A 57,399-nucleotide genomic window follows, 5' to 3' on the forward strand; every position below is an offset into this window, starting at 1 on the left:
GCAGTCGGCGCTCAACGCGGGCGCGGTCGAGCTGATCGTGGCCACCGTCGACGCCGGCGCGGACGCCGCCTCGGCGCGCAAGTGGTGGCTGGGCGAGCTGGCCCGCAGGGCCAACGAGCAGGGCGTCGACCTCTCCGCGCTGCCCATCGCCCCGGCGCAGGTGGCGCGGGTCACCGCGCTGGTCGCGGAGGGCGCGCTCAACGACAAGCTGGCCAGGGCCACCATCGAAGGGGTGCTGGCCGGCGAGGGCGATCCCGACACCGTGGTCGAACGGCGCGGGCTGCGGATCGTCTCCGACGACGGCGCCCTGGGCAAGGCGGTGGACGAGGCCATCGAGGCCAACGCGCCCATCGCCGACAAGGTCAGGGCCGGCAAGGTCGCGGCGGCCGGCGCGCTGGTCGGCGCCGTGATGAAGGCGACGCGGGGGCAGGCCGACGCGGCCAGGGCCCGCCAGCTGATCCTGGAGCGGCTGGGCGTCGCCGAGTAGGTTCCGACGCGACGCGTCTAAGGACCGCACGGCTCCGGCCTAAGGCCCCCGACACCCGCACGGTGTCGGGGGCCTCGTCGGCTCCCCGTCGACTAAGGACGTTCGGCGCCCCGTTCGCTGACTTCGCCCGATGTGGGCGGGGGGCCTTGGAGCGGATCGTGGATGTCATCGGGTCGAGGGGTTCGCTCCTCGAAGACGACACGATCGCGAGGAGCACCACCATGCTGGAGTACGAACTGCACCGTCAGCGCGCGGCCCAACTGGAGAGCGCCGCACGGGACCACCGCAGGACGCGACAGGTCCGGGAGCTGCTGCGCCGGGCCCGGCAGCAGGCGGGCGGGGCCGTCGCGGGCTGGGTCACCGCGGCGTGACCGCCGTCCGCTTCGCCCCGGGCAGATCCGTTACCCCGTCGTTCTCGTCGCATGTCATCCTCGACCTCGTGGAGACGCGTGGTGTGAGCCCGGTGTTCGTGGGCCGGAAGGCGGAGTCGGCGGTTCTGGTCGAGGCGTTGCGCCGGGCCGAGGAGGGCACTCCGCAGGCGGTGGTCGTGGGCGGCGAGGCCGGCATCGGCAAGACCCGGCTGCTGGAGGAGTTCCTTTCCGTGGCGGGCGACGCCGGCGCCACCACGGCGGTCGGCGCCAGCGTCGAACTGGGCGCGGACGGGCTGCCGTTCGCGCCGCTGGTCGGCCTGCTGCGGTCGCTGCACCGCCAGTTGGGCCCCGAGCTGGTGGAGGCCGTCAGCGAGCCGACCGGCGAGCTGGCCCGGCTGCTGCCCGAGCTGGGCGAGGCCGGCGGCCCGCACCCGGGCGGCGTCGACACGCTGGACCGGGCGCGGTTGTTCGAGCTGACCATCCGGCTCTTCGAGCGTCTTTCCCAGCGCCGCACCCTGGTGCTGGTCCTGGAGGATCTGCACTGGTCGGACCGTTCCACCAGGGAGCTGCTGACCTTCTTCTTCCGCTCGGTGCACCGAGGCGCCCGGGCCATGGTGCTGTGCAGCTACCGCACCGACGACATCCACCGTCGGCATCCGCTGCGCCCCTTCCTCGCCGAACTCGACCGGCTGCGCACCGTCCAGCGGGTCGAGCTGGCCCGGCTCTCGGGCGACGAGGTCGCCGCGCAGATGGCGGGCATCCTGGGTGCCCCGCCCGAGGCGTCGCTGGCCGCCGCCGTCTTCGCCCGCTCCGAGGGCAACCCGTTCTTCGTCGAGGAGCTGACCGTCGACGCCGATCCGGCGTCCGGGCTCACGGAGTCGCTCCGCGATCTGCTGCTGGTCCGGGTGGAGGCGCTGCCCGAGCAGGTGCAGGACGTGCTGCGGGTGGTGGCCGTGGGCGGCTCCTCCGTCGAACACGCGCTGCTGGCCCGGGTCGCCGGGGTGCCGGAGGCCGAGCTGCTGAGCGCGTTGCGCGACGCCGTCGGCGCCCGGCTGCTGGTCGCCACCGACGACGACGGCTACCGCTTCCGGCACGCGCTCACCCGCGAGGCGGTGACGGACGATCTGCTGCCGGGGGAGCGCGCCCGGCTCAACCGCCGCTATGCGACGGCGTTGGAGGCCGACCCGGGGCTGATCGCCGCCGACGAGCTGCCCACCCGGCTGGCCAGCTACTGGGAGTGCGCCGGCGACCGGGCCAAGGCGCTGCCCGCCGTGCTGGCCGCCTCGGTGGCCGCGGGGCGCCGCTTCGCCTACGCCGAACAACTGCGGCTGCTGGAACGGGCGCAGGAGCTGTGGGAGGCGGCGCCGGACGAGGTGCGCGCCACCCTCCGCCCCGCCCAGCCGATGTGGGGCTACCCGGCGGGCGAGGGACCGGACGGCTCCGGCTCGGCGGGCGGACCGGTCGGCTGGGTCGACCTCCAGGCCGAGGCCGTGGTGGCGGCCAGCCTCGCCGGCCAGTACGACCGCGCGAACGCCATCTGCCGGGGCGCGCTGCGCGAGTTGGACGAGGTCAGGCTGCCGCTGCACGCCGCCTGGTTCTGGGTCCAGCGCGCCGGCATGGCCGAGCGGGAGGTGCGCCGCGACGGACTGCAGGAGCTCCACCGCGCCCAGGAGCTGGTGCGCGGCCTGCCGCCGTCCGAGGTGCACGCCCGGGTGCTGGCGCTGGCCGCCGCCTGGCACTCCGTCCAGGGCCCCAGCCCCGAGCAGTTGGAACAGGCCGAGCGCGCGGTCTCGTTGGCCCGGGCGGTCGGCGCGACCAGCACCGAGCTGTACGCGCGCTACACCCTGGCCTCCCTCCAGGCGGACGCCGGGGACAGCGCGGGGGCCGTCGCCGAGATGCGGTCCGTGCTCAGCACGGTGCTCGACCGGGGCGAGGTCAGCCTGCTCGGGCGCTGCCTGGTCAACCTGACCGCGGTCCTGGCCGACTCGGGTGAGCTGCGGGAGAGCCTGATCGCCGTCACCGAGGGCATCGAACTGGCCGACCGCTACGGCCTGGAGGAGACCAAGAGCTGGCTCCAGGCCAACCACGCCTTTGTGCTGACCCTCCAGGGGCGCTGGGACGAGGCGCGGTCGGCGCTCGAACTGGCCCGCCGGCAGGCCCGCAGCCCGTACAGCGCGCATGTCAGCCGGATTCTGACGGGCCAACTGGCCGTGCTGCGCGGCGATATCGACGCCGCGCGGGAGGCGGCCACCACGGTGCGGGCCAAGCTCAGCGCGGACCGGGTGCGCACCTCGCTCGAGATCGAGTTGGCCCGGCTGGAGATCGATGTGGCCCTGCTCTCCGGCGAGCCCCTGCGGGCCAGGGAGATCCTGAGCTCGGCGCGTTCCGCCCTCCAGCTGGGCCTCGTCCAGCTGGTGTGGGGCCTGGTCGGCTCGGCCGCGATGGCCGAGGCGGAGAGCCGAGGGATGCCGGGCGCAGACGAGGGGCGGCCCGAGGCGGTCGCGCGGATCAGGGAGCTGGCGGGCTCGCTGCCGCGCAATCTGCCCATCCGGGAGGCGCTGGGCCTGCTGGTCGACGCGCAGCTGGCGCGGGCGGAGAACCGCGACAGCCCCCGGCACTGGGCGGAGACGGTGGCCGCCGTCGAACCGCATGGCCTGCCCCACCACCTGGCCGAGGCGCGTTACGGCTGGGCCGAGGCGCTGCTCGCCGCCGGTGGCCCCGATGCCCGTGAACTGGCCGCCGAACAGCTGAGGGCGGCCTGGGAGACCACGCGGGAGCTGGGCGCCGCGCCGCTGCGCGAGCGCGTCGAGCGGCTTGCCCAGCGCGCCAGGCTGGACCTCACCGCCAGGCCCGAGGCCAAGGCGGCGCCCGAGCCGGACGACCCCTTCGGGTTGACGCCTCGGGAGCGGGATGTGCTCGGTCTGGTGGCGGCGGGGCGGAGCAATCGGCAGATAGCCGAGGAGTTGTTCATCTCGCCCAAGACGGCGAGTGTCCATGTCTCCAACATCCTGGCCAAGTTGGAGGTCACCAGCCGGGGCGAGGCGGCCGCCGTCGCCCACCGGCTGCGCATGGTGCCGCTCCGACCGGACTGAGCCGGCCCGTGGGTCAGGAGGGCTTCTTCCCCAGCGTGATGCCGAGGTGGACGGCGGAGGCCAGGAAGAAGACGCCGCCGAGGATCGCGTAGCCGCCGACCCCGGCGATGTCGTCGGTGCCCTCGATCCCCTGGGCCAGGAACGCCGAGCCCGCCAGGACCGAGATCCCGCCGCTGAGGATCTGCGGCACCTGGCCACCGGAGCGCCGGTTGCCGAGGGCGGTGACGAGCTGCGGGATCCCGGAGCCGATCGCCCACGCGCCCCAGACGCCGAGAGCGGCGGAGATCGACACCGTCGACGCCACCCCGAGGGCGATGGCGACGGCGACGCTGACCGCCACGTTGACCCACTCCGAGACCTGCGGTTTCCGCGCGTCACCGCGAGCGCGGAGCTGCCAGAGAACGGCGGCGGCGTCGAAGAGCGGGTAGACGATCAGCAGGACGGTCAGGAGGGCCCCGGTCGTGTCCGAGGTGGAGAACAGGAGCATCGCCCAGACGAGGGCGAAGGCGAAGCGGACGAGGTAGAGACGACGAAGCGCCCGACCGAAGGTCGACGGGGAGACGGTCTCCGTGGTGGCCATGATGTCCCTTTCCGGAATATGCGGGATGTGCGGGATCTGCGGGGTGTGAGGGAGCCGCGGGGCGGTCAGGCGGTGCCCGTGGCGCTCGTGCTCGTGCTGAGGGTGACGGGCACGTTGCCCCGGGTGGCGACCGAGTAGGGGCACACCTCGTGGGCCGCCGCGGTGAGGGTTTCGGCGATGTCGGGGGCGACTCCGCCGCCGATACGCACCTTCAGCGCCGCGTGCAACGCCCATCCGCCGGCTTCCGTGGGGAGGAGCGAGATCTCGGCGACCACGGTGGAGTCCACCAGCGTCACCTTCCGCCGCGCGGCGACGAGCTTCAGGGCCGAGTGGAAACACGACGACCATCCGGCGGCGAACAGCTGCTCCGGGTTGGTGGCGCCGCCCGGCCCTCCCAGCGCGGTGGGGACGGCGAGAGTGACGTCGAGCAGGCCGTCGTCGGTGACGGCGCGGCCTCCGGCGCGGCCGTCGCCGGTGGAGGTGGCGATGGCGGTGTAGAGGGGGGTAGGCACGGTGGTTCCTCTCGGCCAGTTAAGTAGGGTTACTAGTTCGTCTACATCCTCGACCATAGACTGTCCGCAGTGCCGGTGCAACCGGACCGACCAGAACCCGGAGCGGAAGATGAACGCCGACGCCGTCGAACCCACGGCACGTACCACCTCAGGGCCGCGCACCCGCGCGCGCATCCTGGCGGCGGCAAAGGAGCTGTTCTACAGCCAGGGCATCCGCGCCACGAGCGCCGATCGCGTCATCGGGCAGGTCGGCGTCACCAAGGTCACCTTCTACCGCCACTTCCGCACCAAGAGCGATCTCGTCGTCGCCTATCTGGAGGAGCAGGCGGCCGCGGAACGCCAGTGGATCGACGGCGTGCGGCGGACGGGCGACCCGGTCGGTTCGCTGCGCGCGCTGGCCGCCGACATCGGCACCGCCAGCTGTAGCCCCGGCTTCCGTGGCTGCGCGTTCATCAACGCCGCGGCCGAGTTCGCCGACCCGGACGACCCGGTCCGGGTCGCCGTCGACACGCACCGCCGATGGATGCTCGGCGAGTTCGCCGACATCGCCACCGAGGCCGGGGTGGACGATGTCGACTCCGTCGCGCGGCAGTTGATGATCCTCAGGGACGGAGCGATGGTGAACGGCTACCTCGGCGACCCGTCGGCCGTCGCCGACGCCCTCGGCGCCGCGTTCACCTCGATCGTCACCGCGCGTCCGGCCTAGGGCGGCGCCGGGTCCCGGAGGCGTCTAAGGCGGGGTGGGCGGGTCGTCTAAGGCGGCCGGCCGGGGGTGGTTTGCGGCGATGACCCGATGTGGTGGGGGCCCCTGGGAGACGACGGTTGAGACATCACCGGGACAGCGGGTTCGCCAGGTTCCGGTGGCACCGACACCGTCAACGGGACTCCGGGAGAGCCACCATGAACGAGCAGTACTCCACGTTCTTCCAGATGTACGCCCACCAGCAGCGCGTGGAGCTGTTGATGCGCGAGGCCGAGCACGAGCGTCTGGTCCGGGAGGCGATCAGGGGGCGGAAGGCGACGCGACGCGTCGCCCGGGGCCCGTCGGCCGCCCCCTCCTCCTCGGGTTCCCGGCGCCGTGCCGGGGATTCGGGATGGCGATCGACCACCGCCGGCCTGGCGCAACGGCTGACCGGCCGTCGGGCCAAGGCGTAGAACGCCCGTGCCATTGTCAGTGCCCTGTGCGATCCTGCGGAGCATGCGCACCAGATCCGTCAGCCCCGTCTTCGTCGGCAGGACCAGCCAGCTCCAGGCCCTGCGAGAGGCCCTGGGCCAGGCGGCCGACGGCGTTCCGCAGGCGGCGTTGGTCGGCGGCGAGGCCGGGATAGGCAAGTCCCGTCTGGTGGAGGAGTTCCTGGCCCTGGCGCAGGCCCAGGGCGCCCTGACCGCCGTGGGCGGCTGCGTCGAGGTGGGCGCGGACGGCCTGCCGTTCGCCCCCGTCGTGGCGGTCCTCCGGGTCCTCCACCGGGAGCTGGGGGACGAGTTGACGGAGGCCGCCGCCGGCTTCCAGGGCGAGCTGTCCCGGCTGCTGCCCGATCTCGGCCCGCCCAACGCGCCCGACCATGTGGCCAGGGACCAGGAGGTGCGCGGCCGGCTCTTCGAGCTGACCGCCCGGCTGTTCGAACGGCTGGCCCAGTCCCGCACGCTGGTCCTGGTCTTCGAGGATCTGCACTGGTCGGACAGGTCCACCAGGGAACTGCTCGGCTATGTCTTCCGGGTGGTGCGCAGCTGCCGGCTCCTGGTGGTCACCACCTACCGCTCCGACGACATCCACCGCCGGCATCCGCTGCGCCCCTTCCTCGCCGAGCTGGACCGGCTGCCCACGGTGCGGCGGATCGAGCTGCCCCGGCTGACCAGGGGCGAGGTCGGCGAGCAGCTGGCCGGCATCCGGGGCGAGGTCCCCGCACCCGAGCTGCTGGACCAGATCTTCCGCAGATCCGACGGAAACGCCTTCTTCGTCGAGGAGTTGGCCAGCATCACGGGCAACGGCCGCGCCGGCACGCTCAGCGATTCGGTCCGGGATCTGCTGCTGCTGCGGGTCGAAGCACTCCCCGAGTCCGTCCAACGGGTGGTGCGGGTCGCCGCCGAGGGCGGCTCACGGGTGGAGTTCGGGCTGCTCAGAGCGGTCGTCGGGGTCACGGACGACGAGCTGATCGAATCGTTGCGCGCGGCCGTCGGCGCCGGCGTGCTGCGGGCCGGGGACGACGACACCTACCGCTTCCGGCACGCGCTCACCCGCGAGGCGGTCGACGACGAGCTGCTGCCGGGTGAGCGCTCCCGGCTGAGCCGGCGCTATGCCGAGGCCGTGGAGGCCGATCCCGAGCTGGTGCCGGCCGACGAGCGGACCCCCCGCCTCGCGAGCTACTGGTACCACGCGCATGTGCCGGCCAAGGCGCTGCCCGTCGTGATCCGGGCGGCGGCCGAGGCCCGCTGCCGCCACGCCTACGCCGAACAACTGCAACTGCTGCACCGCGCCACCGAGCTGTGGGACGACGTCCCCGCCGAGGTGCGCCGCTCGCTGCGGATCGCCTCGGACGTGGAGTCGTATCCGCTCTGTGAGTGTCCGGACGAGAAGCTGGGCTTCCTGGATCTGCTGGCCGAGATGACGCTGGCCGCCCGGTTCGCCGGCGAGCAGGAGCGGGGGCTGTCCGTCGCCAAGCGCGCCCTGCGCCTGCTGGAGGAGATGGGACATCCGCTGCGCGCGGCGTGGTTCTGGACCCAACGCTCCCGGCTGGTGCGGCAGATAGGCCGGGGCGACGGCTGGCAGGAGCTGGCCAGGGCCCAGGAGCTGCTGGACGGCTCCGCCCCCTCCGCGGTGCACGCCCTGGTGCTCACCGAGGCGGCCAGCTGGGGCTCCGTCTTCGACCCGGGGGAGGGCAGCCTGGCCATCGCCGAGCGGGCCGTGGAGCTGGCGCGCGCCATGGGCGAACCGGAGGTGCTGTTGAACGCGCTGCTCAGCAGGGGGCAGCTGCTGATCGACATCGGTCAGGGCGAGCGCGGCGTGGCCGAGCTGCGGGCGGTCGCCGACCGGGTGGTGCCGGAGGAGCGGGTCGGCGTCTTCACCCGCAGCCATGTCAACCTCCAGTCCCAGCTGGAGGGCATGGGCCGCTCGGCGGCCGCGCTGGAGATCGCCGACGAGGCGCTGGAGCTGGCCCACCGCTGGGGGCTGGCCGACACCCGCGCCTGGATCGTGGGCAACCGCACGGACGCGCTCTTCTCGCTGGGCCGCTGGGCGGAGTCGGAGCTGGGCTGCGCCGAGGCGCTCAGCTGGGCGCAGACGCCGGTGAGCCGGGCGCTGGTCGCGCTGCGGCGGGCCAGGCTGGCGATCGCCCGGGGCGATCTGCCGGAGGCCGAGCGGCAGTTGGCCATCCAGTGCGAGCTGCAGGACTACGACGGGGCGGCGGCGCAGAGCGCCCACCCGGTGGCGGAGTACCGCATCGCGGTCGCGGTCTGGCGCGGCCGCCTGCTGGACGCCAGGGAGCAGTTCGTCGAGGTCGTCCGGGTCAACCAGGCGCCCGGTGTCGGCAACTACACCTGGCCGATGGTGTACACCATGGCCAGGGCCGAGTCCGAGGCGGTGGGGGTGCCCGTCGCCGAGCCGGGGCGGTGCGCGGCGATCGAGCGGATCAGGGCCTATGCGCGTTCGCTGCCCAGGCACTATCCGGTCTGGGCCGGATACGCCCTGCTGGTGGAGGCCGAGCTGCGCCGCGCCGAGGGCCGCGCCGGCGCGGCGGACTGGGCCGGCGCGGCGGCCGCCTTCGACGAGGCGACCCGGCCCTTCGAACGGGGCAGGGCGCTCGCCAGATGGGCGGAGGCGCTGCTGGCGGAGGGCCAACGGGAGGCGGCGGCCGAGGCGTTGACCACGGCGCACCGCATCGCGCGGGAGCTGGGTGCCGCTCCGCTGGTGGAGGAGACACAGCGGCTGGCCCTCAGGGGGCGGCTGACCCTCGGCGGCTCGGGCACGGCCTGCTCGACACCGGAGGGCGGGGCCGCCGTCGGGTTGACGCCCCGGGAGCGGGATGTGCTGGGTCTGGTGGCGGCGGGGCGGAGCAATCGGCAGATAGCCGAGGAGCTGTTCATCTCGCCCAAGACGGCGAGTGTCCATGTCTCCAACATCCTGGCCAAGTTGGAGGTCGCCAACCGGGGCGAGGCCGCCGCGCTGGCCCACCGACTCGGCCTGCTGAACGAGGAACGACGCCCCGTCGGCTGAGGCCCAGGGGCCGGCCGCCCCCAGGCCACGCCCCGGCGGCCCGGGCGCCGCTTGTGGTGCTCGCGGTAGCGGGCGGCCCGCCCGTTCCGGGGCACCGCGGCGGATCGGTCGTCAGTGCCAGGAATCCCGGGCCGCAGGCAGGGCGGCTATCTCCGCCAGATCCCGTTCGGTGAGCGTCAGTTCGGCCGCCGCCGCGTTCTCCCGGACACAGGACGCGCGCTTGGTGCCGGGCAGCGGGATCACCTGGCGGCCCTGGGCCAGCAGCCAGGCGAGCGCCACCTGCGCCGGCGTCGCCCCCTCGTGTCGGGCCCCGACCCGGCGCAACCCGGCCACCACCGGCTGGTTGGCCGCCATCATCTCGGCCGTGAACCTGGGATGCCGGGCCCGGGGATCGTCCGGCTCGAAGCCGCTCCCCGGCACCAGCGTGCCGGTGAGGAAGCCGCTGCCCAGCGGCATCGCCGCCAACAGCCCGATGCCACGGGCCTCGCACCAGGGCAGCAACTCGGCGCGCGCCTCGGCCGACCACACGGAGAACTCCGCCTGCACCGCCGTGACCGGGAAGACCTGCTGCGCCCGGGAGAGCAGCTCAAGGGTGCGCCCGTGCTCCCCACCGGGCCCGCGACCCCGGCGCCGGTCGTGGGGATCCAGCGCGCACCAGCCCAACGCCCGCACCTTCCCCGCGCGGACCAGCTCCGCCATCGCGCCCCACGTCTCCTCCACCGGCACCTCGGGATCGGCGCGATGCAGCTGGTAGAGGTCGATCACATCGGTGCCGAGCCGGCGGAGCGAAGCGTCGCAGGCCCGCCGCACATAGGCCGGGCTGCCGTTGGCCACCAGATGCTGCTCGCCCACCAGCAGCCCGCCCTTGGTGGCCAGGAAGACCTCGTCCCGCCGCTCCTTGAGGAGCCGCGCCAGCAGCCGCTCATTGGTGAACGGGCCGTAGATATCGGCCGTGTCCAGCAGCGAACAGCCCTCGTCCAGCGCGACGTTGAGAGCCCGCAGCGAGGACTCGCCATCGCGCTGGGAGGCCGAGTATCCCCAGCTCATCGGCATGCACCCCAGGCCGACAGCGCCCACCCCGAGCGTGCCGGAGCCCATCGTCCTGTACCGCACCTGGCCGTTCCCTCCCCGGCGTGAGCCGTCGTCACCAACGTATCCCCTCCCACTGACACTGACACCGACACCGACACCGCCAGCGATACCGCCGCCGACACCCGGATCCCCGCCCGGGATGCCCCGGTTAGCCTGGCGCCATGAGTACACCGGAAGTCTGGCTGCCCTATCCCGCCTCCGAACTGGCGCCCCTGCCCGACACCCTGCGCTACCGCTTCTGGAACGGCGACGGGGACTTCCCCGCCGACCCCGCGGACTGCGTCTTCTACACCGTGCCGTATCTCAAGGGCCCACGGATCGCGGTGCGTCCGCTGCCCGCGATGACGGGCGTGCGGGTGGTGCAGACGTTGACGGCCGGCGTGGAGCACATGCTGCCCGAGGTGCCGAAGCTGCCGGCCGGCGCCGTGCTCTGCAACGCCGGCGAACTGCACAACACCAGCACCGCCGAGCTGGCGCTCGCCCTGGCGCTCTCCGCGCTGCGCGGCGTGGACCAGGCGGCGCGCGCCCAGTTGGACGGGCGTTGGGAGACGGCCATGCACACCTCGCTGGCCGACCGGCGGGTGCTGATCGTCGGCTACGGCGGCATCGGCGCGGCCATCGAGGAACGGCTGCTGCCCTTCGAGGTCGCCGATGTCGTCCGGGTCGCCGGCCGGGCGAGGACCGCCCCGCGCGGCCCGGTGCACGCCGCGTCGAAGCTGCCCGAACTGCTTCCCGACGCCGAGGTGGTGATGGTCGCCACCCCGTTGACCGACGCCACCCGTGGCCTGTTGGGTGCCCGCGAGTTGGCGCTGCTGCCGGACGGTGCCCTGCTGGTCAACGTCTCGCGGGGCCCGGTGGTGGACACCGGGGCGCTGCTCGCCGAGGTGGAGCGGGGGCGGCTGCGCGCCGCCCTGGATGTCACCGATCCGGAGCCGCTGCCGGCCGACCACCCGCTGTGGCGCGCCCCCGGGGTGCTGATCACGCCGCATGTGGGCGGCCCTTCGACCGCCTTCGAGCCGCGCGCCAAGCGGCTGTTGCGGGCCCAGCTCGCCCGGTTCGCCGCCGGCGAGCAGCCGGGGCATGTGGTCGCGACCAGCGGCTCGGAGCGTTAGCCTCGCCCCAAACCATCACTATGGGTGATGTATCTATGTCGCTCCGTGACTGTTCTGGTGTATCGTCCGTTTCGGGGTGAGCCCGGAACGAGAGGGGGGCGATGGCGATGCACCACTCATGGGCGCGATCGCGCGCGTGTGAAGTGCCGGCGGGGCCGCCGCTGGGCGGCCCGCTCCCACAGCTCGCACTCGCCGCGGTCTGCGCCTGCTACGCGGCCGGCGCCCTGGCGGGCTGGGGATCCCCCCAGTTCGCCAGGGTGATGGGGGACTTCGGTCTGAGCGCCGCCGCGTTCGCCGCCGCCGTCTCCTGTCTGTGGTACGCCAGGCGCCAGGCCCAGGAGTTCCGCGGCGCCTGGACGATGTTCGGCCTCTCCTCGGTCATGATCGGCCTCGGCAACGCCACCTGGGGCTGGTACGAGGTGGTGCTCCGGGAGCCGGTGCCCAGCCTCTCGCTGGCCGACGTCTGCTTCCTGCTGTTCGCGCCGCTGGCCATCGTCGGGCTCTTAATGCTCGCCAAACGCCCCCGCACCAGGGCCGGTTGGGTCTGCCTCGGGCTCGACGTCTGGCTGATCGGCGGCTCCCTGATGACGCTCTCCTGGAGCGTGGCGCTGGCCCACACCGCCGAGCTGAGCGACGAGTCGGCCGGCCAGGTCGCCCTCGCCCTGGCCTATCCGCTGCTGGACATCGTGCTGGTCAGCATGGTCGCCGTCCTGCACTTCCGGCGCAGCGCCCGCCACCGCCCGGCGATCAACGCGGCGATCGGCGCCCTCGCGCTCACCGTCCTCTGCGACGCCCTGTTCACCAGCCCGCCGCTGCGCGAGCAGTACAGCTCGGGGCAGTTGCTCGACGCGGGCTGGTTCGCCGGCTCGCTGCTGCTGGCCTGCGCCCCCTGGACGACCAGCCGGGGCCCCGTCCCGGTGGAGGCCCAGGGGCCCAGGGACGGCCGGGGCGCGCCGGGGCATCCGCTGGCCGGTTCGCTGGGCGCGCTGGCGCCCTATCTGGCCGCCGCCGTCTGTGTGTTGAGCATCCTCGGCACCATCGTCGCCGGGCGCCGGGTCGACGCCACGGTGGTCTATCTGGCCTGCGCGGTGGTGCTCGCGCTGCTGGTGCGGCAGGGCATCACCCTGCTGGAGAACATCTCCCTGACGAGGGAGCTGACCCAGAAGGAGAACTACTTCAGATCGCTGGTCCAGGGATCGAGCGATGTGATCATGATCGCCGCCCCCGACGGCAAGCTCCGCTATGTCAGCCCGGCCGCCACCGGCGTCTACGGGCAGGATCCCAGCCGGCTGATCGGCAGCGAGCTGTCCACCCTGATCCACCCGGAGGATCTCGGCCGCGTCCTGCACGAGCTGCGTCGCTTCCTGGCCGTGCCGCCCAGCCGGGAGCCGGCCACCCGGGTCGAGTGCCGGGTGCGGCACGGCGCCGGCCACTGGCTCAATGTCGAGTCCAGCGTCAACCGGCACGAGGGCGGCCTGATCTTCAACAGCCGGGACGTCACCGAACGCGTCCGCCTCCAGGCCCAGTTGCAGCACAGCGCCTCCCATGACGCGCTCACCGACCTGCCCAACCGCGCCCTGTTCACGGAGCGGGTCCGGCTGGCCCTCAGCGGCGGCCGCGCCGCCCAGGAGCGGGTGGCGGTGTTCTTCATCGATCTCGACGGCTTCAAGGCGGTCAACGACTCCGCCGGCCACCAGGCGGGCGACGAGCTGCTGGTCCAGGCCGCCCGGCGGCTCCGCGACTCGGTCCGCGCGGACGACACCACGGCCCGCCTCGGCGGCGACGAGTTCGCCGCGCTGATCCTCGGCGACGGCGGTGTCGAGGAGGAGCCCCGGGAGTACCGCATCCTGGAGATCGCCGAGCGGGTCCGTACCGCGCTCTCCCGCCCCTATCTGGTGGACGGGCAGCGGCTCGGCGTCGCGGCCAGCATCGGCGTCGCCTTCGCCGAGCCGGGCGCCACCCCGGCCGCCCTGATGCGCAACGCCGACCTCGCGATGTACCGCGCCAAACAGGCCGGCAAGGCCCGCGTCGAGCTGTACGCCCCCCAGCTCCAGTCCGAGGCGGTGCGCCGCACGGAGCTGGCCGACCGGCTGCGCCGCGCCCTGCAGGACGGCGAGTTCGCCCTGCTCCACCAGCCCATCGTTCAGCTGACGGACGGCCGGGTCGCCGCCCTCTGCGCGCAGGCCCGCTGGCGCTCCGCGCACGGTCTGCTGACCACCCCGCTCGAATTCCTGCACGGCGGCCGGTGGGATCCGCCCCGGGCGGCCGGCGGCGGCCCGGACGCCACGCTCGATGTCACGGCCTGGCTGGTGACGCAGGCCATCGCCGCGGCCGGCCGCCGCCACCGGGCGGGCCACACCCCGCCGGTCAGCGTCCGGGTGCCGGGCAGCCGGCTCGCCGACCGCGCGCTCTCCGCCCGCACCCTCGAAGCCCTCCTCGGCGAGCACCACCTCCCGCCCAGCGCACTGCTGTTGGAGCTGCCCGAGGCCGATCCGGTGCTCGCCTCGACGGAGCTCCGGCATCGGCTGACGGATCTCAGCCGCCTCGGGGTCGGCATCGCCCTCGGCGGGTTCGGCGGCGCCGGCACGGCCGCGGCGGCCCTGCACCGCCTGCCCGTCGATCTGGTCCGGCTCGACGCGGAGCTGGTCGAGGGCGTGCTGGATTCCCCGACGCTCGGCAAGATCGTCGCGGGGCTGCTGCGGATGGCGGACGATCTCGGGATCGACTCCCTCGCCGACGGGGTCGACCGGCCCGAGCAGGCCGCCGCGCTCCGGGCGCTCGGCTGCCGCAGGGCCCAGGGCCTGGCCTTCAGCGAGCCGCTGGACGCCGCCCGTCTCGGCCGGTTGCTCGAAGAGGGCTGGCTCCCGTTGCCCAGCCCTTCCCTGCCGCTGGCGCCGGTGCTGCCACGCGGCCGGACGTCGTCGCCGGAGCAGGCCGGCGGGCAGCTGCCCCCGCCGGATGCCGTCCCTCGCCCACATAGTGAGACTTCCATCCCTCGCGCTTGACAGCCGACGGCGGGGGGGAGCAATGTCTGTGCCATGCACACCGGAATTCTCGTACTTTCGTGGCGCGTCGGCTGATCCCAGGAGCATCCTGCGGACTCCAGCGACGCGCTTCCCCTCGTCTGCCTCTTCGGCACGGGGGGTTTTTTGTTGCACCGACACCCCCAGCAGCTCCCCAGCAGCCCTCACCAGCCCCCCAGCAGACGTAACTCCCGCGTTCCACGCGGCGCCACCACCCGTATCCTCCGAGAAGAGATCGCGATGACCGAGCAGGCCACCGGGGCACCCAAGCCGCAGCCCCGGGCCCCCCGAGGCGGAGCACCCCAGCCAACCCCAGCTGTCGCGCATGTCACCGGCGCCCAGTCGCTCATCCGCTCCCTCGAAGCGGTCGGCGCCGACACCGTGTTCGGCATTCCCGGCGGTGCGATCCTCCCCGCCTACGACCCGCTGATGGACTCCACCAGCGTCCGGCACATCCTGGTGCGGCACGAGCAGGGCGCCGGCCACGCCGCCACGGGGTACGCGCAGGCCACGGGCAAGGTCGGCGTCTGCATGGCCACCTCGGGCCCCGGCGCCACCAACCTGGTCACCCCCATCGCCGACGCCCATATGGACTCCGTGCCGCTGGTCGCCATCACCGGTCAGGTCGCGGCCCCGACCATCGGCACCGACGCCTTCCAGGAAGCCGACATCTGCGGCATCACGCTGCCGATCACCAAGCACAACTTCCTGGTCACCGACCCGGCCGACATCCCGCGCACCATCGCCGAGGCGTTCCACATCGCGGCCACCGGACGTCCGGGCCCCGTCCTGGTGGACATCGCCAAGGACGCCCTGCAGCGGCAGACCACCTTCAGCTGGCCGCCCACCCCCGAACTGCCCGGCTACCGCCCGGTGAGCCGCCCGCACGCCAAGCAGATCCGCGAGGCCGCCCGGCTGATCACCGAGGCCAGGCGGCCCGTGCTCTATGTCGGCGGCGGCGTGATCAAGTCCGGGGCCGCCGCCGAGCTGCGGGCCCTCGCCGAGCGCACCGGTGTCCCCGTCACCACCACCCTGATGGCGCTGGGCGCCTTCCCCGACAGCCATCCGCAGCATCTGGGCATGCCCGGGATGCACGGCTCCGTCGCCGCCGTCACCGCCCTGCAGAAGTCCGATCTGATCGTCGCCCTCGGCGCCCGGTTCGACGACCGGGTCACCGGTCGGATCGACTCCTTCGCGCCGCACGCCAAGATCGTGCACGCCGATATCGACCCGGCCGAGATCGGCAAGAACCGGCTGGCCGACGTGCCCATCGTGGGCGACGTCAAGGAAGTGATGACGGACCTCACCGCCGCCCTGGCGGAGGGCGGCGCGCCCGACGGCTCCGACGCCAGGGAGCGCTACGCGGCCTGGTGGCGACAGCTGGACAGCTGGCGCGAGACCTACCCGCTCGGCTTCGACCAGCCGTCGGACGGCACGCTCTCCCCGCAGCATGTGATCCAGCGGATCGGCCAACTGGCCCCGGACGGCACGATCTTCACCGCCGGCGTCGGCCAGCACCAGATGTGGGCCGCGCACTACCTCTCCTTCGAGAACCCCGGCACCTGGCTGAACTCCGGCGGCCTGGGCACCATGGGCTACGCCGTGCCCGCCGCGCTGGGCGCCAAGGCCGGCCGCCCCGAGGCCCCGGTCTGGGCGATCGACGGCGACGGCTGCTTCCAGATGACCAACCAGGAGCTGGTCACCGCCGCGCTCAACCACATCCCCATCAAGGTCGCCATCATCAACAACGGCGCCCTGGGCATGGTCCGCCAGTGGCAGACCCTCTTCTACAACCAGCGCTACTCCAACACCGTGCTGCGCGACGACAGCACCGGCTCCTACAGCGGCTCGGCGGCCGGCAGCGACACCGCCACCAACACGGGCACCCGGGTCCCCGACTTCGTCAAGCTGTCGGAGGCGATGGGCTGCGTGGGGCTGCGCTGCGAGCGCGCCGACCAGCTGGACGCCGTGCTGGAGAAGGCCAACGCCATCAACGACCGTCCGGTGGTGGTCGACTTCATCGTGCACGAGGACGCCATGGTCTGGCCGATGGTCGCCGCCGGCACCTCCAACGACGAGGTGATGGCCGCGCGCGGAGTGCGTCCCGACTTCGGCGACGCCACCGACTGACGCCGCCGACCGAAGCCATCCCGCCGCCCGCCGACCGCCGCAGCCAACGCCGCCATCGACAAGGTTGAACCGCCATGTCCAAGCACACGCTCTCCGTTCTGGTGGAGAACAAGCCCGGGGTGCTCTCCCGGATCACCTCGCTGTTCTCCCGCCGGAACTTCAACATCGACTCCCTCGCCGTCGGCACCACCGAACACCCCGAGGTGTCGCGGATCACCATCGTGGTCAGCGTCGAGGACCTTCCTCTGGAGCAGGTGACAAAGCAGCTCAACAAGCTGGTCAACGTGCTCAAGATCGTGGAGTTGGAGCCGTCCGCCGCCGTGCACCGCGAACTGGTGCTGGTGAAGGTGCGCGCCGACAACGACACGCGAAGCCAGATCGTGGAGATCGTCCGCCTCTTCCGCGCCAAGACCGTGGATGTGGCGCCCGAGGCCATCACCATCGAGGCCACCGGCAGCAGCGACAAACTGGACGCGATGCTGCGCATGCTGGAGCCGTTCGGCATCAAGGAACTGGTGCAGTCCGGCGCCATCGCCATCGGCCGTGGCTCCCGGTCCATCACGGACCGTTCGCTGCGCGCTCTGGAGCGCTCCGCCTGACCCCCCGGCGGACGCGTTCCCCGCCGTCCACGCCCTTCCGCCCGCAGCCGGTCGGAAGCGGCCCATGTCATACGGTGGTGGTCCCCCGTGGTGGCGGACCACCAGCAACAACAAGGAGAAAACCGAAGTGGCCGAGCTGTTCTACGACGACGACGCCGACCTGTCCATCATCCAGGGCCGTAAGGTCGCGGTTCTCGGTTACGGCAGTCAGGGCCACGCGCACGCGCTGTCCCTGCGGGACTCGGGCGTCGACGTCCGCGTCGGCCTGCACGAGGGCTCCGCCTCCCGCGCCAAGGCCGAGGAGCAGGGCCTGCGGGTGACCACCCCCGCCGAGGCGGCGGCCGAGGCCGACGTGGTGATGATCCTGGTGCCGGACCCGATCCAGGGCAAGGTCTACGAGGAGTCCGTGCGCGCCAACCTCAAGGACGGCGACGCGCTCTTCTTCGGCCATGGCTTCAACATCCGGTTCGGCTTCATCAAGCCGCCGGCCGGCGTCGACGTCTGCATGGTCGCCCCCAAGGGCCCGGGCCACCTGGTCCGTCGCCAGTACGAGGAGGGGCGCGGCGTGCCCTGTATCGCCGCCGTCGACCAGGACGCGTCGGGGCAGGCGTTCGCCCTGGCCCTCTCCTACGCCAAGGCCATCGGCGGCACCCGCGCCGGTGTGATCAAGACCACCTTCACCGAGGAGACCGAGACCGACCTCTTCGGCGAGCAGGCCGTGCTCTGCGGCGGCACCTCGGCGCTGGTCAAGGCCGGCTTCGAGACCCTGGTCGAGGCCGGCTACCAGCCGGAGATCGCGTACTTCGAGTGCCTGCACGAGCTGAAGCTCATCGTGGACCTCATGTACGAGGGCGGCCTGGAGAAGATGCGCTGGTCCATCTCCGAGACCGCCGAATGGGGCGACTACGTCTCCGGCCCGAGGCTCATCAACGCCGACACCAAGGCCGAGATGAAGCGGATCCTCGGCGAGATCCAGGACGGCAGCTTCGCCAGGAACTGGATGGCCGAGTACAACGCCGGCCTGCCGCGTTACAACGAGTACAAGAAGGCCGACGGCGACCACCTGCTGGAGACCACGGGCAAGGAGCTGCGCAAGCTCATGAGCTGGGTGGACGAGGAAGCCTGAGCCCGGGCGGAAATCCGTCCGCACCGCGGGAGTTCGCTCGAACGAGCGGTGGGCCCGACGGACTGCCGTCGGGCCCACGGCGCGCCGATACACTGCCACCACAAGCGCGTACAAAGGCTCACAGCGTCGTGCGTCTCCACGCGGCTGCCTACCTCTCCACCCCCGTCGTCGGCCGTCGGGACGCGGCCTTCCGCAAAGGACCAGTGAGACCAAGTGAGCAAGCCCGTCGTACTCATCGCCGAAGAGCTTTCCCCCGCCACGGTTGACGCGCTGGGGCCGGACTTCGAGATCCGGCACTGCGACGGCGCCGACCGCGCCGCCCTGTTGAGCGCCATCGCCGAGGTGGACGCCATCCTGATCCGCAGCGCCACCAAGGTGGACGCCGAGGCGATCGCCGCGGCCCGCAGGCTGCGGGTCGTCGCCCGGGCCGGGGTCGGCCTGGACAACGTCGACGTCGCCGCCGCCACCAAGGCGGGCGTGATGGTGGTCAACGCCCCCACCTCCAATATCGTCACCGCCGCCGAGCTGGCCTGCGGTCTGCTGATCGCCACCGCGCGGAACATCCCGCAGGCCAACGCCGCGCTCAAGAACGGCGAGTGGAAGCGCAGCAAGTACACCGGCGTCGAGCTGTCCGAGAAGACCCTGGGCGTGGTGGGCCTCGGCCGGATCGGCCTGCTGGTGGCCCAGCGGATGGCCGCCTTCGGCATGAAGATCGTCGCCTACGACCCCTATGTGCAGGCCGCCCGCGCCGCCCAGCTCGGCGTCAGGCTGCTGAGCCTCGACGAGCTGCTGGCCACCGCCGACTTCATCACCGTCCATCTGCCCAAGACCCCGGAGACCCTGGGGCTGATCGGCGACGAGGCGCTGCACAAGGTCAAGCCCTCGGTGCGGATCGTCAACGCGGCCAGGGGCGGCATCGTGGACGAGGCCGCGCTGCACAGCGCCCTCAAGGAGGGCCGGGTCGCCGGCGCCGGCCTCGACGTCTACGCGAGCGAGCCCTGTACGGACTCCCCGCTCTTCGAGTTCGACCAGGTCGTCGGCACCCCCCACCTGGGCGCCTCGACGGGGGAGGCCCAGGAGAAGGCCGGCATCTCCGTCGCCAGGTCGGTGCGGCTGGCCCTCGCCGGCGAGCTGGTCCCGGACGCGGTCAACGTCCAGGGCGGCGTCATCGCCGAGGACGTGCGCCCCGGGCTGCCGCTCGCCGAGAAGCTGGGCCGGATCTTCACCGCGCTCGCCGGCGAGGTCGCCCAGCGGCTGGACGTGGAGGTCTGCGGCGAGATCACCCAGCACGACGTCAAGGTGCTGGAGCTCTCCGCGCTCAAGGGCGTCTTCGAGGATGTCGTCGCCGAGACGGTGTCCTATGTCAACGCCCCGCTCTTCGCCCAGGAACGCGGTGTCGAGGTGCGCCTCACCACCAGCTCCGAGTCCCCCGACCACCGCAACCTGATCACCGTGCGCGGCACGCTGACCAACGGTGACGTGATCTCGGTCGCCGGCACCCTGGCCGGGCCCAAGCACCAGCAGAAGATCGTCGGCATCGGCGGGCACACCGTCGACCTGGCGGTCGCCGACCATATGGCGTTCCTGCGCTACACCGACCGCCCGGGCGTCGTCGGCGCGCTGGGCCGGGTGCTGGGCGAGGCGCAGATCAACATCGCGGGGATGCAGGTGGCCCGCGCCGAGGAGGGCGGCGACGCGCTGATCGTGCTCACCGTCGACGGCACCATCCCGTCGCAGGTGCTCAACGAGGTCGCCGAGGAGATCGGCGCCACCTCGGCCCGTGGCGTCGATCTGATGCCCTGACGCCCTGATGTCCTGACGCCGACCGTCCCGCGAACGGGCCCCGCCGTATCCCCACGGCGGGGCCCGTTCGGGTTCCTGCCGAGGTCACGCGGCCGTCGTGGGTCAGCCGTTCGGCAGGATCACGGCGCGGCCGTTGACCTTGCCGGCGTGCAGCCGCTCGTAGGCCACCGGCGCCTCGTCGATGCCGTAGGTCTCCACCCGCACCTCGACCTCCCCCGCGCCGGCCAGGTCGAACACCTCGGCCAGCTCGCTTCTGCTGCCCCAGTAGGGCGCCGCGACGGACACGTCGAACGCCGTGGTGTTGAAACCGACGGGCAGCGCGCCGCCGCCGAGGCCCACGATCGCGATATCCGCCTCCACGGCCGCCACCGCGCCGGCGAGCGTCACCGTGGGCTGGACGCCGGCGAAGTCGAAGACACCCTCGGCGCCGAGACCGCCGGTCAGCTTCCGCACCCGGTCGGCCGCGCCCTCGTCGGAGAGCACCGTCTCATGGGCGCCCACCGAACGGGCCAGCGTCAGCTTCTCCTCCGAGACGTCCACCGCCACCACCCGGGCCGGCGTCAGCGCCCGCAGCAGCTGGATCGCCACATGGCCGAGCCCGCCGGCGCCGATCACCACCGCCGTCGACCCCGGCACCAGCTTGGGCAGCGAACGCTTGATCGCGTGGTACGGGGTGAGCCCGGCGTCAGTGAGCGGAACGGTGGCGACCGGGTCGAGACCGTTCAACGGCACCAGGAACCTGGCGTCGTTCACCAGCAGAAACTCCGCCATCGCGCCCGGCGCGCCCAACCCCGGTGGCAGGATGCCGAGTTCGGCGGCCCGCAGACAGTAGTTCTCCTTGCCCTGGGCGCATTTGACGCAGCGGCCGCAGCCCTGTGGGCCGTAGACCGCCACCACATCGCCCTCCTCCACGCCGGTGACGCCGTCGCCCAGCGCCACCACCGTTCCGGCGCCCTCATGACCGAGGGTGAGCGGGAGCTGGTAGGGGAAGCTCTCGGCGGACCAGCTCATCAGGGCGATATCGGAGTGACAGACCCCGGCCGCCGCCACCCTGAGCAGCACCTGCCCGGGGCCCGGCGTGGGCTCCGGAACGGTGACCACCTCGGGTGCGGCGCCGATCTCCCGATACTGAACGGCCTTCATGAGGAGCCTCCTCGCTGGGACGGGTCTTCCCGGGACGCGGGTCAGCGGGCCGAGTAGGCGCCGTCGACCAGGTGGTAGCTGCCGTGCACGAAGGAGGCGCGGTCGGAGAGCAGGAAGGTGGTCAGCTCGGCCACCTCGTCGGCGGTGCCCAGACGGCCCGCCGGATGGAGCGAGACCAGCTTCTCGAAGTCAACGGACTCCGACTGGCGCAGCAGCGGCGTATCGATGAACCCGGGCCCCACCGCGTTGATCCGCACCCCGCGTTCCGCGTATTCGAGGGAGGCGGTCTTGGTCAGCCCCACCACCCCGTGCTTGGCCGCCACATAGGCGGCGGACCCGGGGAACCCGTTGGTGCCCAGGATCGAGGCCATGTTCACCACGGCGCCGCCGCCGGCGGCCAGCAGCGCGGGCAACTCGGCGCGCAGACAGAGGAAGACGCCGGTGAGATTGGTGTCCAGCACCCGCTGCCACTCCTGGAGCGGATAGTCGCCGACGGGCGCGCCGGCCCCGCCGATGCCGGCGTTGTTGACGGCCAGATGCAGTGCCCCGTAGGTGCTGGTCGCGAAGGCGACCGCCGCCTCGGCCGACGCCGGATCGGTCACGTCGAGACGCACCGCGGACGCCTTGCCGCCGCCGGCCACCACCTCCTCGGCCGCCCCCTGCGCGCCGTCCTCGTTGAAGTCGGCGATGACCACCCGCGCCCCGCCGGCCGCGAGCCGCCCGGCGACGGCCCGGCCGATCCCGGAGGCGCCACCGGTCACCAGGGCGGTCTTGTCGGCGAATTCCGTGCGGTAGTCCGTGATGCTCATGGCGGGGATTCCTCCGGCGCAAAGCTGGGCGGCCAGGGCGGATGACGCTCCTCCACGTTAGGGCTTATCTGTCGGTATGACAGAAGAAGCCTCATGCCATACCATCCGCCGCTTTCCATATCGCCGTCCCCGGGGAACGCGAAGACCGGTGTCGCCCCCGAGGACGGGGCGACACCGGTCGGTTCGCGTGGCGTGGAGCCGTGGCCCCGGGGTCAGTTGCCCCCGGCCAGCTCGTACGCCATATCGGGTGAGAACGAGCCGGCGGGACCGGCGCAGCCGTCCAGTTCACCCGGCAGCTTGATCCACAGATAGGCGTCGATCCGCTCGTTGCCGGTGTTGGCCGTCGGGCTCTCGCCGACCAGCCGGCCGGGCGGGTCGCACCATTCGGAGCCGTCCGGGCCGTTGCCGTTGCGGCTGGTGTCGATCACCGCGGTCAGGCTCGGGTCGCCCAGCTCGTTGAGCACCGCCTCGACAAAGGCGTTCTCCTCGCCGGTCACCCGGTAGTTGGAGACATTGCTGTAGATGCCGTCGCCGCTCTCCAGGATGCCGGCCTCGCGCAGGGTGTTCGCGATGGTGGCCGGCGCGTGCCAGGCCGAGTGGCCGGCGTCGAAGTAGACCTTGGCCTCCGGGTTGGCCGCGTGGATGAGATCGGCCGCGGCGGCGAGCGAGGAGAACCGCTCGGCCCGCTCCGCGCCGTCCAGGCAGGTGGTCAGGGCGAGCGAGTCCGGCTCCAGGACGACCAGCACGGGATCGTCGCCGAGGCCGGCGGCGAAGTCCTCGGTCCAGTCCAGATAGGCGGGGAAGGTGGGGGCCCCGCCGGCCGAGGCGCCGCCGCAGTCCCGGTTCGGGATCATGTAGGAGACGATCACCGGCACCTCGCCGGCCGCCGAGGCGGCCGAGGTCACGGCGGCGGCGTCCTCGGTCACGGTGCTGGGCTGGTAGTTGGAGAACCACACGGCCTGCGGCTGGCTCGCTATCCGCTCGGCGATCAGCGGCTGCCTGGGGTCGTTCGGGTTCGCCTCGACCCAGGCGTGCACATTGGCCGGATAGTTGTGGAACACGGTGTCGTCGGGGAGTGCGGCGGCGTCCGCGCCCTGCGCGCCGGATGCGAGGGTGACTCCGGCGAGCAGTCCGCCGACCGTCGCCACGGCGGCCAACAGCAGCGGCGCGCGGCGTCGGCGCCCTCGGGGGTCGGTGGTGGTGGGGGTCCCTGCGTCTCTTGCGGTGCGCACGATGGACCGTTCCTCTCGGGACGATGACGTGGGGGTATGGGAGCGCTCCCATCGGCTGTCGCACGAACATAGCGGGTTCGGCTCGACGAGTAAACCGTTCGCGCAGAACGCCCGGCCGGCGGAGCCGCGAGGCGCGCCGACCACGGTGCGGCTGGGCACCTCGCCGCCGATCCCGCGATCGGCCGCGAGCTGTGGGCCGTCTCCGAGCGCCTGACGGACGTCGGATTCGACCTGCCGACGTCCCGCTGATCCGGGCCCGAGGCCGCCGCCGGCTCAGACGGTGCTGATATCGCCCGGGGCGGGGGCGGCGGTCGCGCGCAGCCAGTCGTCGACGGCGGCGAAGTCCGCGTCCGTGAGCCCGACCCGGGGGTCGACGCGGTGCAGCAGGGCAGGGCCCCGGTGGTGGGCCGACACCCACGCCCGGTCGAGAGCGGTGATCTCGTCGTCGACCCAGACGAACGGGCGGCCGTCCGCCGTCTCGACGAGGGCGCGGGTCTTCCAGTGCAGTCGGTCGGGGACCTCCTCCTCCGGCGCCTCGGGCAGCTCGCACACCGGCAGCCGCGGCAGTCCGAGCAGCGGTGCGATCACCTCGTTGGCGTCCGTCATCCAGGCGGTGGCCCACATCGGGACGCAGGGCAGCGCCAGCAGTCGGGGGCCGTGCGCGGGGTCGAGCTTTGCCAGCTGGGGATTGCCCCGGTGCTGCCAGGCATCCCAGCCTTCGAGGTCCGAGGGGGGCCGCGCTCCGCCGAAGGGGAGAAGTGTTCCGTCGACGTCCAGAAAGAGCAGCGGGTGTCCCGCGTGGCCGGTCATGGGGGCACGCTACCGGCGGGCGGCGGCTGGGTGGAGGGCCGCAGGCGGGCCGTCTTGAGGGCGAGGTGCAGCAGCAGCCGGTCGTCGCCGTTGTTGAGGCTGAGGCCGGTGAGGTGTTCGATGCGGGAGATGCGGTAATAGAGCGTCTGTCGGTGGATGCCCAGGGCTGCGGCGGTGCGGGTGGCCTGTCCGGCGAGGTCGAGGAAGGTCTCGGCGGTATGGGCCAGTTCGCGGTGCTCGGGGCTCAGCAGCGGCGCGACGGCCGGGTCGGGCGGCAGCTGCGGGGGGAGCGCGGTCAGCAGCCGGTAGGGGCCGATCGACGCCCAGTCGGCGAGCGGGCCGAGGCGGTCGTCCGCGCCGGCCGCGCGGACCGAGGCCAGCGCCTCGGGCCAGGCCGCCGCCAGCTCGGCGGCCTCGTGCCTGGCCGCGCTCAGGCCGGCGCGGCGGGCGCTCCCCGCCGGCCGCCCCACCAGCCGCTCGGCCACCGCGCGCGCCGCGCCTGGCCGGACCAGCGCGGCCAACGCCCAGCCGGCGCCGGCGCGTTGCCCCGGCGGCAGGGCGGTCAGGGCGAGCGCGCCCGGCGGCGGCGCCGGCAGGTCGGCCGTGGCGTCCCAGGGCGCCACCGCGATCAGCGCCAACGGGCCCTCGGCCGCCGGGCCGAGCGCGTCGGCCAGTTCGCCGGCCGCGTCGGCCGACTCCTCGCCCGCCGGCGCGGTCAGCAGGGTGCGGAGCAGTTCGCCGGCCCGGGAGCCGGCCCTGGCCTCCTCGGCCAGCAGCGCGCCGGCACGCCCGGCGATCTCCATCGCCTCGGTCAGCCGGGGGTCGTCCAACGGGAACGTGCCGTCGTCGATCAGCCAGACATAGCCGTGGACCACCCCGCCATGGCGCACGGGAAGACAGATGCGCCCGGTGCGCACTCCGGCGGACGGATCGGGCGGGATGCGCACCGGCTCGCGCGCCCTGGTGATGCCGAAGCCCTCGAACCAGGCCCGCACCGCCGCCGTGGAGCGTCGCCGCAGGATGGAACGGGTGCGGACGGGGTCCATCACCCGGTCGTCGTCGCTGTCGTGGGCGCCGAAGGCGATCAGCCCGAAGTCGCGTCCCTCCAGCGTCGCGGGGGCGTTCAGCAGTGCGCAGATCTCGTCGATGAGTTCCTGGTAGGGGGAGCGCATCGCCCGTTCGCCACCTTTCCTCTCGCGCCGGTTCCGGCGGTCCGCGACCATTCTCGTGCAGTCCCATACAGATGTCTGAGTTCGTGCGACCGGCCGCTCGACAGCTGTCGATAGGCGCGGGGACGCGGCGGTCCTACCTTCTGGGTAACGCGTCGCCGCTTCGTTTCGGCGGACCCATCGGGAGGTGCCCGTGCTTGGACCCGTACTGCTGGCGGCGGCCGGCAGCGATCGCATTCGGCGGCTGGTGTCGTCCGCCTCGCTCACCCGTCCGGTGGTGGACCGCTTTATCGCCGGCGACCAGGTCGCCGACGCGCTGGACACCACCCGCACCCTGCTGGACCAGGGGATGACGGTCACCCTCGACCGGCTCGGCGAGTCGGTGACCGACCCGGCCCAGGCGGTGCGCAACCGGGACGGCTATCTGGAGCTGCTGGACGAGCTGACGGGGCACGGTCTCGCCGAGCGCGCCGAGCTGTCGGTGAAGCTCTCGGCCTTCGGCCAGGCGCTCCCCGACGGCCACGACATCGCCCTGGGCCATGTGGAACGGGTGGTCGCGGCGGCCACCGAGGCCGGCACCGCCGTCACTCTGGACATGGAGGACCACCGCACGGTGGACTCCACCCTCGCCATCCACCGGGAGCTGCGTCGTACCCACCCGGAGACGGGCGCGGTGCTCCAGTCCTATCTCTTCCGCAGCGAGAACGACTGCCGCGAGCTGGCCGAGGCCGGCGCCAGGGTGCGGCTGGTCAAGGGCGCCTACCGGGAGCCGGCGTCCGTCGCCCACCAGCGCAAGCCCGAGGTGGACCGGGCCTATGTGCGGTGTCTGCGGCTGCTGATGGCGGGGGGCGGCTATCCGATGGTCGCCACCCATGACCCCCGGCTGGTGGCGGTGGCCGAGGAGATCGCCAAGCGCGAGGGGCGGGCCTTCGACGCCTACGAGTACCAGATGCTCTTCGGCATCCGCGACGCCGAGCAGCGCCGGCTGGCCGCGCTGGGCCACCGGGTGCGGGTCTATGTGCCCTACGGCGACGACTGGTACGGCTACTTCATGCGCCGGCTGGCCGAGCGGCCCGCCAACCTCGCCTTCTTCGCCCGCTCCCTGGCGACCCGCGGCTGACTCCCGTGAGACCCCACCGCACCCCCGAACAGACCCCGCTGACCGAAGGAGACGAACCGCCATGGACGCTGTGACCCAGGTCCCGGTCCCGGTGAACGAGCCGGTGCTCGGCTACGCGCCCGGCTCCCCCGAGCGCGCCCGACTGGAACGCAAGCTCAAGGAACTCGGCGAGAACCCGATCGAGTTGCCGATGACCATCGGCGGCCGGCGCCGGCTCGGCGGGGGCGAACGCTTCGACGTGGTGCAGCCGCACCGGCACGCGGCCAGGATCGGCACCTATGGCAACGCCACCGAGCAGGACGCCAGGGACGCCATCGACGCGGCGCTCGCCGCGGCCCCCGCCTGGCGGGCGCTGTCCTTCGACGACCGGGCGGCCGTCTTTCTGAAGGCCGCCGAACTGCTCTCCGGGCCCTGGCGGGAGACCATCGCCGCCTCGACCATGCTCGGGCAGTCCAAGACGGTCCAGCAGGCGGAGATCGACGCGCCCTGCGAGCTGATCGACTTCTGGCGGTTCAACGTGCACTTCGCCAGGGAGATCCTGGCCGAGCAGCCGCCGGTGCAGCCCAAGGGCGTCTGGAACCGGACGGACCACCGGCCGCTGGAGGGTTTTGTCTACGCGATCACCCCGTTCAACTTCACGGCGATCGCCGGCAACCTGCCGACCGCGCCCGCGCTGATGGGCAATGTGGTGGTGTGGAAGCCGTCGCCCACCCAGACCCATGCCGCGGTGCTGCTGATGCGGCTGCTGGAGGAGGCCGGGCTGCCGGACGGGGTGATCAACCTGGTCACCGGTGACGGTCGGGCGGTCTCCGAGGTGGCGCTGCCGCACCCGCGGCTGGCCGGCATCCACTTCACCGGGTCGACGCCGACCTTCCGGGCGCTGTGGCGCGGGGTCGCCGACCATCTGGAGAACTACCGCAACTACCCCAGGATCGTGGGGGAGACCGGTGGCAAGGACTTCATCGTCGCCCACCCGAGCGCCGATCCGGCCGTGCTGCGCACCGCGATCGTCCGGGGCGCCTTCGAGTACCAGGGGCAGAAGTGTTCCGCCGCGTCCCGCGCCTATGTGCCGAGGTCGCTGTGGGAGGGCGGCCTGCGGGACGAGCTGGCGGCCGAGACCGACGGGCTGACCATGGGCGATCCGACGGATCTGGGCAACTTCATGGCGGCCGTCATCGACGAGCGGGCGTTCGCCAAGTGCCGGGCCGCCATCGACCGGGCCGCGGCCGACCCCAGCTGCGAGATCATCGCCGGCGGCTCCTACGACGACAGCGTCGGCTGGTTCGTCCGGCCCACGGTGCTGACCTGTTCGGACCCCGACAACGAGGTGTTCACCGACGAGTACTTCGGACCGATCATCGCCGTCCACGTCTATGAGGACGACAACTTCGACGCGATGCTCGACCAGATGGAGTCGGTCGCCGACTACGCGCTGACCGGCGCGTTTCTGGCCAGGGATCGCGCGGTGCTGGCGGAGGCGAGCGAGCGGCTGCGGTTCGCCGCCGGGAACTTCTACCTCAACGACAGGCCCACCGGGTCCGTCGTCGGCCAGCAGCCGTTCGGCGGCGCGCGCGCCTCCGGCACCAACGACAAGGCGGGCTCGAAGCTCAACCTGCTGCGCTGGGTCTCCCCCCGGGTGATCAAGGAGACCCAGGTGGCAGCCACCGACTACCGCTATCCGCACATGGGCTGACCGTCTCCTGACCGAGGCGGCACGTCCCTCGGCCCCCACCCGCCCCCAAGGCCCCTTCCGCCTCGGGGAGAGCGGGGTGGGGGCCGTCCGCGTCTCAGATAGTAGGACGGTCGACTATTTGGGCAGACAGCACGGCATCGGGGGGCTACTTTTGTGGAGGTCATACGCCGGGTCACCGTCGCCCCGGCAGTCTGTCACCCCCACCTGGAGCTGACCGCCATGGACGCCACCGCAGTCACTACTGCCCCAGCCGTCGCCGTCGTTCCCGTCCATACCGCGCGTGCGGTCCAGGAGGCGGCCGCCGGTCCCAGTGCGCGGAGCCGCGCCAGGGCCGATGCCCGCGCCGCTGCCATCGCCAGCCGCCGACAGGCCGCCCTCGCGCTCCAGGAGGCCGTGGACCGCAGGGACAACGGCGGGGCCGTCGCCCTCTGACCAGCCCCTCGTCCGTATGGTGGACGTCCGCCCTCGAAGGGTGGGACGGGGCGTAGGGTCCCACCCATGGCTCGCAGTATCGATCTCGCGGTGATCCCTGGTGACGGCATCGGCCCTGAGGTGGTCGCGGAGGGGCTCAAGGTCCTGACCGCGGTGTTGCCCTCGGACGTCAAGTGCGAGACCACCGCCTACGATCTCGGCGCCCGCCGCTGGCACGCCTCGGGGGAGACCCTGCCCGACGCGGAGTTGGAGCGGCTGCGCGGCCATGACGCGATCCTGCTCGGCGCGATCGGCGACCCCTCCGTTCCGTCCGGGGTGCTGGAACGCGGTCTGCTGCTGAAGCTGCGGTTCGCCTTCGACCACTACGTCAACCTGCGCCCCAGCCGCCTCTTCCCCAACACCCCGAGCCCGCTGGCCGGCCGCCCCGAGATCGACTTCGTGGTGGTCCGCGAGGGCACCGAGGGCCCGTATGTGGGCAACGGCGGCTCGATGCGCACCGGCACGCCCGCCGAGGTGGCCACCGAGGTCAGCCTCAACACGGCCTTCGGCGTGGAGCGAGTGGTGCGGGACGCCTTCGAGCGGGCCGCCGCCCGGCCGGCGAAGAAGCTCACCCTGGTGCACAAGAACAACGTGCTGGTGCACGCCGGCCATCTGTGGAAGAACACGGTGGACCGCGTCGCCCAGGAGTACCCGGGCATCGACGTCGACTACCTGCATGTGGACGCCGCCACCATCTTCTTCGTCACCCAGCCGCAGCGGTTCGACGTCATCGTCACCGACAACCTCTTCGGCGACATCCTCACCGACCTGGCCGCCGCCATCACCGGCGGCATCGGCCTCGCCGCCTCGGGCAACATCAACCCCGAGGGCACCTTCCCGTCCATGTTCGAGCCGGTCCACGGCTCCGCCCCGGACATCGCCGCCACCGGCAAGGCCGACCCGACCGCCACCGTGCTGTCGGTCGCGCTGCTGCTCCGCCACCTCGGCTACCAGGCCGAGGCCACCCGGATCGAGGACGCCGTCACAGCGGACCTCGCCGAGCGTGACGCGGCGTCGCCCCGCTCCACCGAGCACATCGGCGACGCGCTGGCGGCACGAGTATCCGGCTAGCCTGTCGGCCGTAGGCCGCCGGGCTTGGCTGCCCGGTGGCTGGTGCGACGCCGCCGCTGGGTGCCACCATCGTTCTCAGGACCGCGACCGGGTGACGGGTGCGGACGTCCTTTCGGCAGGCTCACCGAATCCGCCGTTCCACGCGGGTTCGGGAAGATTCCGGGTAGGCGTTCGTTCCCCTGTCATCGCCCCGGTCTCCGCCCCGATGCTCGGACTTCCTAATACCCACGGGCCCCGGGGCGCGGTCCGCTTCGACACTCAGTGAAGGACGCGCTCACCATGACAACCTCCTCCTTGCCCTTCGACCGCAAGCTCGCGGCGCAGCCGCGGTCCGCCGCGGACCGCGAGGCGGCGCTGGCCAACCCCGGGTTCGGTAACTACTTCACCGACCACATGGTCACCATCAGGTGGACCGAGGGCCAGGGCTGGCACGATGCGCGACTTCAGCCCTACGCTCCCCTCCCGATGGACCCGGCCACCATGGTCTTCCACTACTCGCAGGAGATCTTCGAGGGGCTGAAGGCCTACCGCCAGGCCGACGGCTCCGTCGCCGTCTTCCGCCCCGAGGCCAACGCCGAACGCTTCCAGCGCTCCGCCCGGCGGATGGCCATGCCCGAGCTGCCGATCGAGCTGTTCGTCGAGGCCATCGACGTGCTGGTCGCCCAGGACACCGCCTGGGTCCCGGCCAGCGGGGAGCAGTCCCTCTATCTGCGCCCGTTCATGATCGCCTCCGAGGTCGGCCTGGGCATCAACCGCCCGGCCAACGAGTACCTCTTCGTCGTGATCGCGTCCCCGGCCGGCGCCTACTTCCCCAAGGGCATCAAGCCGGTCTCCGTCTGGCTCTCCAAGGAGTACGTGCGCGCGGCCCCCGGTGGCACCGGCGAGGCGAAGACCGGCGGCAACTACGCCGCCGCCTTCCTCGCCCAGGCCGAGGCCACCGAGCAGGGCTGCGACCAGGTGGTCTGGTTGGACGCCGTGGAGCGCCGCTGGGTCGAGGAGATGGGCGGCATGAACCTCTACTTCGTGCGGGGCAGCGGCGCCGACGCCCAGATCGTCACCCCCCAGCTCAGCGGCACCCTGCTGCCCGGCATCACCCGTGACTCGCTGCTGCGCATCGCCAGCGACCTCGGCTACTCCACGGGCGAGGTCAAGATCTCCACCGACGACTGGCACGAGGGCAGCGCCAGCGGCGTCATCACGGAGGTCTTCGCCTGTGGCACGGCGGCCGTGATCACCCCCGTCGGTTCGGTCAAGTCCGCCGCGGCGGCGTGGCTGGTCGGCGACGGCCAGCCGGGCCCGGTCACCCTGCGGCTCCGCGAGGAGCTGCTGGGCATCCAGACCGGTCAGCGCCCCGACCCCTATGGCTGGATGCACGCCATCGCCTGAGGAAAGCGCCTCCGGACCCCGCCCCCACCGGGCGGGGTCCGGATGGTGAGACGGAGAAGCGGCGCGGCGGGCGGTCCGTGCCATACTGCGCACGTGCTCTCGTTCGCCAACATTATTGGTGACTAGCGCGCCGGTCACGCGGTGTCCACCGCCCCGCCCACCAGTAGCGGGAGGGGACACCAAGCCCCCGACCCGCGCGCAGACCTCTCGCACCCGCGAGGGGTTTTTTCGTTTTCCGGCCCACCCCGCCGGAGCGAGGGCGCCAGGGAAGGAGGCAGCGACGCCGCCTTAAGACACGCACACCTCCCCATGAGGAGATCCAGGCCATGACGACGGAAGCCACCCGGCCAGAGGCGCCGACCGACGCCTTCCACGTGTTCGACACCACCCTCAGGGACGGCGCGCAGCGCGAGGGCATCCACCTCAGCGTCGCCGACAAGCTGACCATCGCCCGCCACCTGGACGAGTTCGGCGTGGGCTTCATCGAAGGCGGCTGGCCCGGCGCCAACCCCAGGGACACCGAGTTCTTCCAACGCGCCGCCACCGAGATCGACTTCCGGCACGCCCAGCTGGTGGCCTTCGGCGCCACCCGCAAGGCCGGCTCGGACGTCGCGGCCGACCGTCAGGTCCAGGCGCTGCTCGACTCGGGCGCGCCGGTGGTCACGCTGGTGGCCAAGGCCCACGACCGGCATGTCGAGCTGGCGCTGCGCACCACCCTGGACGAGAACCTCGCCATGGTGGCCGACACCGTGCGCCATCTCCGCGCCCACGGACGACGGGTCTTCGTCGACTGCGAGCACTTCTTCGACGGCTACGCCGACAACCCCGAGTACGCGTTGACCGTGGTCAGGACCGCGGCCGAGGCGGGTGCCGACGTGGTGGTGCTCTGTGACACCAACGGCGGGATGCTGCCCGGCCGGGTGACGTCCGTGGTGCGCACCGTGCTGGCCGAGACCGGCGCGCGCCTCGGCATCCACACCCAGGACGACAGCGGTTGCGCCGTCGCCAACACGCTGGCCGCCGTGGACGGGGGCGCCACCCATGTCCAGGGCACGGCCAACGGCTACGGCGAGCGGGTCGGCAACGCCAACCTCTTCCCGGTGGTCGCCGCACTGGAGCTGAAGTACGACATGCGGGTGCTGCCGCCGGGGGCGCTCACCGAGATGACCCGGATCTCGCACGCCATCGCCGAGGTCGTCAACCTGCCGCCGGCCACCCACCAGCCCTATGTCGGGGTCTCGGCGTTCGCCCACAAGGGCGGGTTGCACGCCTCGGCGATCAAGGTCGATCCCGACCTCTACCAGCACATCGACCCGGAGCTGGTGGGCAACTCGATGCGGATGCTGGTCTCCGACATGGCGGGGCGGGCCTCGGTCGAGCTGAAGGGCCGCGAGCTGGGCTACGACCTGGACGGGGACCGCGAGCTGGTGGGCCGGGTGGTCGCCCGGATCAAGGAGCAGGAGCGCGGCGGCTACACCTACGAGGCGGCCGACGCCTCCTTCGAACTGCTGCTGCGCGACGAGGTGGCCGGCCGCAGGGACCGGTTCTTCGAGCTGGAGTCCTGGCGCACCATCACCGACCACAGGACCGACGGCCAGATGGCCAACGAGGCGACGGTGCGGCTGTGGGTGAAGGGCGAGCGGGTGCTGGCCACCGGCGAGGGCAACGGGCCGGTGCACGCGCTGGACCAGGCGCTGCGACTGGCGCTTGAGCGGACCTTCCCGGAGCTGGCCCGTATCCAGCTGATGGACTACAAGGTCCGTATCCTGGAGGGCAAGTACGGCACCCAGTCCACCACCCGGGTCCTGGTCACCTGCGGCGACGGCGGGGCCGAGTGGTCCACGGTCGGCGTCGCCGACAATGTCATCGCCGCCTCCTGGCAGGCCCTGGACGATGCCTACACCTACGGCCTGCTGCGCGCCGGGCTGCGGCCCGACGCGTGAACCGTATGCTGTGGGGTTCCTCTAATTCGCCTCGGGGCGGTTCTGTGTGGTCCGCCCACCAACCGCCCCGCGCCGGCGCCGGTTCTGTACAGCGTGGCCATGAATTGCCGAAGGAGACTGTGCGGACCCGACGAGAGTGTGGACGGGCAAGGTTTCGTAGGGTCTATACATGACCGATCAGGCCGATACGGCAGCCCCCGAAACCCCAGTCGCCACGGACACCAGGGGCCGGGTGGCGGAGCTGCTGGCGATCCGCGCGCAGATGCTCGCCGGGCCTTCCGAGAAGGCGACTGCGGCCCAGCATGCCAAGGGCAAGCTCACCGCCAGGGAGCGGATCGGTCTGCTGCTCGATCCCGACTCCTTCCACGAGGTGGGCGGACTGCGCCGGCACCGCGCCACGGGCTTCGGCCTGGAGGCCAAGCGCCCCTACACCGACGGCGTGGTCACCGGCTGGGGCACGGTGCACGGCCGCACGGTCTTCGTCTACGCGCATGACTTCCGGATCTTCGGCGGCGCGCTGGGCGAGGCCCATGCCGCCAAGATCCACAAGCTGATGGACATGGCGCTGGCCGCCGGCGCCCCGTTGGTCTCGTTGAACGACGGCGCCGGGGCGCGTATCCAGGAGGGTGTCTCGGCGCTCGCCGGCTATGGCGGCATCTTCCAGCGCAACACCCGGGCCTCCGGGGTGATTCCGCAGATCAGCGTGATGCTCGGCCCCTGCGCCGGCGGCGCCGCCTATTCGCCGGCGCTGACCGACTTCGTCTTCATGGTCCGCGAGACGGCGCAGATGTTCATCACCGGGCCCGACGTGGTGCAGGCGGTCACAGGCGAGGAGGTCACCCAGAACGGTCTGGGCGGCGCCGACGTGCACGCCGAGACGTCGGGCGTGGCGCACTTCGCCTACGACGACGAGGAGACCTGCCTGGAGGAGGTCCGCTTCCTCCTCTCCCTGCTCCCGGCCAACAACCGGGAGAACCCGCCGGCCGCCCCCACCGACGACCCGGTGGAGCGGCGCTCCGAGGCGCTGCTCGATCTGGTGCCGCTGGAGGGCAACCGGCCCTACGACATGCGGGCCGTCATCGAGGAGCTGGTGGACGACGGCGAGTTCCTGGAGGTCCACGAGCGCTGGGCCACCAACGTCATCTGCGCCCTGTCCCGGATGGACGGCCAGGTCGTCGGCATCGTCGCCAACCAACCGCAGGCGCTGGCCGGGGTGTTGGACATCCACGCCTCGGAGAAGGCCGCGCGCTTCGTCCAGATGTGCGACGCCTTCAACATCCCGATCATCACCCTGCTCGACGTGCCGGGCTTCCTGCCGGGCGTGGACCAGGAGCACGGCGGGATCATCAGGCACGGCGCCAAGCTGCTGTACGCGTACTGCAACGCCACGGTGCCCCGGATCTCGCTGGTGCTGCGCAAGGCCTACGGCGGCGCGTACATCGTGATGGACTCCCAGTCCATCGGCGCCGACCTGGCCCTCGCCTGGCCGAGCAACGAGATCGCGGTGATGGGCGCCGACGGCGCCGCCAACGTGATCTTCCGCCGGCAGATCGCGGCCGCCGAGGACCCGGACGCGATGCGGGACCGGATGGTCAAGGAGTACAAGGCCGAGCTGATGCACCCGTACTACGCTGCCGAACGTGGCCTGGTGGACGATGTGATCGACCCGGCGGAGACGCGCCCCGTCCTGATCCACGCGCTGGACATGCTCCGCACCAAGCACGCCGATCTGCCCGCCCGCAAGCACGGCAACCCGCCCCAGTGACCCGGCACCGCGTGCCGAGGGAGGAAGCCACCGATGAGTTCTGAGACGACCGACCCGCGTCTGGTGCGGGTCGAGCGGGGCGCCGCCAGCGCCGAGGAACTGGCCGCCGTGACCGCGCTGCTGATGGCCAGGGCCGCCAGGAGCGGGGCCCCGACGCCGGCCCCCGTCCACCCGAGGACCGCCGGTTGGCGCCGGTTGGAGCGGGTCAGCACCTACCGGGTGCCGCGCAGCTGGCAGAGCTGACGGCCCCTGGACACGCACACGACGAAGCCCCCGGCCGATCGGCCGGGGGCTCTCGTGTGAGGGCTTTCGTGCGGGGTGGTCGCGCCCGGTCAGCGGGCGAGGGCCTCGAAGTAGCCGGCCAGGGACGGCTCCTGGCCCTTCTCCAACACGGTGCGACGAGGGTTGGCCGTGTGCGCCGGCGCCTCGGGGGAGCCGGCCGGGGCCAACTCGGCGGGGGCGAGTGCGCTGGCGTCCACGAGGTGTGCCAGGGTGGTACGCCGTGGATTGGCGATGGAGCGGGTGATCAGCGTGCTCTTCACGGTGTTCAGCCTTGTCATTCCGGGAAGCCTTGTAAAGCCGAGGCTAAGGGCCGGCTACCCGACGAAGGTGGGGTGATAGTCGCCCGTGGGGTGTGAGTTTCCTCACGGGACAAGGGGTGAATCGGGCGGATCGGTCCATTCTTCATCGGTCGTGGTATGCGTTGCGGGCGGAGTATCCTCCGATACTTCGCGGAAGCGTGAACAGGTCCGGGGTCGATGGTGACGGCCCGGTCAAAAGTCCGGTTTCTCCGTGTGATCTGTGCACGCCAGGTGATGTTTCACCTTCACAGCGTCATAGATGTCACAGGAGTATCCCGGGCCCTTGTTGGAGATCGGCCACTGTGCTGGAATTCCACGAACCGACGCGGGTCAGCGGATTTCGTGAGGGCGCACACCGGCGTCACTCACCCGGCTGATCACCGTCACGCGCCGGTTGCCCAAACGACCGTTACGGGGCGACGACTGCCCCCGGCTCGATACCGTTTCGCCGCACCCGCGGGGGAACGCCTGGTCCAGAGGTTGCGACGCTAGTGCAGGGACGTTTCAAGAGGGAAGGCAGTGCCGCGGGGGACGCGGAGCGAAGCGGTGCGGTAGACCGCGGCTCGGCCACCGGCCCCGCTCCGGACGCCGAAAAGGCGCGGCCGACCACGGGCGGCAAGGAGCAGCCTTCCAGGAAGCGAGCGGCCGAGGAGGCCGAGAGCCCCGCCAAGGACGCACCGCCCAGCCGTCCGATCCGCGGCGGCTCGCGCCTCGCCCTGCGCAACTGGCGGATCAGCACGCGCCTGGTCTCCCTGATCGCGCTCCCCGTCGCCGCCGCCACCGTGATGGGCGCGCTGCGTATCGAGACCTCACTGGGCAACGTCGAGCAGCTGGAGGACATGCAGCTGCTCACCGACATCACCCAGCAGGCGACGCTGCTCGCCGCCGCGCTCCAGGAGGAGCGGGACCGCTCGGCCGGTCCGCTGATCAGCGCGGACGACGACACCAGCGAGGACGTCGTCGGCCCCCGGGAGCGCACCGACGAGGCGATGGCCGCCTTCAGTGACGCGCGGCTGCGGATCCGCGGCACCGAGGACTCGATGCGCGGTGTCGAGGCCACCATCTACGACATCGGTCGCCGGCTCAACGAGCTGAGCGCGGTGCGCAACGGTGCCTACAACGACGAGGAGTACACCGCGCAGACGATCACCCAGTACAACGAGGTGATCGAGGCCCTGCTCAGCCTCTCCCAGGACATGGCGCAGGCCACCAACAACAGCGACATGATCCGCAGCACCCGTGCGCTGGCCGCGTTCTCCTCCGCCAAGGAGCACGCCTCCATCCAGCGCGCGGTGATCACCGCCGGCCTGGCCAGGGGCGAACTGCCCGGCCAGCAGGCCGAGCTGTCCGAGGCCGACTGGCGCTTCGGCCGCACCCACCAGCTCAGCGAGACGGTCGCCCTCGACAACTTCACCCAGATCTACGGCGACCCCGAACGGGCCAGGGAGCTGCTGCGCCCGCTGGAGGGCGGCATCGTCAACGTCGCCGCGGCCAACGACTACGCCCAGCGGGTGTTCTCGGCCGAGGAGGGCATCCGCAGCCAGGAGCGCACCTACCGGGACTGGTACGACCAGGACCGCACCAAGATCGACGCGATGGGCACCATCGAGCGCACCCTGCTCTTCGAGATGCAGGACCAGGCCCGCCAGCTGCGGGACGAGGCCCAGCGCGACGCCTTCGTCAACGGCGCGATCGTCCTGCTGGTGCTCGGTATCACGCTGGTCGGCGCCTTTGTGGTGGCCCGCTCCATGGTTCGTTCGCTGCGCCGCCTCCAGGAGACCGCCACCGAGGTGGCCCGCACCCGGCTGCCCGAGGTCGTCCGGCAGATGTCCGACGCCGAGCCCGGCGAGGTGGACACCTCGGTCGAGTCCGTCGGTGTGCACACCAGGGACGAGATCGGCCGGGTGGCCCAGGCGTTCGACGACGTGCACCGGGAGGCCGTCCGACTGGCCGGTGAGCAGGCGCTGCTCCGGGGCAACGTCAACGCGATGTTTACCAACCTCTCCCGCCGCAGCCAGGGCCTGATCCAGCGGCAGCTGTCGCTCATCTCCGAGCTGGAGTCCCGCGAGGCGGACCCCGACCAGCTGTCCTCGCTCTTCAAGCTCGACCACCTCGCCACCCGCATGCGGCGCAACGGTGAGAACCTGCTGGTCCTCGCCGGCGAGGAGCCGGGACGTCGGTGGACCCGCCCGGTGCCGCTGGTGGACGTGCTGCGGGCCGCCGCCTCCGAGGTGGAGCAGTACGAACGCATCGAGCTGAGCGCGGTGCCCAAGACCGATGTCGCCGGCCGGGTGGTCAACGACCTCGTCCACCTGCTCGCCGAGCTGCTGGAGAACGCCACCTCGTTCTCCTCCCCGCAGACCAAGGTCAAGGTCACGGGACACGCGCTGCCGGACGGCCGGGTGCTGGTCGAGATCCACGACACCGGCATCGGCCTCTCGCCCGAGGACCTGGCGCAGATCAACGACCGGCTGGCCAACCCGCCCACGGTGGACGTCTCCGTCTCCCGCCGGATGGGCCTCTTCGTGGTCGGCCGGCTCTCCCTGCGGCACGGCATCCGGATCCAGCTGCGCCCCTCGGACTCCGGCGGCACCACCGCGCTGGTGATGCTGCCGGCCGAGGTCGCCCAGGGCTCGGGGCGGATCCGCCCCGCCGGGCCCACGGAGACCACATCGGCCACGCTGCAGCGCGACACCCCGCCGGTGCGCCGCCCCTCGCTCGGCAAGGGCAGGTCGGACGGCGACGCCGGCCCCGGCCGTGGGCAGCAGGCCCTCGGCGCGCCCGGGCGTCCCGATCGGCCCGCGCTGCCCTCCCGTTCCTCGGCCGAACCCCGGCAGGGCCCCGGAAGTCTGGAGCCGCCGCGCACGCCGGCCGGCGCCGCGCCGGGACGCCCCGAGCCGGCGGCCGCGCCGGGCGGCGGCGCCGGCCGCCCCAGCTGGGCCACCGGAGGGGACGACACCGCCCGAATACCCGCGGTCAACGACGCGTTCGAGCCGTCCAGGGCGGCCGGTTCGCCCGAGTCGACCGGCGAGCACGCCCGGTCCGACTTCTCCGGCGCCCAGCCCGGCCCGCCCCGCCCCGAGCCCCGGCTGCCGCAGGCACCCCGCGCCGACCAGCCGCATCCCGACGCCCGTCAGGCGCCGGAGCGGCCGTGGGCGCCCGAGGCACCCCAGGCGCCGCGCCCCGACGGGCGGCCGGGCGGCCGCTTCGACGAGCCCTCGGTCTTCGGCGCGCCGCCCCCCGCCGCCCGGCCGGCCCCCGGCGGGCCGCAGGACACCGGCGAGTTCCCCAGCGGCCCCTATCCGACGGTCGGGCAGACCGCGGAGCACCCCACCGGTCAGTACCAGGCGCGGCGTCCCGACCAGTCGGCGCCGCCCACCGGGCAGCAGCGGCCCGAGGCCGGTGCCGGCCTCCGGCGCACCTCCTCCTGGCAGCGCCCGCAGGACGAGCTGGACGCGCCGCTGCCGGCGCCCGAACCGCGCCGCTCTCCCGAACGCACGCCCATCTTCGAGGAGATGGAGTCGACCTGGTTCGGCACCCGCCGTGCCGTCCCGCCGCAGCTCGGCGACGACGCCTCGGCACCGACCAGGACGGCCCCGTCCCCGACCGCGCCAACGCCCCCACCGGTGGCGCCAGAGCCGTCTCCGACCGTCGCGCGCCCGGACGACAGTCCGGCGAGTGCGGTGCCCCCCACCCCGGCCCCCACCCCGCAGGGCGGCGGTGCGCCGTGGCGCGCCTCGCCCAACGACGAAAGGTGGCGGCAGGCCGAGCAGTTGCGGCAGCCGAGCGCGGGTGGCGTCACCACGTCGGGGCTGCCCAAGCGGGTCCCCAGGGCCAACCTGGTGGCGGGCGCGGCGCAGCCGGATCAGCAGCAGGCGGCTCCCTCGGGCCCCTCGGTCTCCCGCCGTCCGGACGATGTCCGCGGCCGGTTGACCAATCTCCGCAGGGGCATTCAGCAGGGGCGCCAGGCCGGTTCTTCGGCCGGTCGCACGGACCGGGGCCAAGGCCCCACCTATCAGTAGGAGCGTTAGTGTGAGCCCGATGAGCCAGGCGGCCCAGAACCTCAACTGGTTGATCACCAGTTTTGTGGAGAACACCCCGGGGGTGTCCCACACGGTTGTGGTGTCCGCCGATGGTCTTCTTCTGGCGATGTCCGAGGGATTCCCACGGGATCGCGCCGACCAGTTGGCGGCGGTGGCCTCCGGGCTGACGTCGCTGACGGCCGGCGCCTCGCGGATCTTCGAGGGCGGTGCGGTGAATCAGACCGTGGTGGAAATGGAACGGGGGTTCTTGTTCATCATGTCCATTTCCGACGGTTCCTCGCTGGCGGTGTTGGCACATCCGGAGGCCGATATCGGCCTCGTGGGTTATGAGATGGCGTTGTTGGTGGATCGTGCGGGCACGGTCCTGACCCCCGACTTGCGCGCCGAACTGCAGGGAAGTCTGCTCAACTGAGGTCAAGCTCCCCCCACATGAGCACCATCATCCGCGTCGTCGAACTCATGTAAAGCTCGGAGGAGCCATGAACACCCCGCCGCCCTCGCAGGGCTCGTACGGTGCTTCCCACAACTACGGGTCCTATGACGACGAGGGCGATCAGCCGCTGGTGCGTCCCTATGCCATGACCGGTGGCCGTACCAAACCGCGTTACCAGCTGGCGATCGAGGCGTTGGTGAGCACCACCGCCGATCCCATGCAGATGCAGGGGCTGCTGCCGGAGCACCAGCGCATCTGCCAGCTGTGCCTTGAGGTGAAGTCGGTCGCCGAGGTGTCCGCGTTGGTCGCCATTCCCCTGGGGGTGGCCCGGATTCTGGTGGCGGACCTGGCCGAGGCCGGGCTTGTCGCCATCCATCAGCCGGGCCACGAGGGAGAGCCCGGCGGTCAGCCAGATGTGACGCTGCTGGAAAGGGTGCTCAGTGGACTTCGCAAGCTCTGACGGAACGGGGCGTTCGACGCCCGGGCCCGCTCCCTCGGCCACACCCACCGCCACGACGTCCGCGAAGATCGTGGTCGCCGGCGGGTTCGGTGTGGGCAAGACCACGTTCGTGGGGTCGGTTTCGGAGATCAATCCGCTGCGGACCGAGGCGGTGATGACGTCGGCGTCGGCGGGGATCGACGATCTGACGCACACGGGGAACAAGACCACCACCACCGTGGCGATGGATTTCGGCCGGATCACGCTGGATCAGGATCTGATCCTCTATCTGTTCGGTACGCCGGGTCAGGACCGTTTCTGGTTCATGTGGGACGACCTGGTGCGGGGTGCGATCGGGGCGATCGTGCTGGTGGACACGCGGCGGTTGGCCGACTGTTTCCCCGCCGTGGACTACTTCGAGAACAGCGGTCTGCCGTTTGTGATCGCGCTCAACGGCTTCGACGGCTATCAGCCGTACTCGCCGGAAGAGGTGCGCGAGGCCCTGCAGATCGGCCCGGATGTGCCGATTATCACCACGGACGCTCGCCATCGCGCCGAGGCCAAAAGTGGCCTGATCACCCTGGTCGAGCACGCGTTGCTGGCTCGTCTGCACTGATCGGCGACGTTTGTCGACGGGCTGTGTCCCCGAGCACATCTTCCGCTTCCGCCGTTTTGTAACGATTCGGCCGGTACTTGGCCGGTAGGCCCCCATCCGCATGTCTACGCGCGGCGAGCGGCCCGTTCCGCTCCGCGTGCGACTTCGTGGTCGAATGTCACATCTGGGAGTTGATGCCCCAATTCAGGCGTCTCGTGTTGGTGGAAACCGGACGACCGGGGGGATTGGAATCTCTTCCCCAAGCGTGCTGGAATCCACACGACTCCACAGTCACGTCGGCCGGTCAGCACCGGCTGTCGCTGTCGAGAGGTGAGATAGCCAGTGAGCCGCAGTAGCGCGACTCCCTCGAACCCGGGGGAAGCCGAAGATCCTCGTGCGCCCTCCCAGGTCGAGGGCGGAACGCCCGTGCGGGCGGTGACCGAGCCGGGAACGGGCTCGCGGTTCGCCCCGCGCAACTGGCGGGTCGCCACCAAGCTGTACGCGATCCTGATGATCCCGGTGGTCATCGCGCTGGTCCTGGCCGGACTGCGGGTCAGCGGCGCCCACGACACCTGGCGGGAGGCCCAGGACGCCGAGCGCGTCGCCGAACTCGTCCGCTCCTCCACGGCGTACGCGCACGCGCTGATCGACGAACGCGATGTCACCGCCCGACCGCTGCTGGAGGGCGACCGCGACGCGTCGGCGGTCGGCGAGGCCTACCGGGTCACCAACGCGGCGCGCGAGGAGTTCCACCAGCGCTGGGAGGAGACCCCGCACACCGAGAGCCTGCTGCACCGGATGGAGGGCGTCACCGAGACCGAGCCACAGCTCTCCGCGCTCCGACAGCGCGCCTACACGGACGAACTCCCCGGGGTGCAGACCGAGGAGGGCTATGTCGCCATCCAGCACCCGCTGATGTCCTTCGCCAACGAACTCGGTCTCGGCGCCGACAACCTCACCACCTACGGGCGCACCGTCTACGCCGTCTCCCTGTCCAAGGCCGCCAACTCGCTGCAGCGCTCCATCGGCACCCATCTGCTGGTCGCCCCCGGCCCCGGCGACACGGCGCACCAGCTCCAGCTCACCGCCTTCAGCTCCTACGCCTATCTGGAGGGCATCGCCCAGGCCGAGTACACCTCGGCCGGCACCCCCGAGGACGCCGAGCGGCTGAAGGAACGGCTGGGCGATGCGGCCGGCGCCGCCGCCGTCGAGGCCCCCGACGCCTACAGCCTGCCCGTGATGACCCAGCTGATCGCCTCGGGCGCCGACCCCGGGAGCCTGGCCGAGCAGGGGCTCACCCCGGAGGCCTGGCACGCCGCCTCCACCGCGCAGTTCGACGCCTACCGCTCCATCGAGCAGGACCTGGTGGACGAGGCGGTCGCCGAGGCCAAGGACATCGCGTCCGCCGCGCGCAACGACATGCTGGTCAACTCGGCCGCGGTGCTGGCCTCCCTGCTGCTGGCCTTCGTGGTCGCCGGGTTGATGGCCCGCTCCATGAGCCGCGACATGCGCAAGCTGCGCACCGCCGCCTTCGAGGTGGCGGGACAACGGCTGCCGGCCGTCGTCGACCAGCTCTCCCGGGTCAACCCCGGCCAGGTCGACACCGTCGTCACCCCCATCCCGATCGCCAGCAGGGACGAGATCGGCGAGGTCGCCCGCGCCTTCGACCAGGTGCACCGGGAGGCGGTCCGACTCGCCGCCGAGCAGGCCCTGTTGCGCGGCAACGTCAACGCGATCTTCACCAACCTCTCCAGCCGGAACCAGGGCCTCATCGAGCGCCAGCTCGGGCTGATCAGCGAGTTGGAGTCCCGCGAGGCCGATCCCGAGCAGCTGGAGAACCTCTTCAAGCTGGACCATCTGGCCACCCGCATGCGGCGCAACGGCGAGAACCTGCTGGTCCTCGCCGGCGAGGAGCTGGACCACCGGTGGAACCGCCCGGTGCCGCTGGTGGACGTGCTGCGGGCCGCCGCCTCCGAGGTGGAGGACTACAGCCGCATCGAGACCAGCGGCGTCCCCGACTGCGAGATCCACGGCGACGTGGTCAACGACCTGGTGCATCTGCTGGCCGAGTTGCTGGAGAACGCCACCAGCTTCTCCTCCCCGCAGGCCAGGGTCCATGTCACCGCCACCAGGCTGCCCGACGCCCGCATCATGATCGAGATCCACGACAAGGGTATCGGGCTCAGCCAGGAGGACTTCGCGGAGATCAACCGCAGGCTGGCCGCCCCGCCTGCCGTCGACGCCGCGATCTCCCAGCGCATGGGCCTCTTCGTGGTCGGCCGGCTGGCCGCCCGGCACGGCATCCGGGTCCAACTGCGGCCTTCGGGGGAGCAGACCGGCACCACCTCGCTCGTGATGCTCCCCGAGGGCATCACCCACGGCGGCGGCGGCCAGGCCGCACCCCCCGAGGAACGGTTCACCGTCTCGCGCATCATGGCCGACCCGCGCGGGATCAGCGAGGCCCAGCGCGAGGCCGGCCTGCGCACCGCGGCCGAACTCGGCTTCGACGACTCGCGCTACCCCACGGAGCCGGCGGACCGGCGGACGCCGGACGCCGTGCCGCCGCCCGCGCGCCAGCAGCCGCCGCACCAACCGCTGCCGGAGCCGCGCTATCCGCACCAACCGCAGCCCCAGGTCGGCGAACCCGCCTGGCAGGACCAGCCGACGGCCGGCTCCTGGCAGCAGGATCCGGCCCCCACGCCGGACGGCCGGCCCTGGTCCCACCAGGGCGGGGCGCAGCCCCAGGCCGACCCGTTCGGAACCGGTCAGACCGGGGACGGGACCTGGCGGCCCGCACCGCCGGAAAACCCGCTTCCCACCGGACCGGCGCAGTTCGAGGGCTTCTCACCAGCCGCCGATTCGGGCCAGGGTGGTCCCGGGAATCCCGCGCACCGCGTAGGCTTCCCTGCGTCGGGCCCGGTCGCGGCCGAGCACGGGCCGGCGAACGACCAGGGGCTTCCCCGGCGTACACCACGGAACCAGCAGCGGCCCGAGGAGGATTCGGCACAGCGTGCGGGGCGGGAAACCCCGGCTCAGGAACCGCGATGGGAACGCGGGCCACGCCGTGAGGAGCGCACCGGCGGCACCACACCCGTCGGACTTCCCAAGCGGGTGCCCAAGGCCAATCTGACGGAACACTCCTCCGCCGAGTCCACGCCCGGTGGAGCGCAGATCTCCCGCGACCCGAGGGACGTCCGCGGCCGGCTGAGCAGCCTGCGACGCGGAGTACAGCAAGGGCGCGGCGCCGGCTCGGGCCGCGGCGCGCAGAACGAAGAACGGGGCCAAGGTCCCGGTCACACCTACGAGCAGGAGCGTTAGTGTGAGCCCGATGAGCCAGGCGGCGCAGAACCTCAACTGGTTGATCACCAGTTTCGTGGAGAACACCCCGGGGGTGTCGCACACGGTTGTGGTGTCCGCCGATGGTCTTCTGCTGGCGTTGTCCGAGGGGTTCCCGCGTGACCGCGCCGACCAGTTGGCGGCGGTGGCCTCCGGGCTGACGTCGCTGACGGCCGGCGCCTCGCGGATCTTCGAGGGCGGTGCGGTGAACCAGACGGTGGTCGAGATGGAACGGGGCTTCCTGTTCATCATGTCGATCTCCGACGGTTCCTCGCTGGCGGTGTTGGCGCACCCGGAGGCCGACATCGGTCTGGTGGGTTATGAGATGGCGTTGTTGGTGGATCGTGCCGGTACGGTCCTGACGCCCGATCTGCGTGCGGAACTGCAGGGAAGTCTGCTCAACTAGCGGGCTCCGTGTGCGGATTGGGGCCGCGCACCATAAGGTGCGGGGACGTGGCTTAACGGTGAACGCGGTATCCGTGGACAGCGAAGGCAGTCGGAGGAGGAATTGTGGCAACGCCCTCAGGCGGACCATACGGTGACGAGTACCCAGGGCAGCCGCACGACGGCGGGCGCTCGGGGCGCTTCAACTTCCCCTCCGCGCCCAGCGGCGGACAGCGGGGGGCGGTGCCGGAGCAGCAGGCTCCCAGGCCCGACCGACGTCCGTCCGCGCACCCACAGACGCCGCAGACGCCGCACCACGAGGCGCGTCCCGGCACCCCGTCAGGGACCGCCCATCCGACGGGATCCGGCGCCAGGCGGAGGCCCGAGGCCACGGCCCCGGTCGACGACTGGTCGGCGCCGCAGTCCTCCGGCCGTCGGCGCCCGCAGGACGGCGAGGCACCACAGCCGCTGGTGCGCCCCTACGCGATGACCGGTGGCCGCACCAGGCCGCGTTACCAGTTGGCCATCGAGGCGCTGGTGAGCACCACCGCCGATCCGATGCGGCTGCAAGGGCAGCTGCCCGAGCACCAGCGGATCTGCCAGCTGTGCTACGAGGTGAAGTCGGTGGCCGAGGTCTCCGCCCTGCTCGCCATTCCGCTCGGAGTCGCCCGGATTCTGGTGGCCGACCTGGCCGAGGCCGGGCTTGTCGCCATCCATCAGCCGGGACATGACGGGGAGCCCGGTGGTCAGCCAGATGTGACACTGCTCGAAAGGGTGCTCAGTGGACTTCGCAAGCTCTAACGACGCGGGTCTTTCCGCGCCGTCCCGTTCGACCACGTCCGCGAAGATCGTGATCGCAGGCGGGTTCGGCGTGGGCAAGACCACGTTCGTGGGGTCGGTTTCGGAGATCAATCCGCTGCGGACCGAGGCGGTGATGACGTCGGCGTCGGCGGGGATCGACGATCTGACGCACACGGGGAACAAGACCACGACCACGGTCGCCATGGACTTCGGCCGGATCACGCTGGACCAGGACCTGATCCTGTACCTGTTCGGTACGCCGGGTCAGGACCGTTTCTGGTTCATGTGGGACGACCTGGTGCGGGGTGCGATCGGGGCGATCGTGCTGGTGGACACGCGGCGGTTGGCCGACTGTTTCCCCGCCGTGGACTACTTCGAGAACAGCGGTCTGCCGTTTGTGATCGCGCTCAACGGCTTCGACGGCCACCAGCCGTACTCGCCCGAGGAGGTCCGCGAGGCCCTGCAGATCGGCCCCGACGCCCCGATCATCACCACCGACGCCCGGCACCGCGCCGAGGCGAAGAGCGGCCTGATCACCCTGGTCGAGCACGCGCTGATGGCCCGCCTGCGCTGATCCTCCCGACCGCCTCCCGACCGCCGCCAGGACGCGCGGTTCGGGAGGCAGCGTCCTTCGCCCCTCTCCGGCTGTCCTAGGCTTGGGCCCGCAGTATTCCCAAGCTCAGCCAGGGGCCCGCGGTCCGCCAGCGGGCCAGTGAGGGACGACCCGCCGTGCGCATCGCCAGATTCTCCATCGACGGCACCGTCGGATTCGGTGTGGTGGAGGGGGAGCCAACCGACGAGGGTGGCCTCCAGCTCGACATCATCAAGGGCCACCCGTTCGCCGACTTCGAACGTTCCGGGCACCGCGTGCCGCTGGACAAGGTCAGGCTGCTTCCGCCGGTGCTGCCCAGCAAGGTGGTGGCCATCGGCCGCAACTACGCCGAGCACGCACGGGAGCTGGAGAACGAGGTCCCCGACGTGCCCGTCACCTTCTTCAAGCCGTCCACCTCGGTGATCGGCTCCGGTGACGAGATCGGCTATCCGTCGACCTCCTCGGAGGTGCACCACGAGGCCGAGCTGGCCGTGGTCATCGGGCGGCTGTGCCGCGACGTCCCCAGGGAGCGCGCGCACGAGGTGATCCTCGGCTACACCTGCGCCAACGACCTCACCGCGCGCGATCTGCAACGGCGGGAGGGCCAGTGGGGCAGGGCCAAGGGCTTCGACAACTCCTGCCCGCTCGGCCCCTGGATCGAGACCGAACTCGACCCGAAGGACCTGGCCATCATGTGCACGGTCAACGGTGAACAGCGACAGTTGGGGCGCACCAGCGAGATGGTGCGCTCGGTGGAGGATCTGATTGTGCACATCACGGAGTCGATGACCCTGCTCCCGCAGGACGTCATTCTCACCGGAACCCCGGCCGGTGTCGGCCCGGTGCGGGTGGGCGATACGGTCGCCGTCAGCATCGAGGGCATCGGCACGCTGACCAACAAGGTGGTGCGCCGTGACTGAGGTACGCGTCCGCTTCTGCCCGTCGCCGACCGGCAACCCGCATGTGGGGCTGGTCCGCACGGCGCTCTTCAACTGGGCCTTCGCCCGCCACAACGGCGGCACCCTGGTGCTGCGGATCGAGGACACCGACGCCGCCAGGGACTCCGAGGAGTCCTACGAGGCGCTGCTGGACTCGCTTCGCTGGCTGGGCCTCGACTGGGACGAGGGCCCCGAGGTGGGCGGCCCGCACGGACCCTACCGGCAGTCCCAGCGGATGGACCGCTACGCCGAGGTGGTCGACAAACTGCTGGCCGCCGGCCACGCCTACCACTGCTACTGCACCCCCGAGGAGTTGGCGACCCGCCGCGAGGAGGCCAGGGCCGCCGGCCGGCCCTCCGGCTACGACGGCGCCTGCCGGACGCTGACCGACGAGCGGGCCGCCGCCTACCGGGCGGAGGGCCGCGAGCCCATCGTCCGCTTCCGGATGCCCGACACCCCGATCACCTTCACCGACCTGGTGCGCGGCGAGCTGACGTTCGCCCCGGAGAACGTCACCGACTACGGCATCGTCCGGGCGAACGGCGCGCCGCTCTACACCCTGGTGAACCCGGTCGACGACGCCCTGATGGAGATCACCCACGTCCTGCGCGGCGAGGATCTGCTCTCCTCCACGCCCCGGCAGATCGCGCTCTACCGCGCGCTGGCGGAGATCGGCGTGGGCAACGGACGGATCCCGGAGTTCGGGCATCTCCCGTATGTGATGGGCGAGGGCAACAAGAAGCTCTCCAAGCGCGATCCCCAGTCCTCCCTCAATCTCTACCGGGACCGTGGCTTCCTGCCCGAGGGCCTGCTCAACTACCTGGCGCTGCTGGGCTGGTCGCTGGCCGAGGACCGGGACGTCTTCGGGCTCGACGAGCTGGTCGGCGCCTTCGAGATCGGCGCGGTGAACGCCAACCCGGCCCGTTTCGACCTGAAGAAGGCCGAGGCCATCAACGCCACCCACATCAGGGAGCGGCTGTCGACGGCCGAGTTCGCGCGGGCGTGCGAGCCCTGGCTGCGGGCGCCGCACGCGCCGTGGAAGCCCGAGGAGTTCGACCCGGCGGCCTTCGAGGCCCTGGCGCCGCTCGCCCAGACCAGGGTCACGGTGCTCTCCGACATCACCGACAACGTCGACTTCCTGTTCCTGCCGGAGCCGGTCTTCGACGAGGCGTCCTGGGCCAAGGCCATGAAGCCGGGCGCGGCGGAGGTGCTGGGCACCATCAGGGAGCGGCTGTCAGGCCTGCCGGACTGGGCCGCCGAACCGCTCAAGGAGGCCGTCCTGGCCGCCGGCGCCGAACACGGTCTGAAGCTCGGCAAGGCCCAGGCCCCGCTGCGGGTGGCCGTCACCGGGCGGACGGTGGGCCTGCCGCTCTTCGAGTCGCTGGAGACCCTGGGGCGGGAGCGGACGCTGTCCCGGGTGGACGCCGCGCTGGCCAGGCTCGCGGAGTAGCCGGTGGGGGGACGGTCCCGGGCGCGAACTCGTTTTGGAGCACCGTCCCCCATCGGGTAGTGTTCTTTCTGCCGCTGAGGGGTTCAACACCCGGAAATCAGCGGTCAACCAAGCAAAACCTCCCCTGGGGGGTTGCGGTTTGGTGGGCTATGGTGTAATTGGCAGCACGACTGATTCTGGTTCAGTTAGTCTAGGTTCGAGTCCTGGTAGCCCAGCGCGATCTTGCATCAGCGGTTCACAAGGTCAAGCCCCCGTTGTGTAGCGGCCTAGCACGCTGCCCTCTCAAGGCAGTAGCGCCGGTTCGAATCCGGTCGGGGGTACGGATCCTTCGGGATCGTGGTAGGGCCCCCGTTGTGTAGCGGCCTAGCACGCCGCCCTCTCAAGGCGGTAGCGCCGGTTCGAATCCGGTCGGGGGTACTTGGCCGGTATTTGATCGAGCAGGCGGCTCGCGTCCCAAGTGGCGCGGGCCGCCTGCTCGTTGTGGTTGTACCGGCCGTCAGTCGTCGGGCGCGGCGGAGGGCGGCCCCCCGGCGAACCGACGGGTGGCCTGCTCGGCCTGGGCCAGCCGCCGCAGGCTGAGCAGCACCGGCTCGTAGAGCACGGTGAGCGCGACCACCGCCTCCAGGCGGGTGGTGGGCTCGTGGAACGTGTCGATCAGCGCCACCTCGTGCTCGGCCAGCCGCTCGGCCAACTCGGCGTAGGGCAGCAGCGTCGCGTCGTCGCAGGGGAAGCCGAGCCGCTCCAGCGCGCTGAGCGCGGAGACCAGCGTGCGGTGCGCCGGATTCTCCGGGACGACCCGCCAGCCGACCCGTCGCTGGACCTCGCGCGCGCTCTCCTCCGCCGTCCTGGCGGCGCCGTCGTCCCCGGCGGGGGGCAGCGGCTGCGGCAGCCCGGCGACCGCCTTCCCCATCTGGGAGACCTCGTCGAGATCGGGGTCGTTGAGCGCCGAGAGCACCTCGCGCGCGCCGGCCACGGACATCCGCCCCACCTGGATCAGCGCGCGCACCAGGGCCAGCCGCCGCAGATGCTCGTCGTCGTACTCGGCCTGGGTGCTGCTGATCCGACGCCCCGGCGGGAGCAGGCCCTCGCGCAGATAGAACTTGATCGTCGCCACGGACACGCCGCCGCGCGCGCTCAGTTCGGACAGTCTCATCGGCCGGGGTCCCCTTGCGCTCAGCGATGGATAGTGCCACTATCTAAACATGGATAGCGGCACTATCCGATGCGTTGCGGTGGTGCCCGACCGGGAGGGGAGCGGAGATGGCGGATCAGATCGTCAGGGAGCGTATGACGGCCAAGGGCGAGGGGGAGCTGGTGGTCTTCCTCGTGGGCATGCGGATCAACAGCTTCTGGCGCCTGCGCTCATGGCTGCCGGTGTTCCGCGCGATGCCGAGGATGCTGCGCGAGCTGTCCCGCGAGAAGGAGCGGGGGATGCTCGGCTACCGGCTGTTCTTCGGGTCGCCGAGGCAGATCACCGTGCTGCAGTACTGGTCGTCCGTCGAACGCCTCGCGGCATACGCCTCGGACACCGAGGGAGAGCACCGCCCGGCCTGGGCGCGGCTCAACCGCGCGCTGCGGGCCGGGGCGCGGGTCGGGTTCTGGCACGAGACGTTCGTGGTCCCCGCGGGCGCCGCCGAGTCGTTCTATGTGAACCTGCCGCCGACCGGCCTGGGCGCGGCCACCGGCATTGAGCCGATAGCGGCGCGGGGTGAGCGGATGGCCGATCGGATGGGCCGGCGGCACAGCGGCGAGAGCGCCGCGCCGGCCCGTGGATGAGCCCTGAGGGCCCCGGCCGGGGCTTCAGAGCGCCGTGCCGCGCCTCAGTGCCTCGGTGAGCCGCCCGGCGGCCTCCAGGAGGGCCTGGGCGTGCATCCGGCCCGGGTGGCGGCTCAGCCGCTCGATCGGCCCGGAGACGGAGACGGCGGCCACCACGCGGTTGGACGGGCCGCGCACGGGGGCGGAGACGGAGGCGACGCCGGGCTCGCGTTCGCCGATGGACTGCGCCCAACCGCGCCGCCGCACCCCGGAGAGCGCGGTGGCGGTGAAGCGCGCCCCCTGGAGGCCGTGGTGCAGCCGCTCGGGCTCCTCCCAGGCCAGCAGGATCTGGGCCGCCGAGCCGGCCTTCATCGGCAGTGTGGAGCCCACCGGCACGGTGTCCCGCAGTCCGGAGAGGCGCTCGGCCGCGGCCACGCAGATCCGGCGGTCGCCCTGGCGTCGGTAGAGCTGCGCGCTCTCGCCCGTGACATCGCGCAGATGCGTCAACACCGGCCCCGCCGTGGCCAACAGCCGGTCCTCGCCGGCCGCCGCGGCCAGCTCGGCCAGCCTCGGCCCGAGCACGAAGCGGCCCTGCATGTCCCGCGCCAGCAGCCGGTGGTACTCCAGGGCCACCGCCATCCGGTGCGCCGTGGGCCGGGCCAGCCCGGTCGCCGCGACGAGGCCGGCCAGCGTGGCCGGTCCGGACTCCAGAGCGCCCAGAACCAGGGCCGCCTTGTCGAGTACGCCCACCCCACTGGAGTCGCCACTAGAGTTGTCCATGAAACGATACTCGCGTCTCACAGTGTGAAACGCAAGTTCATATCCCCGAGGAAAGCGCCACCCTTGGTGAGGTGCGCCGCGGCATCCCGCGGACCACGGCCGTCATGCGTGCGCGGGGGAGCGTGACGAGGCGGCCCAGACCAGCGGTGAGGCCGGAGGAAACGCGATGGGACGGACACTGGCGGAGAAAGTCTGGGACGACCATGTCGTCCGACGGGTGGAGGGCGAGCCCGATCTGCTCTATATCGACCTCCATCTGCTGCACGAGGTCACCAGCCCGCAGGCGTTCGACGGGCTGCGCAAGAGCGGCCGTCGGGTGCGTCGCACGGATCTCACCATCGCCACCGAGGACCACAACACCCCGACGCTGGACATCGACAAGCCGATCGCCGACCCGGTCTCCAGGACCCAGTTGGAGACCCTGCGCAAGAACTGCGCCGAGTTCGGAGTGCGGCTGCACTCGCTGGGCGACGCCGAGCAGGGCGTGGTCCATGTCGTCGGCCCGCAGTTGGGGTTGACGCAGCCGGGGACCACGGTGGTCTGTGGCGACAGCCACACCTCCACGCACGGAGCCTTCGGCGCTTTGGCGTTCGGCATCGGCACCAGCCAGGTCGAGCATGTGCTGGCCACCCAGACGCTGCCGTTGGCCCCGTTCCGGACGATGGCCGTCACGGTGACGGGCGAGCTGCCCGCCGGCGTCACCGCCAAGGATCTGATCCTCGCCATCATCGCCAGGATCGGCACCGGCGGCGGCCAGGGCTATGTGATCGAGTACCGGGGCGAAGCCGTCGAGAAGCTCTCGATGGAGGCCCGGATGACCATCTGCAACATGTCGATCGAGGCCGGCGCCAGGGCCGGCATGATCGCCCCCGACGCCACGACCTTCGACTATCTGCGCGGCCGGGACCACGCCCCGCGGGGCGCCGACTGGGACGAGGCCGTCGCCTACTGGCGGACGCTGCGCACCGACGAGGACGCCGTCTTCGACCACGAGGTGGTGATCGACGGCGCCGAGCTGGCCCCCTTCGTCACCTGGGGCACCAACCCGGGCCAGGGCGCGCCGCTCTCCGAGGCCGTGCCGGACCCGGCCTCCTACGACGACCCGAGCGCGCGGCTCGCCGCCGAGAAGGCCCTGGAGTACATGGGCCTGACCGCCGGGCAGCGGCTGCGGGAGATCGCCATCGACACCGTCTTCGTCGGCTCCTGCACCAACGGTCGGATCGAGGATCTGCGCTCGGCCGCCGAGGTGTTGCGGGGTCGCCAGCTCGCCGACGGCGTGCGGATGCTGGTGGTGCCCGGCTCCGTGCGGGTCGCGCTCCAGGCGGTGGAGGAGGGCCTTGACAAGGTGTTCACGGCCGCCGGTGCCGAATGGCGGCACGCCGGCTGTTCGATGTGTCTGGGCATGAACCCGGATCAACTCTCCCCGGGGGAGCGCTGCGCCTCCACCTCCAACCGCAACTTCGAGGGCCGGCAGGGCAAGGGCGGTCGTACGCACCTGGTCTCGCCGCAGGTCGCCGCGGCCACCGCGCTCACCGGCCGCCTCGCCTCGCCCGCCGATCTGGCCGATGTCCCGACCCCCGTGGAGGTCTGACCCATGGAAGCTTTCACCACGCACACCGGCCGGGCCGTTCCGCTGCGGCGCGGCAATGTGGACACCGACCAGATCATCCCGGCCCACTGGCTGAAGAAGGTCACCAGGGACGGTTTCGAGGACGGCCTGTTCGAGTCCTGGCGCAGGGACCCGGAGTTCGTCCTCAACCAGCCCGCGTACCAGGGCGCCTCGGTGCTGGTGGCCGGCGAGGACTTCGGCACCGGCTCCTCCCGGGAGCACGCGGTCTGGGCCCTGCAGAACTTCGGCTTCAAGGCGGTCATCTCGCCGCGCTTCGCCGATATCTTCCGTGGCAACTCCCTGAAGAACGGCCTGTTGACGGTCGTCCTCCCGCAGACCACGGTGGACGCGCTCTGGGAGCTCGTGGAGCGCGAGCCGGCCAGCGAGGTGACCGTCGACCTGGTCGCGCGGAAGGTCACCGCGCCCGGGATCGAGGCCGATTTCGATCTTGACGAGAACGCTCGTTGGCGTCTCCTGGAGGGCCTGGACGACATCAGTCTCACCCTCAGGCACGAACCGGACGTCGCCGCCTTCGAGGCTGCTCGCCCCGCCTACAAGCCCCGCACACAAGCCGCCTGACGTTTCGTCGACACCCGCGCCCCCGTCGGTTCCACCGGCGGGGGCGCGGTCGTGAGCGCAGCCGTGATCGCAGGCGCGACACGGGCGTTGGGGGGCTTAGGGGGCGATAACCGGCCCAAGGTGGCACAATCGGCCGCATGGAACGCGACGGTCAACTCGAACTCTACGACCGCGTCGCCGCTCGACTGAAGGACGCGCACCGGACGGTGCGGGAGCTGCAAGTGCCCGAGGACGTACGGCAGGCCCTGGCTCGGAAGCTGCTGGTCATCACCGCGGCGACCAAGCGGGATCTGCCGGGCGCGGCGCGCCGGCTGGAGCGACTGATGGCGGACGTCGACGAGGGTCGGCTGCCATCGGACCGCGCCACCGGCGGCCGCGACGGAGCTTCGTGACGGGGCGAGTTCGTTGCGACACAAGGGTGATTCGCCCGTTTCGCGTTTGATTTGCGGAATATATCTGCCTAACGTGCGAAAAAGCTTGAACACATTCGTTCCAGCAATGCCTGCGAAGGGGAAGACGTGAACAAGGCGCAACTCGTAGAAGCGATTGCGGACAAGCTCGGTGGTCGTCAGCAGGCGGCCGACGCCGTCGATATCGTGCTCGACGCCATCATCCGCTCGGTGGTCTCGGGTGAGCGGGTTTCGGTCACCGGCTTCGGTTCGTTCGAGAAGGTCGACCGGCCGGCCCGCTATGCGCGCAACCCACAGACCGGCGAGCGGGTTCGGGTCAAGAAGACCTCGGTGCCGCGCTTCCGTGCCGGCCAGGGGTTCAAGGACCTGGTGGCGGGGACGAAGAAGCTCCCCAAGAACGACGTCGCCGTGAAGAAGGCTCCCAAGGGCAGCCTTTCGGGTGGCACCACCACCAAGAAGGCCGCGACCAAGAAGGCCGCCGCCAAGAAGAGCACGGCCAAGCGGACCGCGACGGCGAAGAAGTCCACCAGCCGTTCGGCCGCCGCCAAGAAGACCACGGCCAAGAAGTCCACCACCAAGAAGGCCACCGCCAAGAAGGCACCGGCCAAGAAGACGACCGCCAAGAAGGCTCCGGCCAAGCGGGCGTCGTCCCGTGCGACCACCGCCAAGAAGGCCACCTCGCGCCGCAAGTGACGGTCATCGCCGCACGGCCGCCCGCGGGCCGGACTCCCTGTCAGGAGCCCGGCCCGCAGCTGTTTTCCCGCGTCGGGCCACCGGTTAGGCTCGCCCCATGCAGGCCACCGCTTACACCTTCGACCCGGCCACCCGCGCCGGCAGCGTGCTGCTCGACGACGGCACGCCGCTGACGTTCGACGCCGCCGCCTTCGACGCCGGCGGCCTGCGTCTGGTCCGCCCCGGGCAGCGGCTGCGGATCGAGGTGGCCGGCGAGGGGGCGGAGCGCCGCGTCACGTTTCTGACGCTCCAGACGTTCTGACGCTCCGGACGTTCCGATCCGCCGGGGTTTCCGGCTCAGCCGGACGGGCTCAACGAGCCGGCCGCGTCGCGCAGTTCGTCCAGCCGTCGCGCGGTGCGGGGGCCGACGCCCAGCGTCAGCGCCACCGCCAGATCGGCGCCGGTGTCCACATCCCTGCGCACACTGTCCACCCCCGCCAGCGGCAACTCCACGGCGCCCGAGGCGCGGTGGCGCGCCCGGGACGGGCCGCCGAACGCCGGGGCCAGCGCCGTCCGGCCACGGGCCGCGAGCAGCGTGGTGCCGACGCCGGCCGCGTCCGGCAGGAAACTCCGCTCGTACCCCTCGGCGGCGGCCAGCACCCTCGACAACTCCGCGGGGCGCAGCGCGGGCAGATCGGCGTTGAGCGCCGCCACCGGCCGCTCCGCGTCCCGCGCCCGCAGCAGTGCCGCGCCATGGGCCAGCGCCGCGTTCAGCCCGGCCGCCGGCTCGTCGGCGACGACCAGCGCGCCGAGGGCGCCCAGCCGCCGCGCGGCCAACGGATCATCCGTGACAACCGCCACATTCCGCACCGACCGGCAGGCCAGCGCCGCGCCGACGGTGTCCTCGGCGAAGGCCAGCGCCAGCGCCCGCCGGCCGGCGTCCCCGACCGCGTCGGCCAGCCTGCTCTTGGCGCGCCCCAACGGTTTCAGCGGAACGACAAGAGCCCAGTCGAAGTCGCGCATCGGGTCATTCTCCCCCGCCCCGGCCGGACTCGGACGGCTGGCCCGGTGGCCGGTCCGCTGACGTTCTCCGCACACCCGTGCGGTGGGCGACGGCGGCGCGGACTAGGGTGCGCAGAGACGGTGGTGGCGCAGCGGCGAGGCGCTGGACAGTCCCCTGACCCAGGGCCACACTTGTGCGGCTGTCCGCAGCGGACCGCGCCGGAACAGTGCAAGAGGAGATGGTGTCTGAGTGTCTCGCCGCAGAATCGGCTTCTGGTACCGGCTGGCAGCAATTCTGGTAAAACCGCTGCTGCGGATCTTCTTCAAGCAGGACTGGCGCGGAATGGACCGTATTCCGGCCGCCGGCGGATTCATCACCGTGGTGAATCACAACTCGTATCTCGATCCGCTCTCGTATGCGCACTTCCAGTACAACACCGGACGCGTGCCACGATTCCTCGCCAAGAACGTGCTGTTCCAGCGGGGGCTGGTGGGTCGGTTCATGCGCGGCACCCGACAGATCCCGGTCTACCGGGAGACCACCGACGCCGCCGACGCGTTCCGGGCCGCGGTGGACGCGGTCCAGCAGGGCGAGTGCGTCGCGTTCTACCCGGAGGGCACCCTCACCCGCGATCCCGGGCTCTGGCCCATGGAGGGCAAGACGGGCGCGGCCCGCGTCGCCATGGCCACCGGGGCGCCGGTGATCCCGGTCGCGCAGTGGGGCGCCCATGAGGTGATGCCGCCCTACGCCAAGACCCGGCGGCTGCGGCTGCTGCCGCGCCGGACGTTGATCGTGGTGGCCGGCGATCCGGTGGATCTGGAGGAGTTCCACGGTCTGGAGCCGACCGCCGAGCGGTTGCGCGAGATCACTGACAGGATCATGGACGCCATCACCGCACTGCTCGCGGAGGTCAGGCAGGAGACACCGCCCGCGGAGCGTTTCGTGTACCGCAAGACCCCGCAGGCGCGGCCGGACCAGCGGAGCACGCCCGACAAGGAGAAAGCCGAGTGACACAGGTCGCCGTCTACGGCAGCGGTTCCTGGGGGACCGCGTTCGCCGCCATCCTGGCCGACGCCGGCTGCCAGGTGACGCTCTGGGCACGCCGTGCCGAGGTCGCCGACGTCATCAACTCCGAACGGTTCAATCCGGACTACCTGCCAGGACTGCGGCTGCCGGACGGCGTCCGGGCCACCACCGATCCGGCCGAGGCGGCGCGCGGCGCCGAGTTCGCCGCTCTCTCGGTCCCCTCGCAGACCGTCAGGGAGAACCTCGCGGACTGGGGCGCCGCGCTGCCGCCGCACGCCGTGCTGGTGTCGCTGATGAAGGGCGTGGAACTGGGCACCGCCAAGCGGATGAGCGAGGTGATCCAGGAGGTCGCCGCGGTGCCACCGGCGCGGGTCGCGGTCCTCTCCGGGCCCAATCTCGCGCCCGAGATCGCCCAACGGCAGCCCGCCGCCTCCGTGGTCGCCTGCCCGGACGAGTCGGTGGCCCGCCGGCTCCAGTCGGCCTGCCACACGCCGTACTTCCGGCCCTACACCAACACCGACGTGGTCGGCTGCGAGCTGGGCGGCGCGGTCAAGAACGTGATCGCGCTGGCCGTGGGCATCGCCGACGGGATGGGCCTGGGCGACAACACCAAGGCGTCGCTGATGACTCGGGGGCTCGCCGAGACGTCGCGGCTCGGCCTCGCGATGGGGGCCGACCCCAAGACGTTCGCCGGTCTCGCCGGCATGGGCGATCTGATCGCCACCTGCTCGTCCCCGCTCTCCCGCAACAACACGTTCGGCAACAATCTGGGCCGCGGCATGACGGTGGCCGAGACCATCGCGGTGACCCGGCAGACCGCCGAGGGCGTCAAGTCCTGCCGTTCGGTACTGGATCTGGCACGCCGTCACGGAGTGGAGATGCCGATCACGGAGACGGTGGTGGGCATCGTGCACGAGGGCACCCCGCCGCAGGTCGCGGTCGAGGAGCTGATGTCGCGAACCGCCAAGGCCGAGCACCGCTGACGGCCGCCATCACGTTAGGTAACCTCGGAGAGTGATGAGCAGCGAGTCCCCTTCCCAGCGCAGCAAGCCCCGTGTGGCCGTGGTCTTCGGTGGCCGCTCTTCCGAGCACACCATCTCGGTGGTGACGGCGGGTGCCGTGCTGCGCGCCATCGACCGTTCCCGCTACGACGTGTTGCCCATCGGCATCGCCACCGACGGCCGTTGGGCGTTGACCGCGGACGAGCCGGAGCGGATGGCGATC

General features: G+C 71.8%; 51 protein-coding genes and 3 tRNA genes (2 of these 54 cut by a window edge). 42 read left to right on the forward strand and 12 right to left on the reverse strand.

The annotated features are described in order from the left end of the window. The 3 genes from gatB to AOM46_RS35925 form a co-directional block, all read left to right on the forward strand. Positions 1–487: the 3' end of an Asp-tRNA(Asn)/Glu-tRNA(Gln) amidotransferase subunit GatB gene (gene gatB, locus AOM46_RS04245; protein ID WP_062205727.1), read on the forward strand. Its footprint begins 1,022 nt before the window's first position; the window shows 487 of its 1,509 coding nt (coding positions 1,023–1,509); the start codon falls outside the window, past its left edge; the stop codon is at positions 485–487. A 221-nt stretch (positions 488–708) separates the two neighbouring features. Then, complete coding sequence (locus tag AOM46_RS35120) at positions 709–858, forward strand: hypothetical protein (protein WP_234313620.1); 150 nt, start codon at positions 709–711, stop codon at positions 856–858. 68 nt (positions 859–926) lie between these two features. After that, complete coding sequence (locus tag AOM46_RS35925; protein ID WP_304952026.1) at positions 927–3,950, forward strand: helix-turn-helix transcriptional regulator; 3,024 nt, start codon at positions 927–929, stop codon at positions 3,948–3,950. A gap of 13 nt (positions 3,951–3,963) precedes the next feature. On the opposite strand, the gene AOM46_RS04260 is transcribed toward AOM46_RS35925, so the two are convergent. Both AOM46_RS04260 and AOM46_RS04265 read right to left on the reverse strand, forming a co-directional pair. Then, a complete protein-coding gene (locus tag AOM46_RS04260; protein ID WP_062205733.1) occupies positions 3,964–4,530 on the reverse strand; it encodes a hypothetical protein in 567 nt (188 codons plus the stop codon). 65 nt (positions 4,531–4,595) lie between these two features. Continuing rightward, on the reverse strand, positions 4,596–5,042 hold the full coding sequence (locus AOM46_RS04265; RefSeq protein ID WP_062205736.1) for an organic hydroperoxide resistance protein: 447 nt from the start codon (positions 5,040–5,042) through the stop codon (positions 4,596–4,598). A 109-nt stretch (positions 5,043–5,151) separates the two neighbouring features. Between AOM46_RS04265 and AOM46_RS04270 the strand changes: the two genes are divergently transcribed. The 3 genes from AOM46_RS04270 (at position 5,152) to AOM46_RS04280 (ending at position 9,252) form a co-directional block, all read left to right on the forward strand. Next, entirely contained in the window at positions 5,152–5,748 is a 597-nt protein-coding gene (locus tag AOM46_RS04270; protein ID WP_062205738.1) for a TetR/AcrR family transcriptional regulator, read from the forward strand. A gap of 194 nt (positions 5,749–5,942) precedes the next feature. After that, positions 5,943–6,197 (forward strand): hypothetical protein, encoded by a 255-nt coding sequence (locus tag AOM46_RS04275; protein ID WP_062205741.1) that lies wholly within the window; start codon positions 5,943–5,945, stop codon positions 6,195–6,197. A 43-nt stretch (positions 6,198–6,240) separates the two neighbouring features. Further along, a complete protein-coding gene (locus tag AOM46_RS04280; RefSeq protein WP_067225882.1) occupies positions 6,241–9,252 on the forward strand; it encodes a helix-turn-helix transcriptional regulator in 3,012 nt (1,003 codons plus the stop codon). A gap of 111 nt (positions 9,253–9,363) precedes the next feature. On the opposite strand, the gene AOM46_RS04285 is transcribed toward AOM46_RS04280, so the two are convergent. Next, positions 9,364–10,365: an aldo/keto reductase gene (locus AOM46_RS04285; protein ID WP_107079970.1), complete on the reverse strand. Its 1,002-nt coding sequence runs from the start codon at positions 10,363–10,365 to the stop codon at positions 9,364–9,366. A 140-nt stretch (positions 10,366–10,505) separates the two neighbouring features. Here AOM46_RS04285 and AOM46_RS04290 point away from each other — a divergent pair, with 140 nt between their 5' ends. The 6 genes from AOM46_RS04290 (at position 10,506) to serA (ending at position 20,137) form a co-directional block, all read left to right on the forward strand. Beyond that, a complete protein-coding gene (locus tag AOM46_RS04290) occupies positions 10,506–11,456 on the forward strand; it encodes a 2-hydroxyacid dehydrogenase (protein ID WP_062205750.1) in 951 nt (316 codons plus the stop codon). Between the two features lie 107 nt (positions 11,457–11,563). Beyond that, on the forward strand, positions 11,564–14,461 hold the full coding sequence (locus AOM46_RS04295) for an EAL domain-containing protein (RefSeq protein WP_062206439.1): 2,898 nt from the start codon (positions 11,564–11,566) through the stop codon (positions 14,459–14,461). A 258-nt stretch (positions 14,462–14,719) separates the two neighbouring features. Next, positions 14,720–16,609, forward strand: coding sequence for an acetolactate synthase large subunit (locus AOM46_RS04300; protein ID WP_062205753.1), 1,890 nt, complete (start codon positions 14,720–14,722; stop codon positions 16,607–16,609). A gap of 74 nt (positions 16,610–16,683) precedes the next feature. After that, a complete protein-coding gene (ilvN, locus tag AOM46_RS04305; protein ID WP_062205756.1) occupies positions 16,684–17,208 on the forward strand; it encodes an acetolactate synthase small subunit in 525 nt (174 codons plus the stop codon). Positions 17,209–17,335: 127 nt separating this feature from the next. Further along, on the forward strand, positions 17,336–18,334 hold the full coding sequence (gene ilvC / locus AOM46_RS04310; protein ID WP_062205759.1) for a ketol-acid reductoisomerase: 999 nt from the start codon (positions 17,336–17,338) through the stop codon (positions 18,332–18,334). A gap of 213 nt (positions 18,335–18,547) precedes the next feature. Beyond that, positions 18,548–20,137, forward strand: a complete 1,590-nt coding sequence (gene serA, locus AOM46_RS04315; protein ID WP_062205762.1) for a phosphoglycerate dehydrogenase — start codon at positions 18,548–18,550, stop codon at positions 20,135–20,137. Between the two features lie 102 nt (positions 20,138–20,239). Here serA and AOM46_RS04320 read toward each other — a convergent pair whose 3' ends face one another. From AOM46_RS04320 to AOM46_RS04340, 5 genes are all read right to left on the reverse strand, one after another. Next, entirely contained in the window at positions 20,240–21,280 is a 1,041-nt protein-coding gene (locus tag AOM46_RS04320; RefSeq protein ID WP_062205764.1) for an NAD(P)-dependent alcohol dehydrogenase, read from the reverse strand. Positions 21,281–21,321: 41 nt separating this feature from the next. Next, positions 21,322–22,089 (reverse strand): SDR family NAD(P)-dependent oxidoreductase, encoded by a 768-nt coding sequence (locus tag AOM46_RS04325; RefSeq protein WP_062205767.1) that lies wholly within the window; start codon positions 22,087–22,089, stop codon positions 21,322–21,324. 212 nt (positions 22,090–22,301) lie between these two features. Continuing rightward, a complete protein-coding gene (locus tag AOM46_RS04330; RefSeq protein ID WP_234313621.1) occupies positions 22,302–23,321 on the reverse strand; it encodes a glycoside hydrolase family 6 protein in 1,020 nt (339 codons plus the stop codon). A 273-nt stretch (positions 23,322–23,594) separates the two neighbouring features. Then, positions 23,595–24,131, reverse strand: coding sequence for an HAD domain-containing protein (locus AOM46_RS04335; RefSeq protein ID WP_062205770.1), 537 nt, complete (start codon positions 24,129–24,131; stop codon positions 23,595–23,597). Next, on the reverse strand, positions 24,128–25,303 hold the full coding sequence (locus tag AOM46_RS04340) for a CdaR family transcriptional regulator (protein WP_062205773.1): 1,176 nt from the start codon (positions 25,301–25,303) through the stop codon (positions 24,128–24,130). The genes AOM46_RS04335 and AOM46_RS04340 overlap by 4 nt, the downstream gene beginning before the upstream one ends. Before the next feature lie 190 nt (positions 25,304–25,493). On the opposite strand from AOM46_RS04340, the gene AOM46_RS04345 reads away from it, so the two are divergent. The 8 genes from AOM46_RS04345 (at position 25,494) to AOM46_RS04380 (ending at position 34,992) form a co-directional block, all read left to right on the forward strand. Further along, positions 25,494–26,420 (forward strand): proline dehydrogenase family protein, encoded by a 927-nt coding sequence (locus AOM46_RS04345; RefSeq protein ID WP_062205776.1) that lies wholly within the window; start codon positions 25,494–25,496, stop codon positions 26,418–26,420. Positions 26,421–26,481: 61 nt separating this feature from the next. Then, positions 26,482–28,113, forward strand: a complete 1,632-nt coding sequence (gene pruA / locus AOM46_RS04350) for an L-glutamate gamma-semialdehyde dehydrogenase (RefSeq protein ID WP_062205778.1) — start codon at positions 26,482–26,484, stop codon at positions 28,111–28,113. 219 nt (positions 28,114–28,332) lie between these two features. After that, a complete protein-coding gene (locus AOM46_RS04355; protein WP_062205780.1) occupies positions 28,333–28,545 on the forward strand; it encodes a hypothetical protein in 213 nt (70 codons plus the stop codon). A gap of 66 nt (positions 28,546–28,611) precedes the next feature. Further along, a complete protein-coding gene (locus tag AOM46_RS04360; RefSeq protein WP_062205781.1) occupies positions 28,612–29,655 on the forward strand; it encodes a 3-isopropylmalate dehydrogenase in 1,044 nt (347 codons plus the stop codon). A 279-nt stretch (positions 29,656–29,934) separates the two neighbouring features. Beyond that, on the forward strand, positions 29,935–31,041 hold the full coding sequence (locus AOM46_RS04365) for a branched-chain amino acid aminotransferase (RefSeq protein ID WP_062205782.1): 1,107 nt from the start codon (positions 29,935–29,937) through the stop codon (positions 31,039–31,041). Between the two features lie 326 nt (positions 31,042–31,367). Next, complete coding sequence (cimA, locus tag AOM46_RS04370) at positions 31,368–32,984, forward strand: citramalate synthase (RefSeq protein WP_062205783.1); 1,617 nt, start codon at positions 31,368–31,370, stop codon at positions 32,982–32,984. Between the two features lie 169 nt (positions 32,985–33,153). Beyond that, positions 33,154–34,749, forward strand: a complete 1,596-nt coding sequence (locus AOM46_RS04375; RefSeq protein WP_062205786.1) for an acyl-CoA carboxylase subunit beta — start codon at positions 33,154–33,156, stop codon at positions 34,747–34,749. A gap of 33 nt (positions 34,750–34,782) precedes the next feature. Next, positions 34,783–34,992 (forward strand): acyl-CoA carboxylase subunit epsilon, encoded by a 210-nt coding sequence (locus AOM46_RS04380; protein WP_062205789.1) that lies wholly within the window; start codon positions 34,783–34,785, stop codon positions 34,990–34,992. Between the two features lie 89 nt (positions 34,993–35,081). On the opposite strand, the gene AOM46_RS04385 is transcribed toward AOM46_RS04380, so the two are convergent. Further along, positions 35,082–35,291 (reverse strand): hypothetical protein, encoded by a 210-nt coding sequence (locus AOM46_RS04385; RefSeq protein WP_062205792.1) that lies wholly within the window; start codon positions 35,289–35,291, stop codon positions 35,082–35,084. Between the two features lie 530 nt (positions 35,292–35,821). Between AOM46_RS04385 and AOM46_RS04390 the strand changes: the two genes are divergently transcribed. The 13 genes from AOM46_RS04390 to AOM46_RS04450 all read left to right on the forward strand — a co-directional run bounded on the left by AOM46_RS04390 (position 35,822) and on the right by AOM46_RS04450 (position 48,758). Next, positions 35,822–39,352, forward strand: coding sequence for a nitrate- and nitrite sensing domain-containing protein (locus tag AOM46_RS04390; RefSeq protein WP_062205795.1), 3,531 nt, complete (start codon positions 35,822–35,824; stop codon positions 39,350–39,352). 19 nt (positions 39,353–39,371) lie between these two features. Next, a complete protein-coding gene (locus AOM46_RS04395) occupies positions 39,372–39,785 on the forward strand; it encodes a roadblock/LC7 domain-containing protein (RefSeq protein WP_062205798.1) in 414 nt (137 codons plus the stop codon). 67 nt (positions 39,786–39,852) lie between these two features. Continuing rightward, positions 39,853–40,266, forward strand: a complete 414-nt coding sequence (locus AOM46_RS04400) for a DUF742 domain-containing protein (protein ID WP_062205801.1) — start codon at positions 39,853–39,855, stop codon at positions 40,264–40,266. Continuing rightward, positions 40,247–40,861 (forward strand): ATP/GTP-binding protein, encoded by a 615-nt coding sequence (locus AOM46_RS04405; protein ID WP_078856450.1) that lies wholly within the window; start codon positions 40,247–40,249, stop codon positions 40,859–40,861. The genes AOM46_RS04400 and AOM46_RS04405 overlap by 20 nt, the downstream gene beginning before the upstream one ends. A gap of 414 nt (positions 40,862–41,275) precedes the next feature. Beyond that, entirely contained in the window at positions 41,276–44,158 is a 2,883-nt protein-coding gene (locus AOM46_RS04410) for a nitrate- and nitrite sensing domain-containing protein (protein ID WP_370592632.1), read from the forward strand. A 10-nt stretch (positions 44,159–44,168) separates the two neighbouring features. Then, the gene (locus tag AOM46_RS04415; RefSeq protein WP_062206445.1) at positions 44,169–44,582 is read left to right on the forward strand and encodes a roadblock/LC7 domain-containing protein; all 414 of its coding nucleotides are present in this window, start codon (positions 44,169–44,171) and stop codon (positions 44,580–44,582) included. Positions 44,583–44,686: 104 nt separating this feature from the next. Then, positions 44,687–45,361 (forward strand): DUF742 domain-containing protein, encoded by a 675-nt coding sequence (locus tag AOM46_RS04420; protein ID WP_062205806.1) that lies wholly within the window; start codon positions 44,687–44,689, stop codon positions 45,359–45,361. After that, complete coding sequence (locus AOM46_RS04425; protein ID WP_078856451.1) at positions 45,342–45,935, forward strand: ATP/GTP-binding protein; 594 nt, start codon at positions 45,342–45,344, stop codon at positions 45,933–45,935. Before AOM46_RS04420 ends, AOM46_RS04425 begins: the two co-directional genes overlap by 20 nt. A 155-nt stretch (positions 45,936–46,090) precedes the next feature. Further along, positions 46,091–46,873, forward strand: coding sequence for a fumarylacetoacetate hydrolase family protein (locus tag AOM46_RS04430; RefSeq protein ID WP_062205809.1), 783 nt, complete (start codon positions 46,091–46,093; stop codon positions 46,871–46,873). Beyond that, the gene (gene gltX, locus AOM46_RS04435) at positions 46,866–48,341 is read left to right on the forward strand and encodes a glutamate--tRNA ligase (RefSeq protein ID WP_062205812.1); all 1,476 of its coding nucleotides are present in this window, start codon (positions 46,866–46,868) and stop codon (positions 48,339–48,341) included. The genes AOM46_RS04430 and gltX overlap by 8 nt, the downstream gene beginning before the upstream one ends. A 143-nt stretch (positions 48,342–48,484) precedes the next feature. Continuing rightward, positions 48,485–48,556 (forward strand) — tRNA-Gln (locus AOM46_RS04440). Positions 48,557–48,588: 32 nt separating this feature from the next. Further along, a tRNA-Glu gene (locus tag AOM46_RS04445) sits at positions 48,589–48,661 on the forward strand. 24 nt (positions 48,662–48,685) lie between these two features. Further along, a tRNA-Glu gene (locus tag AOM46_RS04450) sits at positions 48,686–48,758 on the forward strand. A 79-nt stretch (positions 48,759–48,837) separates the two neighbouring features. Here AOM46_RS04450 and AOM46_RS04455 read toward each other — a convergent pair. Beyond that, on the reverse strand, positions 48,838–49,494 hold the full coding sequence (locus AOM46_RS04455) for a MerR family transcriptional regulator (protein WP_062205815.1): 657 nt from the start codon (positions 49,492–49,494) through the stop codon (positions 48,838–48,840). 107 nt (positions 49,495–49,601) lie between these two features. On the opposite strand from AOM46_RS04455, the gene AOM46_RS04460 reads away from it, so the two are divergent. Then, entirely contained in the window at positions 49,602–50,117 is a 516-nt protein-coding gene (locus AOM46_RS04460; RefSeq protein WP_199823915.1) for a DUF4188 domain-containing protein, read from the forward strand. Between the two features lie 24 nt (positions 50,118–50,141). On the opposite strand, the gene AOM46_RS04465 is transcribed toward AOM46_RS04460, so the two are convergent. Next, positions 50,142–50,876 carry an IclR family transcriptional regulator gene (locus AOM46_RS04465; RefSeq protein ID WP_062205818.1) on the reverse strand — a complete coding sequence of 245 codons (735 nt, stop codon included), beginning with the start codon at positions 50,874–50,876 and terminating at the stop codon, positions 50,142–50,144. Positions 50,877–51,042: 166 nt separating this feature from the next. On the opposite strand from AOM46_RS04465, the gene leuC reads away from it, so the two are divergent. From leuC to AOM46_RS04490, 5 genes are all read left to right on the forward strand, one after another. Then, on the forward strand, positions 51,043–52,467 hold the full coding sequence (gene leuC / locus AOM46_RS04470) for a 3-isopropylmalate dehydratase large subunit (protein ID WP_062205822.1): 1,425 nt from the start codon (positions 51,043–51,045) through the stop codon (positions 52,465–52,467). Between the two features lie 3 nt (positions 52,468–52,470). Further along, a complete protein-coding gene (gene leuD / locus AOM46_RS04475) occupies positions 52,471–53,064 on the forward strand; it encodes a 3-isopropylmalate dehydratase small subunit (RefSeq protein ID WP_062205824.1) in 594 nt (197 codons plus the stop codon). A 137-nt stretch (positions 53,065–53,201) separates the two neighbouring features. Continuing rightward, on the forward strand, positions 53,202–53,456 hold the full coding sequence (locus AOM46_RS04480) for a hypothetical protein (protein ID WP_062205826.1): 255 nt from the start codon (positions 53,202–53,204) through the stop codon (positions 53,454–53,456). A gap of 126 nt (positions 53,457–53,582) precedes the next feature. Next, the gene (locus AOM46_RS04485; protein WP_062205831.1) at positions 53,583–54,167 is read left to right on the forward strand and encodes an HU family DNA-binding protein; all 585 of its coding nucleotides are present in this window, start codon (positions 53,583–53,585) and stop codon (positions 54,165–54,167) included. A gap of 97 nt (positions 54,168–54,264) precedes the next feature. After that, positions 54,265–54,468 (forward strand): hypothetical protein, encoded by a 204-nt coding sequence (locus AOM46_RS04490; protein WP_062205836.1) that lies wholly within the window; start codon positions 54,265–54,267, stop codon positions 54,466–54,468. A 35-nt stretch (positions 54,469–54,503) separates the two neighbouring features. On the opposite strand, the gene cofC is transcribed toward AOM46_RS04490, so the two are convergent. Next, on the reverse strand, positions 54,504–55,169 hold the full coding sequence (gene cofC, locus AOM46_RS04495; protein ID WP_062205838.1) for a 2-phospho-L-lactate guanylyltransferase: 666 nt from the start codon (positions 55,167–55,169) through the stop codon (positions 54,504–54,506). Positions 55,170–55,398: 229 nt separating this feature from the next. On the opposite strand from cofC, the gene AOM46_RS04500 reads away from it, so the two are divergent. The 3 genes in view from AOM46_RS04500 to AOM46_RS04510 are tightly spaced (at most 34 nt apart) and all read left to right on the forward strand, a layout consistent with a single transcriptional unit that may run on beyond the window. After that, a complete protein-coding gene (locus AOM46_RS04500; protein WP_062205840.1) occupies positions 55,399–56,160 on the forward strand; it encodes a 1-acyl-sn-glycerol-3-phosphate acyltransferase in 762 nt (253 codons plus the stop codon). Then, positions 56,157–57,158 (forward strand): NAD(P)H-dependent glycerol-3-phosphate dehydrogenase, encoded by a 1,002-nt coding sequence (locus tag AOM46_RS04505; protein WP_062205841.1) that lies wholly within the window; start codon positions 56,157–56,159, stop codon positions 57,156–57,158. The genes AOM46_RS04500 and AOM46_RS04505 overlap by 4 nt, the downstream gene beginning before the upstream one ends. A 34-nt stretch (positions 57,159–57,192) precedes the next feature. Beyond that, positions 57,193–57,399: the 5' portion of a D-alanine--D-alanine ligase family protein gene (locus AOM46_RS04510; protein ID WP_062205842.1), read on the forward strand. 936 nt of this gene lie beyond the right edge of the window; 207 of the gene's 1,143 nt are visible here — the first part of the coding sequence; the start codon lies at positions 57,193–57,195; its stop codon lies off the right edge, out of view.

This window comes from Streptomyces sp. NBRC 109706 (assembly GCF_000974485.1).
Taxonomy (GTDB): Bacteria; Actinomycetota; Actinomycetes; order Streptomycetales; family Streptomycetaceae; genus Streptomyces.

What these genes read in the sequence shown, in the direction of transcription:
- AOM46_RS35120 (WP_234313620.1), top strand. Translation starts at nt 709, where the DNA reads ATGCTGGAGTACGAACTGCACCGTCAGCGCGCGGCCCAACTGGAGAGC.
- AOM46_RS04260 (WP_062205733.1), bottom strand. Translation starts at nt 4,530, where the DNA reads ATGGCCACCACGGAGACCGTCTCCCCGTCGACCTTCGGTCGGGCGCTT.
- AOM46_RS04270 (WP_062205738.1), top strand. Translation starts at nt 5,152, where the DNA reads ATGAACGCCGACGCCGTCGAACCCACGGCACGTACCACCTCAGGGCCG.
- AOM46_RS04275 (WP_062205741.1), top strand. Translation starts at nt 5,943, where the DNA reads ATGAACGAGCAGTACTCCACGTTCTTCCAGATGTACGCCCACCAGCAG.
- AOM46_RS04280 (WP_067225882.1), top strand. Translation starts at nt 6,241, where the DNA reads ATGCGCACCAGATCCGTCAGCCCCGTCTTCGTCGGCAGGACCAGCCAG.
- AOM46_RS04290 (WP_062205750.1), top strand. Translation starts at nt 10,506, where the DNA reads ATGAGTACACCGGAAGTCTGGCTGCCCTATCCCGCCTCCGAACTGGCG.
- AOM46_RS04295 (WP_062206439.1), top strand. Translation starts at nt 11,564, where the DNA reads ATGCACCACTCATGGGCGCGATCGCGCGCGTGTGAAGTGCCGGCGGGG.
- AOM46_RS04300 (WP_062205753.1), top strand. Translation starts at nt 14,720, where the DNA reads ATGACCGAGCAGGCCACCGGGGCACCCAAGCCGCAGCCCCGGGCCCCC.
- ilvN (WP_062205756.1), top strand. Translation starts at nt 16,684, where the DNA reads ATGTCCAAGCACACGCTCTCCGTTCTGGTGGAGAACAAGCCCGGGGTG.
- AOM46_RS04320 (WP_062205764.1), bottom strand. Translation starts at nt 21,280, where the DNA reads ATGAAGGCCGTTCAGTATCGGGAGATCGGCGCCGCACCCGAGGTGGTC.
- AOM46_RS04325 (WP_062205767.1), bottom strand. Translation starts at nt 22,089, where the DNA reads ATGAGCATCACGGACTACCGCACGGAATTCGCCGACAAGACCGCCCTG.
- AOM46_RS04335 (WP_062205770.1), bottom strand. Translation starts at nt 24,131, where the DNA reads ATGACCGGCCACGCGGGACACCCGCTGCTCTTTCTGGACGTCGACGGA.
- AOM46_RS04340 (WP_062205773.1), bottom strand. Translation starts at nt 25,303, where the DNA reads ATGCGCTCCCCCTACCAGGAACTCATCGACGAGATCTGCGCACTGCTG.
- pruA (WP_062205778.1), top strand. Translation starts at nt 26,482, where the DNA reads ATGGACGCTGTGACCCAGGTCCCGGTCCCGGTGAACGAGCCGGTGCTC.
- AOM46_RS04355 (WP_062205780.1), top strand. Translation starts at nt 28,333, where the DNA reads ATGGACGCCACCGCAGTCACTACTGCCCCAGCCGTCGCCGTCGTTCCC.
- AOM46_RS04360 (WP_062205781.1), top strand. Translation starts at nt 28,612, where the DNA reads ATGGCTCGCAGTATCGATCTCGCGGTGATCCCTGGTGACGGCATCGGC.
- AOM46_RS04365 (WP_062205782.1), top strand. Translation starts at nt 29,935, where the DNA reads ATGACAACCTCCTCCTTGCCCTTCGACCGCAAGCTCGCGGCGCAGCCG.
- cimA (WP_062205783.1), top strand. Translation starts at nt 31,368, where the DNA reads ATGACGACGGAAGCCACCCGGCCAGAGGCGCCGACCGACGCCTTCCAC.
- AOM46_RS04375 (WP_062205786.1), top strand. Translation starts at nt 33,154, where the DNA reads ATGACCGATCAGGCCGATACGGCAGCCCCCGAAACCCCAGTCGCCACG.
- AOM46_RS04380 (WP_062205789.1), top strand. Translation starts at nt 34,783, where the DNA reads ATGAGTTCTGAGACGACCGACCCGCGTCTGGTGCGGGTCGAGCGGGGC.
- AOM46_RS04395 (WP_062205798.1), top strand. Translation starts at nt 39,372, where the DNA reads ATGAGCCAGGCGGCCCAGAACCTCAACTGGTTGATCACCAGTTTTGTG.
- AOM46_RS04400 (WP_062205801.1), top strand. Translation starts at nt 39,853, where the DNA reads ATGAACACCCCGCCGCCCTCGCAGGGCTCGTACGGTGCTTCCCACAAC.
- AOM46_RS04415 (WP_062206445.1), top strand. Translation starts at nt 44,169, where the DNA reads ATGAGCCAGGCGGCGCAGAACCTCAACTGGTTGATCACCAGTTTCGTG.
- AOM46_RS04455 (WP_062205815.1), bottom strand. Translation starts at nt 49,494, where the DNA reads ATGAGACTGTCCGAACTGAGCGCGCGCGGCGGCGTGTCCGTGGCGACG.
- AOM46_RS04460 (WP_199823915.1), top strand. Translation starts at nt 49,602, where the DNA reads ATGGCGGATCAGATCGTCAGGGAGCGTATGACGGCCAAGGGCGAGGGG.
- AOM46_RS04465 (WP_062205818.1), bottom strand. Translation starts at nt 50,876, where the DNA reads ATGGACAACTCTAGTGGCGACTCCAGTGGGGTGGGCGTACTCGACAAG.
- leuC (WP_062205822.1), top strand. Translation starts at nt 51,043, where the DNA reads ATGGGACGGACACTGGCGGAGAAAGTCTGGGACGACCATGTCGTCCGA.
- leuD (WP_062205824.1), top strand. Translation starts at nt 52,471, where the DNA reads ATGGAAGCTTTCACCACGCACACCGGCCGGGCCGTTCCGCTGCGGCGC.
- AOM46_RS04480 (WP_062205826.1), top strand. Translation starts at nt 53,202, where the DNA reads ATGGAACGCGACGGTCAACTCGAACTCTACGACCGCGTCGCCGCTCGA.
- AOM46_RS04490 (WP_062205836.1), top strand. Translation starts at nt 54,265, where the DNA reads ATGCAGGCCACCGCTTACACCTTCGACCCGGCCACCCGCGCCGGCAGC.
- cofC (WP_062205838.1), bottom strand. Translation starts at nt 55,169, where the DNA reads ATGCGCGACTTCGACTGGGCTCTTGTCGTTCCGCTGAAACCGTTGGGG.